This is a genomic window from Bacillus sp. B.PNR1 (genome assembly GCF_030386235.1).
Taxonomy (GTDB): domain Bacteria; phylum Bacillota; class Bacilli; order Bacillales; family Bacillaceae; genus Bacillus; species Bacillus stercoris.
Genome location: NZ_JANYMN010000003.1, coordinates 287,183 through 344,853, shown reverse-complemented (window position 1 = coordinate 344,853; position 57,671 = coordinate 287,183). Strand labels below are relative to the sequence as shown.

General features: G+C 45.4%; 58 protein-coding genes (2 of these 58 running past the window's edge). 41 read left to right on the top strand and 17 right to left on the bottom strand.

Annotated features, from left to right (window positions below; all coding sequences use genetic code 11):
- Positions 1–89, top strand: the 3' portion of a protein-coding gene (gene tatC, locus NZD81_RS18405; protein ID WP_014662651.1) for a twin-arginine translocase subunit TatC. 637 nt of this gene lie to the left of the window's left edge; 89 of the gene's 726 nt are visible here — the last part of the coding sequence; its start codon lies beyond the left edge, outside the window; its stop codon occupies positions 87–89.
- Here the strand turns inward: tatC and pcp are convergent.
- A complete protein-coding gene (gene pcp, locus NZD81_RS18400) occupies positions 86–733 on the bottom strand; it encodes a pyroglutamyl-peptidase I (protein WP_014662652.1) in 648 nt (215 codons plus the stop codon). The genes tatC and pcp overlap by 4 nt on opposite strands.
- A 78-nt stretch (positions 734–811) precedes the next feature.
- Between pcp and NZD81_RS18395 the strand changes: the two genes are divergently transcribed.
- Positions 812–1,924, top strand: a complete 1,113-nt coding sequence (locus NZD81_RS18395; protein ID WP_172640149.1) for an aminotransferase class V-fold PLP-dependent enzyme — start codon at positions 812–814, stop codon at positions 1,922–1,924.
- Positions 1,925–1,966: 42 nt separating this feature from the next.
- Here NZD81_RS18395 and lmr(B) read toward each other — a convergent pair whose 3' ends face one another.
- Together lmr(B) and lmrA are read right to left on the bottom strand one after the other, a co-directional pair.
- Positions 1,967–3,406, bottom strand: a complete 1,440-nt coding sequence (lmr(B), locus tag NZD81_RS18390) for a lincomycin efflux MFS transporter Lmr(B) (protein WP_134976039.1) — start codon at positions 3,404–3,406, stop codon at positions 1,967–1,969.
- Between the two features lie 37 nt (positions 3,407–3,443).
- A complete protein-coding gene (gene lmrA / locus NZD81_RS18385; RefSeq protein ID WP_040084272.1) occupies positions 3,444–4,010 on the bottom strand; it encodes a transcriptional regulator LmrA in 567 nt (188 codons plus the stop codon).
- A gap of 213 nt (positions 4,011–4,223) precedes the next feature.
- Here lmrA and ansZ point away from each other — a divergent pair, with 213 nt between their 5' ends.
- Entirely contained in the window at positions 4,224–5,351 is a 1,128-nt protein-coding gene (ansZ, locus tag NZD81_RS18380) for an asparaginase AnsZ (protein ID WP_040084270.1), read from the top strand.
- A gap of 160 nt (positions 5,352–5,511) precedes the next feature.
- The gene (gene estA, locus NZD81_RS18375; protein WP_014662657.1) at positions 5,512–6,150 is read left to right on the top strand and encodes a lipase EstA; all 639 of its coding nucleotides are present in this window, start codon (positions 5,512–5,514) and stop codon (positions 6,148–6,150) included.
- Positions 6,151–6,187: 37 nt separating this feature from the next.
- Here estA and NZD81_RS18370 read toward each other — a convergent pair whose 3' ends face one another.
- Positions 6,188–6,571: an RDD family protein gene (locus NZD81_RS18370; RefSeq protein WP_014662658.1), complete on the bottom strand. Its 384-nt coding sequence runs from the start codon at positions 6,569–6,571 to the stop codon at positions 6,188–6,190.
- Positions 6,572–6,805: 234 nt separating this feature from the next.
- Here NZD81_RS18370 and NZD81_RS18365 point away from each other — a divergent pair, with 234 nt between their 5' ends.
- The gene (locus NZD81_RS18365; protein WP_040084268.1) at positions 6,806–7,882 is read left to right on the top strand and encodes a helix-turn-helix domain-containing protein; all 1,077 of its coding nucleotides are present in this window, start codon (positions 6,806–6,808) and stop codon (positions 7,880–7,882) included.
- A gap of 39 nt (positions 7,883–7,921) precedes the next feature.
- Here NZD81_RS18365 and natK read toward each other — a convergent pair whose 3' ends face one another.
- Together natK and natR are read right to left on the bottom strand one after the other, a co-directional pair.
- Positions 7,922–8,878, bottom strand: coding sequence for a two-component system sensor histidine kinase NatK (gene natK, locus NZD81_RS18360; RefSeq protein ID WP_172640147.1), 957 nt, complete (start codon positions 8,876–8,878; stop codon positions 7,922–7,924).
- A gap of 12 nt (positions 8,879–8,890) precedes the next feature.
- Positions 8,891–9,592: a two-component system response regulator NatR gene (gene natR, locus NZD81_RS18355; protein WP_014662661.1), complete on the bottom strand. Its 702-nt coding sequence runs from the start codon at positions 9,590–9,592 to the stop codon at positions 8,891–8,893.
- A gap of 142 nt (positions 9,593–9,734) precedes the next feature.
- Here natR and natA point away from each other — a divergent pair, with 142 nt between their 5' ends.
- The 3 genes from natA to NZD81_RS18340 all read left to right on the top strand — a co-directional run bounded on the left by natA (position 9,735) and on the right by NZD81_RS18340 (position 12,705).
- On the top strand, positions 9,735–10,475 hold the full coding sequence (gene natA / locus NZD81_RS18350) for a sodium ABC transporter ATP-binding protein NatA (protein WP_014662662.1): 741 nt from the start codon (positions 9,735–9,737) through the stop codon (positions 10,473–10,475).
- Positions 10,476–11,636, top strand: coding sequence for a sodium ABC transporter permease NatB (gene natB, locus NZD81_RS18345; protein ID WP_040084265.1), 1,161 nt, complete (start codon positions 10,476–10,478; stop codon positions 11,634–11,636).
- A gap of 136 nt (positions 11,637–11,772) precedes the next feature.
- Positions 11,773–12,705 carry an aldo/keto reductase gene (locus NZD81_RS18340; protein WP_069148903.1) on the top strand — a complete coding sequence of 311 codons (933 nt, stop codon included), beginning with the start codon at positions 11,773–11,775 and terminating at the stop codon, positions 12,703–12,705.
- A gap of 39 nt (positions 12,706–12,744) precedes the next feature.
- Here the strand turns inward: NZD81_RS18340 and NZD81_RS18335 are convergent, their stop codons facing one another.
- Together NZD81_RS18335 and NZD81_RS18330 are read right to left on the bottom strand one after the other, a co-directional pair.
- Positions 12,745–13,809 carry a DUF4352 domain-containing protein gene (locus NZD81_RS18335; RefSeq protein WP_014662665.1) on the bottom strand — a complete coding sequence of 355 codons (1,065 nt, stop codon included), beginning with the start codon at positions 13,807–13,809 and terminating at the stop codon, positions 12,745–12,747.
- A 22-nt stretch (positions 13,810–13,831) separates the two neighbouring features.
- A complete protein-coding gene (locus NZD81_RS18330; RefSeq protein WP_134976045.1) occupies positions 13,832–13,963 on the bottom strand; it encodes a hypothetical protein in 132 nt (43 codons plus the stop codon).
- A 173-nt stretch (positions 13,964–14,136) separates the two neighbouring features.
- On the opposite strand from NZD81_RS18330, the gene NZD81_RS18325 reads away from it, so the two are divergent.
- Both NZD81_RS18325 and NZD81_RS18320 read left to right on the top strand, forming a co-directional pair.
- A complete protein-coding gene (locus NZD81_RS18325; RefSeq protein WP_069148904.1) occupies positions 14,137–15,555 on the top strand; it encodes a YcdB/YcdC domain-containing protein in 1,419 nt (472 codons plus the stop codon).
- A 185-nt stretch (positions 15,556–15,740) separates the two neighbouring features.
- Complete coding sequence (locus NZD81_RS18320; protein WP_014662668.1) at positions 15,741–17,102, top strand: YcdB/YcdC domain-containing protein; 1,362 nt, start codon at positions 15,741–15,743, stop codon at positions 17,100–17,102.
- A 7-nt stretch (positions 17,103–17,109) separates the two neighbouring features.
- Here NZD81_RS18320 and cwlK read toward each other — a convergent pair whose 3' ends face one another.
- Positions 17,110–17,613 (bottom strand): peptidoglycan L-alanyl-D-glutamate endopeptidase CwlK, encoded by a 504-nt coding sequence (cwlK, locus tag NZD81_RS18315; protein WP_014662669.1) that lies wholly within the window; start codon positions 17,611–17,613, stop codon positions 17,110–17,112.
- A 122-nt stretch (positions 17,614–17,735) separates the two neighbouring features.
- Between cwlK and rapJ the strand changes: the two genes are divergently transcribed.
- From rapJ to znuB, 6 genes are all read left to right on the top strand, one after another.
- Positions 17,736–18,857 carry a response regulator aspartate phosphatase RapJ gene (gene rapJ, locus NZD81_RS18310; RefSeq protein WP_014662670.1) on the top strand — a complete coding sequence of 374 codons (1,122 nt, stop codon included), beginning with the start codon at positions 17,736–17,738 and terminating at the stop codon, positions 18,855–18,857.
- Between the two features lie 107 nt (positions 18,858–18,964).
- Positions 18,965–19,741: an SDR family oxidoreductase gene (locus NZD81_RS18305; protein ID WP_014662671.1), complete on the top strand. Its 777-nt coding sequence runs from the start codon at positions 18,965–18,967 to the stop codon at positions 19,739–19,741.
- Between the two features lie 26 nt (positions 19,742–19,767).
- Positions 19,768–21,456, top strand: coding sequence for a glycoside hydrolase family 13 protein (locus NZD81_RS18300; RefSeq protein ID WP_136654894.1), 1,689 nt, complete (start codon positions 19,768–19,770; stop codon positions 21,454–21,456).
- Positions 21,457–21,641: 185 nt separating this feature from the next.
- The gene (locus NZD81_RS18295) at positions 21,642–22,601 is read left to right on the top strand and encodes a metal ABC transporter substrate-binding protein (RefSeq protein WP_014662673.1); all 960 of its coding nucleotides are present in this window, start codon (positions 21,642–21,644) and stop codon (positions 22,599–22,601) included.
- A 55-nt stretch (positions 22,602–22,656) separates the two neighbouring features.
- Positions 22,657–23,352 (top strand): zinc ABC transporter ATP-binding protein ZnuC, encoded by a 696-nt coding sequence (gene znuC, locus NZD81_RS18290; protein ID WP_014475714.1) that lies wholly within the window; start codon positions 22,657–22,659, stop codon positions 23,350–23,352.
- Positions 23,310–24,152: a zinc ABC transporter permease ZnuB gene (znuB, locus tag NZD81_RS18285; RefSeq protein ID WP_134976057.1), complete on the top strand. Its 843-nt coding sequence runs from the start codon at positions 23,310–23,312 to the stop codon at positions 24,150–24,152. Before znuC ends, znuB begins: the two co-directional genes overlap by 43 nt.
- Positions 24,153–24,189: 37 nt before the next feature.
- On the opposite strand, the gene NZD81_RS18280 is transcribed toward znuB, so the two are convergent.
- Entirely contained in the window at positions 24,190–25,185 is a 996-nt protein-coding gene (locus NZD81_RS18280; protein ID WP_014662675.1) for an LLM class flavin-dependent oxidoreductase, read from the bottom strand.
- Positions 25,186–25,468: 283 nt separating this feature from the next.
- On the opposite strand from NZD81_RS18280, the gene NZD81_RS18275 reads away from it, so the two are divergent.
- From NZD81_RS18275 to niaP, 7 genes are all read left to right on the top strand, one after another.
- Positions 25,469–26,068, top strand: a complete 600-nt coding sequence (locus tag NZD81_RS18275; RefSeq protein ID WP_014662676.1) for a TerD family protein — start codon at positions 25,469–25,471, stop codon at positions 26,066–26,068.
- Between the two features lie 21 nt (positions 26,069–26,089).
- Positions 26,090–26,671, top strand: a complete 582-nt coding sequence (locus NZD81_RS18270) for a TerD family protein (protein ID WP_014475718.1) — start codon at positions 26,090–26,092, stop codon at positions 26,669–26,671.
- Between the two features lie 34 nt (positions 26,672–26,705).
- Positions 26,706–27,284, top strand: coding sequence for a TerD family protein (locus tag NZD81_RS18265; protein ID WP_003241242.1), 579 nt, complete (start codon positions 26,706–26,708; stop codon positions 27,282–27,284).
- 51 nt (positions 27,285–27,335) lie between these two features.
- Positions 27,336–28,109, top strand: coding sequence for a TerC family protein (locus NZD81_RS18260; protein WP_014662678.1), 774 nt, complete (start codon positions 27,336–27,338; stop codon positions 28,107–28,109).
- A gap of 83 nt (positions 28,110–28,192) precedes the next feature.
- Complete coding sequence (locus NZD81_RS18255; protein WP_014662679.1) at positions 28,193–29,806, top strand: YceG family protein; 1,614 nt, start codon at positions 28,193–28,195, stop codon at positions 29,804–29,806.
- 15 nt (positions 29,807–29,821) lie between these two features.
- Positions 29,822–30,913 (top strand): toxic anion resistance protein, encoded by a 1,092-nt coding sequence (locus tag NZD81_RS18250; RefSeq protein WP_014662680.1) that lies wholly within the window; start codon positions 29,822–29,824, stop codon positions 30,911–30,913.
- Between the two features lie 121 nt (positions 30,914–31,034).
- Positions 31,035–32,237 carry a niacin permease NiaP gene (gene niaP / locus NZD81_RS18245; protein WP_069148909.1) on the top strand — a complete coding sequence of 401 codons (1,203 nt, stop codon included), beginning with the start codon at positions 31,035–31,037 and terminating at the stop codon, positions 32,235–32,237.
- A gap of 30 nt (positions 32,238–32,267) precedes the next feature.
- On the opposite strand, the gene NZD81_RS18240 is transcribed toward niaP, so the two are convergent.
- Both NZD81_RS18240 and NZD81_RS18235 read right to left on the bottom strand, forming a co-directional pair.
- A complete protein-coding gene (locus tag NZD81_RS18240; protein WP_282373942.1) occupies positions 32,268–33,440 on the bottom strand; it encodes an MFS transporter in 1,173 nt (390 codons plus the stop codon).
- Between the two features lie 68 nt (positions 33,441–33,508).
- Positions 33,509–33,811, bottom strand: coding sequence for an ArsR/SmtB family transcription factor (locus NZD81_RS18235; RefSeq protein WP_282373943.1), 303 nt, complete (start codon positions 33,809–33,811; stop codon positions 33,509–33,511).
- Between the two features lie 289 nt (positions 33,812–34,100).
- Here NZD81_RS18235 and opuAA point away from each other — a divergent pair, with 289 nt between their 5' ends.
- The 3 genes from opuAA to opuAC are packed head-to-tail and all read left to right on the top strand — an operon-like array spanning position 34,101 to position 37,088.
- Positions 34,101–35,357, top strand: a complete 1,257-nt coding sequence (opuAA, locus tag NZD81_RS18230) for a glycine/proline betaine ABC transporter ATP-binding protein OpuAA (RefSeq protein WP_014662684.1) — start codon at positions 34,101–34,103, stop codon at positions 35,355–35,357.
- Position 35,358: 1 nt separating this feature from the next.
- Entirely contained in the window at positions 35,359–36,207 is an 849-nt protein-coding gene (gene opuAB / locus NZD81_RS18225) for a glycine/proline betaine ABC transporter permease subunit OpuAB (RefSeq protein WP_014662685.1), read from the top strand.
- Positions 36,207–37,088, top strand: coding sequence for a glycine/proline betaine ABC transporter substrate-binding protein OpuAC (gene opuAC, locus NZD81_RS18220; protein ID WP_069839796.1), 882 nt, complete (start codon positions 36,207–36,209; stop codon positions 37,086–37,088). Before opuAB ends, opuAC begins: the two co-directional genes overlap by 1 nt.
- Positions 37,089–37,125: 37 nt before the next feature.
- Here opuAC and NZD81_RS18215 read toward each other — a convergent pair whose 3' ends face one another.
- Positions 37,126–38,277 carry a M20 peptidase aminoacylase family protein gene (locus tag NZD81_RS18215; RefSeq protein WP_282373944.1) on the bottom strand — a complete coding sequence of 384 codons (1,152 nt, stop codon included), beginning with the start codon at positions 38,275–38,277 and terminating at the stop codon, positions 37,126–37,128.
- Positions 38,278–38,426: 149 nt separating this feature from the next.
- Between NZD81_RS18215 and NZD81_RS18210 the strand changes: the two genes are divergently transcribed.
- The 5 genes from NZD81_RS18210 to NZD81_RS18190 all read left to right on the top strand — a co-directional run bounded on the left by NZD81_RS18210 (position 38,427) and on the right by NZD81_RS18190 (position 45,476).
- Complete coding sequence (locus NZD81_RS18210) at positions 38,427–39,860, top strand: YfcC family protein (protein ID WP_069148912.1); 1,434 nt, start codon at positions 38,427–38,429, stop codon at positions 39,858–39,860.
- Between the two features lie 114 nt (positions 39,861–39,974).
- The gene (locus NZD81_RS18205) at positions 39,975–40,466 is read left to right on the top strand and encodes a DUF6773 family protein (RefSeq protein WP_014662689.1); all 492 of its coding nucleotides are present in this window, start codon (positions 39,975–39,977) and stop codon (positions 40,464–40,466) included.
- Positions 40,467–40,698: 232 nt separating this feature from the next.
- Complete coding sequence (gene amyE / locus NZD81_RS18200) at positions 40,699–42,678, top strand: alpha-amylase (RefSeq protein WP_014662690.1); 1,980 nt, start codon at positions 40,699–40,701, stop codon at positions 42,676–42,678.
- Between the two features lie 175 nt (positions 42,679–42,853).
- On the top strand, positions 42,854–43,819 hold the full coding sequence (locus tag NZD81_RS18195; RefSeq protein ID WP_014662692.1) for an L-lactate dehydrogenase: 966 nt from the start codon (positions 42,854–42,856) through the stop codon (positions 43,817–43,819).
- Between the two features lie 31 nt (positions 43,820–43,850).
- Positions 43,851–45,476 carry an L-lactate permease gene (locus tag NZD81_RS18190; protein ID WP_172640146.1) on the top strand — a complete coding sequence of 542 codons (1,626 nt, stop codon included), beginning with the start codon at positions 43,851–43,853 and terminating at the stop codon, positions 45,474–45,476.
- A gap of 43 nt (positions 45,477–45,519) precedes the next feature.
- On the opposite strand, the gene bmr3 is transcribed toward NZD81_RS18190, so the two are convergent.
- The gene (gene bmr3, locus NZD81_RS18185) at positions 45,520–47,058 is read right to left on the bottom strand and encodes a multidrug efflux MFS transporter Bmr3 (protein WP_014662694.1); all 1,539 of its coding nucleotides are present in this window, start codon (positions 47,056–47,058) and stop codon (positions 45,520–45,522) included.
- A gap of 112 nt (positions 47,059–47,170) precedes the next feature.
- On the opposite strand from bmr3, the gene NZD81_RS18180 reads away from it, so the two are divergent.
- The 3 genes from NZD81_RS18180 to NZD81_RS18170 all read left to right on the top strand — a co-directional run bounded on the left by NZD81_RS18180 (position 47,171) and on the right by NZD81_RS18170 (position 49,169).
- The gene (locus tag NZD81_RS18180) at positions 47,171–47,635 is read left to right on the top strand and encodes a MarR family transcriptional regulator (RefSeq protein ID WP_014662695.1); all 465 of its coding nucleotides are present in this window, start codon (positions 47,171–47,173) and stop codon (positions 47,633–47,635) included.
- A 73-nt stretch (positions 47,636–47,708) separates the two neighbouring features.
- Positions 47,709–48,338 (top strand): LysE family translocator, encoded by a 630-nt coding sequence (locus NZD81_RS18175; protein WP_040084241.1) that lies wholly within the window; start codon positions 47,709–47,711, stop codon positions 48,336–48,338.
- A 69-nt stretch (positions 48,339–48,407) separates the two neighbouring features.
- Positions 48,408–49,169, top strand: a complete 762-nt coding sequence (locus NZD81_RS18170) for a YqcI/YcgG family protein (RefSeq protein WP_014662697.1) — start codon at positions 48,408–48,410, stop codon at positions 49,167–49,169.
- A 1-nt stretch (position 49,170) separates the two neighbouring features.
- Here the strand turns inward: NZD81_RS18170 and NZD81_RS18165 are convergent, their stop codons facing one another.
- Entirely contained in the window at positions 49,171–50,511 is a 1,341-nt protein-coding gene (locus NZD81_RS18165) for an amino acid permease (protein WP_014662698.1), read from the bottom strand.
- 129 nt (positions 50,512–50,640) lie between these two features.
- On the opposite strand from NZD81_RS18165, the gene NZD81_RS18160 reads away from it, so the two are divergent.
- Both NZD81_RS18160 and nadE read left to right on the top strand, forming a co-directional pair.
- Entirely contained in the window at positions 50,641–51,237 is a 597-nt protein-coding gene (locus tag NZD81_RS18160) for a DUF1989 domain-containing protein (protein ID WP_003246345.1), read from the top strand.
- A gap of 129 nt (positions 51,238–51,366) precedes the next feature.
- Entirely contained in the window at positions 51,367–52,185 is an 819-nt protein-coding gene (gene nadE / locus NZD81_RS18155; RefSeq protein WP_071578697.1) for an ammonia-dependent NAD(+) synthetase, read from the top strand.
- Positions 52,186–52,234: 49 nt separating this feature from the next.
- Here the strand turns inward: nadE and tmrB are convergent, their stop codons facing one another.
- Entirely contained in the window at positions 52,235–52,828 is a 594-nt protein-coding gene (tmrB, locus tag NZD81_RS18150; RefSeq protein WP_172640145.1) for a tunicamycin resistance ATP-binding TmrB, read from the bottom strand.
- 255 nt (positions 52,829–53,083) lie between these two features.
- On the opposite strand from tmrB, the gene NZD81_RS18145 reads away from it, so the two are divergent.
- Positions 53,084–53,644, top strand: a complete 561-nt coding sequence (locus NZD81_RS18145) for a shikimate kinase (protein ID WP_014662702.1) — start codon at positions 53,084–53,086, stop codon at positions 53,642–53,644.
- A gap of 27 nt (positions 53,645–53,671) precedes the next feature.
- On the opposite strand, the gene NZD81_RS18140 is transcribed toward NZD81_RS18145, so the two are convergent.
- On the bottom strand, positions 53,672–54,433 hold the full coding sequence (locus NZD81_RS18140) for a class I SAM-dependent methyltransferase (protein WP_040084233.1): 762 nt from the start codon (positions 54,431–54,433) through the stop codon (positions 53,672–53,674).
- A gap of 117 nt (positions 54,434–54,550) precedes the next feature.
- Between NZD81_RS18140 and NZD81_RS18135 the strand changes: the two genes are divergently transcribed.
- The 4 genes from NZD81_RS18135 to putB form a co-directional block, all read left to right on the top strand.
- On the top strand, positions 54,551–55,525 hold the full coding sequence (locus NZD81_RS18135) for a LysR family transcriptional regulator (RefSeq protein ID WP_282373947.1): 975 nt from the start codon (positions 54,551–54,553) through the stop codon (positions 55,523–55,525).
- Between the two features lie 71 nt (positions 55,526–55,596).
- Positions 55,597–56,553 carry a cephalosporin C deacetylase gene (gene cah / locus NZD81_RS18130; protein WP_014662705.1) on the top strand — a complete coding sequence of 319 codons (957 nt, stop codon included), beginning with the start codon at positions 55,597–55,599 and terminating at the stop codon, positions 56,551–56,553.
- An 83-nt stretch (positions 56,554–56,636) separates the two neighbouring features.
- Positions 56,637–57,419: a nucleotidyltransferase domain-containing protein gene (locus NZD81_RS18125; protein WP_040084228.1), complete on the top strand. Its 783-nt coding sequence runs from the start codon at positions 56,637–56,639 to the stop codon at positions 57,417–57,419.
- Between the two features lie 187 nt (positions 57,420–57,606).
- Positions 57,607–57,671, top strand: partial view of a proline dehydrogenase PutB gene (gene putB / locus NZD81_RS18120; RefSeq protein ID WP_134976107.1) — the 5' end (the start) only. Its footprint extends 847 nt past the window's final position; only the first 65 of its 912 coding nucleotides appear in the window; it begins with the start codon at positions 57,607–57,609; its stop codon lies beyond the right edge, outside the window.

The following is a 57,671-nucleotide window of genomic DNA, read 5'->3' as shown; positions in this document are numbered from 1 at the left end:
TCCCGCTTCTTGTCCTGTTTGAAGTAAGTGTCACCCTATCAGCGTTTGTGTACAAAAAGAGGCTGAGGGACGAAACGGCGGCCGCTTAGTGCAGCGCACCGCCTGGTGACTTCACATCCTCATCATATTGTGCGGCCGTAACAGCGGCGATTCTCAATGCCCGGACAATCGTGTCGAGGCTGAGGCTCGGCGCTGTTTTGTCTGTTGTTTGCTCCGGAATGTAAGGAATATGAATAAACCCTCCGCGAATGTGCGGAGCTGTCTGGCTAATGTGATCCATTAATCCGTAGAACAAATAGTTGCATACAAAGGTCCCCGCTGTATACGAAACAGCGGCCGGAATGCCGTTTCCCTTCATTTTTTCAGTCATTCGTTTCACGGGAAGTCCCGTCCAGTAAGCGGCGGGCCCGTCTGGAGAAATCTCCTCATCAATTGGCTGCTGTCCTTCGTTATCGGGGATTCGCGCATCTGCAAGGTTGATCGCCACTCGTTCCGGTGTGACCTGCATCCGTCCTCCTGCTTGGCCGACACAAATCACGATATCTGGCTGATGCTTTTGAATGGCTTGGCGCAGAGTGTCCAGAGCGGATCTAAAGACGGTTGGAATTTGTTCCGCTGTAATGATGGCTTCATCCGTCTCGAAACCATTAAGACGTTTTGACGCTTCCCATGATGGATTGACGGTTTCTTTGTCAAAAGGATCAAAGCCTGTGATCAGCACTTTTTTTCTCATCTACTCATCTCCTTTTTCTTTTATTCTATTGTTTATTTATGGGTTTTTCATCAAAATAATGTAAAGGAGTGAATCATAATGGCACATTTGCCGGAGCAGTATCGCCAGTTATTCCCAACCTTGCAGACACATATGATGCTTGCCAGCTGTTCTCAGAGCGCGTTGGCAGAGCCTGTATCAAGGGCGATCCAGGATTATCATGACAGCTTGCTGCATAGGGGGACGAACTGGAAAGAAGCGATTGAAAAAACAGAGAGTACGAGAAACGAGTTTGCTAAGCTGATCGGAGCTGAACCGGATGAAGTGGCGATTGTGCCGTCAGTTTCTGATGCGCTAGTTTCCGTAGCATCGGCCCTATCTGTTTTTAGAAAGAAACATGTTGTGTATACGGAGATGGATTTTCCGGCAGTGTCTCATGTCTGGCAGGCACAATGCGACTATCACATATCTGTCATTCCATCAATAGACGGCGTGATGCCGCTCGAACAGTATGAAACGCATATTTCAGAAGAAACAGTGCTGACGTGTATTCCTCACGTTCATTATCGTGACGGCTATGTTCAGGATATAAAAGCGATCGCCGAGATTTCTCAGAGAAAAGGCTCTCTATTATTTGTGGATGCTTATCAATCAGCGGGTCACATTCCCATTGATGTGAAGGAGTGGGGCGTAGATATGCTGGCGGCAGGCTCCCGGAAGTATTTGCTCGGCATACCGGGTGTGGCGTTTCTTTATGTAAGAAAGGAGCTGGCAGACGCACTGAAGCCGAAAGCATCAGCTTGGTTCGGCAGAGAGAACGGATTTGATGGGGCTTATGCAAAAGACGCGCGCCGTTTTCAAACGGGCACCCCAGCTTTTATTAGCGTATACGCAGCTGCAGCGGCTTTGTCGCTGTTGAATCATATCGGGGTTTCTCATATCCGGAAGCATGTAAAAACGATCTGTGCCGATGCTTGTCAATATGCTGCTGCAAAAGGCCTGCAGCTGGTGGCTGCACAAGGCGGGGTTCAGCCGGGCATGGTTGCGATCCGTGATGAGCGGGCATCGGAAACGGCGGAATTGCTGAAGAAGAAAAAAGTGATTTGCGCGCCGCGGGACGAAGTCATCCGTCTCGCTCCCCACTTTTATAATACGAAGGAGGAAATGCGGCACGCGATTGATGAAATCGCGGCGAAAATGATTGATAAGTAAACATAGAAAAGCCCCTGAACACTAGGTCAGGGGCTTTTCATATTAATGGTCTACTTTAACGCGCTTCATAAAGAATGCGCCAACTAAACCGATAATGGCAACAATCATCGCAAACACAAACGCGTGCTGCACACCCGCTGTCAAAGCTTGCGGGATGACTGCCGGATCGGCAGGGTTTTTAACTGTACTCATATAATCATGCTGGCCTGCAGCCATAATGCTGACCGCAACCGCTGTTCCGATAGCGCCCGCCATTTGCTGCAGTGTATTCATAATGGCGGTGCCGTCTGGATAAAACTCGCGCGGCAATTGGTTTAAACCATTTGTCTGCGCAGGCATCATGATCATAGAAATCCCGATCATCAAGCAGGTGTGCAGGATGATAATCAGCACAGCCGTTGATGTGGTTGTGACATTTGAGAAGAACCAAAGAACAACAGTGACAATCACAAATCCAGGAATGACAAGCCATTTCGGCCCGTATTTGTCGAATAAACGGCCTGTAACAGGGGACATAAATCCATTTAAAATACCGCCTGGCAAGAGAACAAGACCAGATGCAAATGCTGTCAGGACTAAGCCGCCTTGCAGGTACATCGGCAGAAGCAGCATAGATGACAGAATGACCATCATGCAAATGAACACCATGACCACACCCAAAATAAACATCGGGTATTTGAACGCACGGAGGTTCATCATCGGCTGCTTCATTGTCAGCTGGCGGATTGAAAATAGGATAAGGCCAACAACGCCGACAATCAGCGACACGATAACAGTCGGGCTGGACCATCCCCCAGAGCCTTCACCCGCGTTGCTGAATCCGAACACAATGCCGCCGAAGCCAATCGTCGACAGGATGATAGACAATATATCGATTTTCGGCTTTGTCGTTTCAGATACATTCTGCATATATGCGATACCGAAAACAAGCGCCAGCACAAGGAACGGAAGAGAGATCCAGAAAATCCAGTGCCAGTTGAGATGCTCCAGAACCAATCCTGAAAAAGTTGGGCCGATGGCGGGCGCGAACATAATGACAAGCCCGATCGTTCCCATTGCGGCGCCCCGTTTATGAGGCGGGAAAATCACCAAGATTGTGTTAAACATCAGCGGCAGTAAAAGACCGGTTCCAAGTGCCTGAACGATCCTTGCCGCCAATAAAAACGGGAAGCTCGGCGCAAGCGCCGCAATGAATGTGCCTAAAATTGAAAAGATAAGTGATACGGTAAAAAGCTGTCTTGTTGTGAACCACTGCAACAGCAGTCCAGAAACAGGAACCAGGATACCGAGTACAAGCAGATAACCCGTCGTTAACCATTGAACGGTTGCCGCTGTAATGTTCAATTCCTTCATAAGGTCGGTTAACGCAATATTCAGCGCTGTTTCACTGAACATGCCGATAAAACCGGCCAACAGCAAGGAAATCATAATCGGCATCACTTTGTATTGCTGAGATGCTTTAGCTGTTGTTTCCAAAATCATTTCCCCTCTCTATCAACTGCATGTAGGATGTCGTTTTTTATCTCTTCAGCAGGTCAGGAATGCAGCTGGAGATATGAAGGAGCGGCGTACTGTTTTTTGCCGTCAAAGATAAAAGAATGCCGCCTTCAATCATCGCGTTAACTACAGTGCTGGCTTCTTTTGCATGGCTCTCGCTGCAGCCAGCCTGCCGCAGTTTTTCCTCATATACAGAGGCCCATTCTTTGTAGGCTTCATGGCAGGCTTCACGCAATGGTTCGCTTTTCAATGACGTCTCAGCCGCTAGCAAGCCCACAGGCAAGCCTTCAATGTCTTCCGTACATGAAAACTGGCAGGAGAGCTCCTTCAAAAAGGCTTGAATGCCTTCCGCCGGATCGGTGTAGGCTTCCATGCTACCCGCGATTTTCTGACGGATATACTCCTTCATCTCATTCACGGCTTCGATCGCAAGCTGTTCTTTACCGCCGGGAAAGTGGTAATAAAGAGAGCCTTTAGGCGCGCCGCTTTCCTTTATAATCTGGTTCAGCCCCGTGCCGTAATACCCCTGCAGCTGAAAAAGCCGGGTAGCTGCCGAAAGGATTTTCTCACGGGAATCTCCATAACTCATAACATTCCCACCTTACTGAATTCAATCAAAAATATAGTGACTGGTCTATTATCTTGATTCGTTCATCAATTGTCAAGAGAAATTCATTGTATGAAAAGACAAAAAAAGAAGTATATTACAACAAAAAAGTGAGAGAAAAGCTGACTGGACTTTTGACTGAATAGATAAAATATTCAATGATTAATCATCATAAGGATGTAAGGAGAGAAAGAGATGAAAAAACAACGACTGCTTGTACTTTTTACCGCACTACTGTTTGTTTTTGCCGGATGTTCACATTCTCCTGAAACAAAAGAATCCCCGAAAGAAAAAACGCAGACACAAAAAGTCTCTTCGGCGTCCGCCTCTGACAAAAAGGACCTGCCAAACGTTACAATTTTAGCGACAGGAGGCACGATTGCAGGAGCCGATCAATCGAAAACCTCAACAACTGAATATAAAGCAGGTGTTGTCGGCGTTGAATCATTGATCGAGGCAGTCCCGGAAATGAAGGACATCGCGAACGTCAGCGGCGAGCAGATTGTCAACGTCGGCAGCACAAACATTGATAATAAAATATTGCTGAAGCTGGCGAAACGCATCAACAACTTGCTTGCTTCAGATGATGTAGACGGAATCGTCGTGACTCATGGAACTGACACGCTGGAAGAAACAGCTTATTTTTTGAACCTCACTGTGAAAAGCGATAAACCGGTTGTTGTCGTCGGTTCGATGAGACCATCCACAGCGATTAGCGCCGACGGGCCGTCTAATCTGTACAATGCAGTGAAAGTGGCAGGCGCACCTGAGGCAAAAGGAAAAGGTGCGCTCGTCGTTCTTAACGACCGGATTGCATCAGCACGGTATGTCACCAAAACAAACACAACCACAACAGATACATTTAAATCAGATGAAATGGGCTTTGTCGGAACAATTGCCGATGATATTTATTTTAATAATGAAATAACCCGCAAGCATACGAAGGATACGGACTTTTCGGTTTCTAATCTTGATGAGCTGCCGCAAGTAGACATTATCTATGGATACCAAAATGATGGAAGCTACCTGTTTGACGCAGCTGTAAAAGCCGGAGCAAAAGGGATTGTGTTTGCTGGTTCTGGGAACGGGTCTTTATCTGACGCAGCCGAAAAAGGAGCGGGCAGCGCAGTCAAAAAAGGCGTAACTGTGGTGCGTTCAAGCCGTACGGGAAATGGTGTCGTAACGCCAAATAAAGACTATGAGGAAAAGAACCTCCTGGCATCGAACTCTTTAAACCCCCAAAAAGCGCGGATATTGCTGATGCTTGCGCTTACCAAAACCAACGATCCTAAAAAGATCCAAGCTTATTTCAATAAGTATTGAAGAAAAGAAGGCGAATAAGCCTTCTTTTTTTGTTTTTTAGGACCAATAATGACCTCTGAATCTTAAAATTTCTTTAAAAATAAGCCAAAATTACCCTTTACTTAATTAATTTGGTAACGTAATATATTTGGAGAATTTGTTACAAAAAAAGGAGGATATTATGAAATTTGTAAAAAGTAAGTTCATTGCAGTTGTAACAATTTTGATGTTGGCTGTTACATCGCTGTTTGCGTTGCAGCCGTCAGCAAAAGCCGCTGAACATAACCCAGTTGTTATGGTTCACGGTATTGGAGGAGCATCATTCAATTTTGCTGGAATTAAGAGCTATCTCGTATCTCAAGGCTGGTCACGGGACAAGCTGTATGCGGTTGATTTTTGGGACAAGACAGGCACGAATTATAACAATGGCCCGGTATTATCACGATTTGTGCAAAAGGTGTTAGATGAAACAGGTGCGAAAAAAGTGGATATTGTCGCTCACAGCATGGGGGGCGCGAACACACTTTACTACATAAAAAATCTGGACGGCGGAAATAAAGTTGCAAACGTCGTGACGCTTGGCGGCGCGAACCGTTTGACGACAGGCAAGGCGCTTCCGGGAACAGATCCAAATCAAAAGATTTTATACACATCTATTTACAGCAGTGCCGATATGATTGTCATGAATTACTTATCAAGATTAGATGGTGCCAAAAACGTTCAAATTCATGGCGTGGGACACATCGGTTTATTGATGAACAGCCAAGTCAACAGCCTGATCAAAGAAGGGCTGAACGGCGGAGGCCAGAATACGAACTAATGAAAAACAAAACCTTGAAGAATGCTATTCTTCAAGGTTATTCTGCTTTCAGCACAATGGTTTTTGCAGCCATATCATGAACGGTTTGTTTTTTCTTCGTAAATGCGGCAGTCAAATAGATCAGGCGGGAGAACACGTGCACCCACGCTATGATGTAGCGGACAATTGCCTGTAGGAGAGAAATTTTCTCGTGTGTTTCATCTCTTACGATTTGCAGTCCGATGATTTTTTTGCCCAGTGTCCCTTTCCACTTTGTCAGCGGCATCAGCAACGGGTACACAATCAGCATCAATATAGCGACTATAATGACACCGGCGGACCCGTCGCCAAACGTAAATCCGGCTGCCAAAATCACTGCTGCGGCAATGACCACATCAAGTACAAGAGCGCAGGCACGCAGCATAAAACCAGCTAGTTCCAATAGAAACACTCCTTAAAATGTTAAATAAATACCTAATGATTGTAAAAAAGAAGGGTCTAAAGTGGGAATAGGTGATAAGTCTTAAATCACAAAATTTGATGAAATTGTCATAGGTAAATTGGCATGATCAACCAGCTTATCCTATTACCAAATTCTTTTTTAGCCCGAAACCAAGCCCTCAGAAGTTATTTTTGTTAAAATAGAAAAGTTACAACAGAATTCGGAGGGTTTATTGTGGGAAAAGTGAAACGAAATGCCCCTTGCCCGTGCGGCAGCGGCAAGAAATATAAAAAATGCTGCGGAAGTAAAGTAGTCGACTTCCCGGCAGAGTTAGCGGCAAAAGAAGCAAAACAAATTCAGGAAGACTTAGTGGAGTATGCCTTCACAGTACATAGAGAAAGCATTTCAGGCTTTATCAACCAGCATGATTTTCTTTCTGCTATGGACAGACAGACGAAAGACATCAGCGTATTTAACTTGGGTATCTGGGGAATCTTCTTCCATCCGCTTGCTGGTGAGAAGACAATCTTCGAAGAGTACCTGCAGAAAAAAGGCGATTCGATCACTCGTCCAAAAACGCGTGAGATCGTTGAATCATGGAACAGCATGACGCCAGCTTTATTGTTGCTGAAGGACCTGAAAGAAGGCATCATTCACTTTGAAGATGTCATTACGGCAAAACAATTCGAAGTGGAAATGGACGCCAGCAATCAAGACCTTCCTCCAGTGGGAAGCCTGATTCTTGGATATCCAATCCACGAAGCCGAAAAAGCAGAATTCTTCATGCAGTTCACAATCTTCCCGGTGAAGAGAACAGAAGCGCTGATCAGCAAGGTGAAGAAATATGCGGATGCCGCTGTGAAGAACGGCAAAACGCCGGAGGACTTCATGAAGCAGGAATTCAACAGCGTTCTGTTCGCGCTGTTAGCTGAAAAGGATGAAGAACCGCAAGCAGAAAAAGCGGAGGAAAGCTCTGTTGAGTGGGCAAACGACTTGGAGAAAGAAACCGCTGCGGCTATCGAAGAAGGCATGAGCGGGGATGAGTATCCGACTGAGTTGATTCCGGCTGTTATTGACATCTGGAAAACATTCTGCGAGAAAAAATCACCTGTCATCAGAAAGCCGGAAGCTTTTGCGGCGGCAGTTGAATATTATGTAAACGCGATTTCTCTTAACGGCGCGTCCGTTTCCCAGGCTAAACTGGCGAAAAAATACGGCGTCAGCGCATCAACCATTTCCAGCCGTTACAAAGAAATTGAAAGCACGCTGCAGGACGAAGCGGATCGCTTTGCCCAAGCGTTATCCTCATAATGAAAAAAACCTTGAAAAGCCAGGCTTTTCAAGGTTTTTTTATTTCTGAAACGGAATTTTGATTTCTAACCGGAAGACGGGGTGGCGGTAGGTAAAATCCAGCCTGCCAAAAGCGCTCTTCACGAGTTTTTGAATGATATATGTGCCCATGCCTTCATGAGCACCGCCTTTTGTGGAGCGGCCAAACGATTGATACAGAGTATCGAGCACCGTAGGGTCCATGCCGGGGGTGCTGTTTTCACAAATCAGCACATAAAGCCCGCTTCGCAGTGAAGTTTCCAGCTTAATCTCCGCTTTTTCTCGGGCCTCCGCCGCGCTGTCGAGCGCATTTTCCAATATGTTGCCGACCAAGCTGACCTGATCAGCAGCTGAAAATGGAAGTGAAGAAAGCGGTGTATGCATATGAAGTGAAACACTCACATTTGAGGCGGTGGCTTTTTCTAGAAAATCATAAAGCACCCCTGCAACGTACGCGTTCTCTCCTTTCAAAAAACGGTCATATTGACTGTATTGATCCGTCCAGTTTTGAATATATGCTTGTGTATCTGCCTTGGGCTGAGCTGATTTGATTGCTGTGATATGTTTCATTGTGTCATGATTCCGGCTTCTGACATCGATCAGCATTTGATTGGCGTGCTGTTCAGCTTGTGTCAGCCTATCAATTTGATCAGAAAGCCTTGCTTGCAGGGCAGACTGTCCGATACGGAGCCCTTCACACCCTGCAAATATCACGATCGCAAATAATGCCGGCATTATGTCAGAGCTGAACGGCACTACCGCCGCTGCCATCGCTTGAATCACCGCAATCCACGCACAAAGCTGGAAGGAACAGCGGTCCCACACCAGCTTCGTTTTCCATAGGTACAATCCTGCTGCCGCCGCACCTAAAGCAGCGGCGAGCCAAGAGCCGGCTGTACTGTGCCAAAGAGCAGCAGCCCCCTGATAACATATGAAACTAAATAAAATCAGATAAAGACCTTTAAAAAGGGTAACCACGTACTAAACTCCTCAAAAATAGTAGTTTTGAAAATAATCAAGCTGCTGCTTGGTGATCATCGCTTTTTTAGACGTTCCCTCAAAGGAAACCGTGAATGAATGCTTGGTATAAGCGGAAAAGTGCTTTATGTAATGAATGTTGATAATAAAGGAACGATGCGAACGGAGAAAATCCTTTTCGGGCAGGTCGCCTTTAATATCATTTAATGTTTGATACGTTTGCACCTCTTCAGCGGTTGTCACAATCGTCGTGGAACGTCCCGTCCGTTCTGCGAAAATAATATCCTTCTTTTGCAGGACGTGCATTTCAGATTTTTGCTTGATCAATATACGCCCATTCAAACTCGTTTCCGTTTTCTTTTTCAAATAACGGTCGAAGGAAGCGGCCAGACGGTCAGCATAGTAAGGCTTCATAATATAATCGTGGACGTTCAGGTCAAAGGCGTGAACCGCATAACCGCTGTGGCCGGTAACAAAAATCACATCCACATCAAGTGAATGGGATCTGATCAAATCCGCAAGCTCGTAGCCAGACATATGAGGCATCTCGATATCGGCAAGCAGCAGATCAATGTCTTCATTCTTTACCCGGCTGTAGGCTTCCTCCGCTGAATCGGTGGAAAAGACAATTTCGACATTTTGCATTCTGGATACGATCGCTTCCAGCTTCTCTAAATCTACTCGATAATCATCGACAAGTCCGACTTTTACCATTATCATTCTCCTAGTTACATAGAATCATCTTTATTCTATCCCATTTCGCGACATAAAAAGAACTCTTCGCGACAACTTTATCCAACAAATCCAGCATTTCGTATATAGTCATTATTAGAAAAAAGAAAAGGGAGATTATGACATGATTACACTGACCGATTGCAGCCGCAGGTTTCAGGATAAGAAAAAAGTAGTCAAAGCGGTGCGAGATGTAAGCTTAACAATTCAAAAAGGAGAAGTCGTCGGCATTCTCGGAGAAAATGGTGCGGGCAAAACGACGATGCTGAGAATGATTGCTGCCCTGCTTGAACCGTCACAAGGGGCAATCACGGTAGACGGCTTTGACACGGTCAAGCAGCCGGCTGAGGTCAAAAAAAGAATCGGTGTCTTATTCGGAGGAGAAACCGGGCTTTACGACAGGATGACCGCTAAAGAAAATCTCCAATACTTCGGCAGGCTGTATGGGCTGAACCGCCACGAGATCAAAGCAAGAATTGAAGATTTATCGAAACGATTTGGCATGCGCGATTATATGAACCGCAGAGTGGGCGGGTTTTCGAAAGGGATGAGGCAGAAGGTCGCCATTGCCAGAGCGCTGATTCACGATCCGGACATCATTTTATTTGATGAACCGACTACAGGGCTTGATATTACATCCAGCAATATCTTTCGCGAATTCATCCAGCAGCTGAAAAGAGAACAGAAAACCATTCTTTTTTCCAGCCACATTATGGAGGAAGTGCAGGCGCTCTGTGACAGTGTCATCATGATTCACAGCGGAGAGGTGATTTACCGGGGGGCGCTTGAATCACTATACGAGAGCGAGCGCAGTGAGGATTTGAATTACATCTTTATGTCTAAGCTTGTCAGGGGGATTTCTTAAATGCTGAGCCATATTTATAAAAAAGAAATGATCGACGCTTTGCGCGACAGAAAAACGATATTACTCACAATCTTAGTGCCGATGATTATGATGCTTGGGCTTGTATTCTTTTATGAAAGCATGCTGTCCGAAAAAGAGGAGCAATACACGCTGGCTGTCGGCCATTCTCTGCCGCCCGCACTGGAAAGTAAGCTTCATGCGATTGACGAGATCAGCGTAAAAACGTTTGCTGAGCCTAAAGAAGCGGTTGACGAAGGAAAAGCAGATGCCTATCTGAACGTCCCGAAAGAGTTCGACTCATATGTCAACAGCATGACGCCATTTAAGATTGATGTTTACGGCAATTCAGTCGATCAAGGGTCGTCAAATGCGATGCAGCTTGTGCAATCTGCCTTAGATCAGTATAAAAATGAAATTGTGCAGGAACGTTTAACAAATAAGCGCATTGATCAATCGGTCATACAGCCATTTACGATTCAGCAAAAGGAAGCGGATGAGGAGAAAGGGGTTTCCGCTATTATGCTTTCCGCCATCCTGCCCATGCTGATTCTGACTTCCATTGTTTCCGGCGCAATGCCGATCGCTCTTGATATCATGGCCGGGGAAAAGGACCGGAAATCAATTGAGGCGCTGTTATTGACGCCAGTCAGCAGAAACAAAATGCTGGTCGGCAAGTGGCTTGCGGTTTCTACTTTTGGCGTTGCTTCAGGTGTATTTGCTTTGGTGTTTTTGATTTTGTCCACCGTCTTATTTACTGAGAATTTAAAAACGGCCCTCCAGCTGGGAGATCATATGTGGAGTGTAATCGGCGCTTCAGCCTTAATCATCGTGCTTTCTGCATTGCTGATCTCTGCGATGGAGCTTTTCATCAGCATCATTTCGAGCTCGGTAAAGGAAGCGCAAAGCTATATGTCTCTCGTCGTCTTTCTGCCTGTGTTCCCGATGTTTTTCATCTTCAGCAAGGCACCGAATCAATTTGATTTATCGTACTTTCTTATCCCGTTTCTGAACCTGCATGCGTTATTCAAACAGCTTTTATTCGGGATGGTTGACCCGGCTGCCATTTGGTGCACGTCAGGAACCATCGCCGTGCTCATCGCCATTTTCTTTTTACTGGCCAGAGCCTGCTTCCTGAAAGACAAATGGGTTCTTCCGAAATAAACTTTGCAAAAGGAGAAATACACTTTCTCCTTTTTGTATATCCTGAAAAAAGAAGGAAAATAGAAAAAGGATATCTAATACAAAAAGTGAACCTGCACTATTTTTCATCAAAATTGGTTTCGAAGGAGAAGGAACAATGGATCATACACGTACACTCGGCAAAACGAAGCTGAAGGTGAAGCGGATCGGACTCGGCGCGAATGCGGTCGGCGGGCATAATCTATTTCCAAATCTACATGATGAAACAGGGAAGGATTTAGTGCGCACGGCATTGGATGGCGGCGTGAACTTTATCGACACCGCCTTTATATATGGGTTGGGGCGATCTGAAGAATTAATCGGCGAAGTTGTGCAGGAGCGCGGCGCACGGAATGAGCTCATCATTGCCACCAAAGGTGCCCATAAAGAAGTGAATGGCAGCATTGAATTAGACAATAGCCGGGAGTTTCTTCGCAGTGAGGTGGAAAAGAGCCTGAAGCGGCTGAAAACAGATTACATTGATTTGTATTATGTTCATTTTCCGGATGGAAAAACGCCTCTCGCTGAAGTAGCGGGCACTTTGAAAGAGCTGAAGGATGAGGGGAAAATCAAAGCGATCGGCGCATCGAACCTTAATTATCAGCAATTGCAGGAATGTAATGCTGACGGCTATTTGGAGGTCTTCCAAGCCGAATACTCTCTCATTCAGCGTGATGCCGAGAAGGAGCTTCTTCCATACTGTGAACAACACGGCATTTCTTTTATTCCTTACTTTCCGCTTGCGTCCGGACTGCTGACAGGAAAATTCTCGCAAGACACAGTCTTTGATGACTTCAGAAAGGATAAACCGCAATTTCAGGGTGAAACATTTATCCACAATCTCAAAAAAGTAGATAAACTGAAAGCGGTAGCGGAGGAAAAACAAGCCGAGACAGCACATGTTGCTTTGGCGTGGCTGTTAACGAGACCAGCGATTGATGCCATTATTCCAGGAGCTAAACGACCTGAGCAATTACAGGATAACCTGAAAACCTTAAACGTTGATCTGACCGAGGATGAAGTGAATTTCATCAGCGACATTTTCAAATAAAAAAGGAAATAGCCGTCAAGGCTATTTCCTTTTGGTGTTTTATTCTTTGATGAATGCTTCGACTAATTCTGCTGCTCTGTAATCGTCCATATCAAGCTGCCATTGATCGATGTCATTTTTCTTCATTTTCACTTCAACTGTTTTTTCAGATGAAGCCGGTCCAAGCTTTTTGAATTCCTCAGGATAGACTTGAAGCGCGTATTTCACAGCTTCTTCATAGCTGGCATTAGAGTTTTTGCTATAGTAGTCTTTCACTTTGTCTTCGATACGGTCTGAAAGAGAAGATGCATCTACAGGTTTCACTGTGGCTTCAACAATGGCTTCGTCCTTAGAGATTGAAGTCGTTTTTGCCTGAATGGAAGAGTTTTTGCTTAATCCCTCTTTAATGCCGTTTACGATATTATCAAGCGCTTTGCTGTCCGCATATGTGCTGGAAAGGCCGGAAGCTGATAGATAACCGTCTTTGGCTGATTCGTTGAAGTCATTGACAATTTCATTCTTGTTAGCGCCGGTGATTTTTTCGAAATCGGCGTTATCTTTGCCGAAAAGAAGGACATCAATATAAGCCGATAACGCTTTTGCAGAATCTTGGAGCTTATCTGCCGTCGCTAGGATTTTTTTGTCTTTTCCGTCAATTTTAAAAGTAACTGATTTTGGCTTTTTATCACCGTAAGACTCCGGCGTATAGTTAAGCTCGTATTGCTTGCCTTTATCTACAACGAAGAACAGATTTCCTTCAACGGATTTGTCAGCGTTAATCGTGCTGCCTTGAAGCTTTTCACTATAGTCTTCAGGATCTGTGTCAGACATTTTCGTATCACCTTGATACAAAGTGAAATCCATGCTGTCTACATTCAGCGGGTCTTTTCCTGTGTTTTTCACAGCGACATTCACTTTTAACACAAGCTGGTCATCTGAAGTGGACTTATCATATTTAGACGGAAGCGTGTAAGAAACATCCTTGATTTTGACTTGAGCTATATCTGAGCTTTTTTCTGTTTCTGATTCTTTCTTATCCGCGCTTGTTTTGCTGCCGGAACAAGCAGCTGTAAACATCATCAGCAGAAGAATTAGGAAAACAGCGTACGTTTTTTTCTGAAACATTCATTTTTCCTCCTCAAATGGTTTAGGGAAGGGGAGTCTTTTGTCTTTGAGAAATGGATCTTTTTGAATGGATTAGCATCATATAACCAAAAAAATCAGTTCTTTTCTCACGGTTTTCACCGGATTTTCTGGAAACTCCGCCCTCCTTTGTCATGAATGGACCTATAAAAAGTTACAACGGAATTAATTTTAAGATTATTAGCTTTTATATTGAATAGGTTCATCATCCTATTTTTGGCGAAAAATGTTCTGGTAAAACTGGTAAACTCAGAAAAATGTGTATTTTAGACTATTACTTTTTAACCTGTTGAAGGGGACATATGAAGGATGAAAGGGGCTGTCTTTGTGAAGAAAGAGGAATTGAAACAAAAAGCACTGGAAATCGGCCGGGTGCCGACACACTTAAAACTGGAAATTGAAGATTTTGACGATGATGACAAAAGAGCTCATTTTTGTTGGACAGATCCTCAGGATGAGAATATCGGCATTATCGTGGAACTTGGACCGGGCGGGGAGCTGGAATCCCTTTCCCGTGATATGGAGCCTGAAAGCGGAGAAAGGCTGTCTGAGGAGAAACTAGAGGATATCATGCGCCAATTTGTAGAGACCCATCATCCGGGAGCACTCTCTGCCTTTGTTCGTGAAGAAAATGACCGTACATCCTGTGATAAAGTGAGATTTTCATATGTTCAAATGGAGGCCGGGCTTCCTCTCCCTATGAGCGGATTTATGGCTGATGTTTCTTTATCAGGTGAGATCGTTTCCTTCCGCTATTACGGCAAAGCGGGCAGCATCATCAAGCCAAAACGGATAGCGGATGTTGAAGAGGCACTTGCCTTCTTCAAGAAGGATGTGGAGTTTGACCTTTTGTTTGAAGTTCTCCATCGTTCTGTTTACGAAAACGGAGATGATCAGCCGCATTTGGTGTATGAGCCTGAATGCAGGGCCATTACCGTACCTGCGGATTTGGTTCAAGAAGAACAGGCAGTTGATGATGACGATGATTACAGGGAGCCGGAGAGCTTTCCTCTCCCTTTATTCGAGGAGATTTACGAAAAGGCCGATCCTGTCAGCATGATTGGAATCGAAAAAGGATTTGTCAAAGAACGGGAAGTGGATTTGGACGATGGGAGAATCGGGATCGTTTGGCGGAATCCGAATGAACCTATGTATCAGCCGGCGGATAAAAGTTTGTACAGTTGGTTCAAGGGACGGACGCATCAAGTGCTGAAAACCATCTATCACAAAGAAACCGGAAAACTCGAAGGCGTCATGTCATTTATGGAGAAAAAAGGGCCGTTGACAGTAACTGAGGCAGAGTGCGAAAAAATCGCGCTGCGCTTTCTGTTTGCTTTATTTCCAAATGCCGATCAATATTTTAGGATCAGATACGACGAAAAGGATGAAGAAGAGAACGCAGTCGCTGGTTTTACGTTTGAAGCGCATTGTCACGGAGTTCCGCTCCGATTTGGGCAGATCAGAATTTGCGTCAGCCGCCAGACAGGGGATATCACCGTTTATATGGGACCGGATATTAATCCAAATGAGCTGGCAGCCATTGATCCCGTTCCGGCCATTTCAGTTGAACAAGCCAAGTCTATCTTTTGGCAGCATTTTAAAGTTGAGCTTGGCTGGGAAAGAGAGTACGGGGATGATGAAGAACACAGCTACCGGCTCGTCTATCAGCCGGTGTATCCCCGTTTTATCGAAGCCCATACAGGAGAGCCTGTCTTTAGCTCATGGTAAAACAGCTAAAAGTCACACAATTGCCTTAGATTTATAAAGGGATATGTGATGAAAGTAACAGGAGGAATGTCAAAAAACAATGATAATAATAGAAAAGGACCTTTCTTCACTTTAAAAGAAGAAAGGTCCTTTTATATAATAAACTGGATTCTCTTTGTCGTAGACTCTTTGAAAGGATGACTTCATTGGTAAATAAACAGCTGAAAAAGAAGGCGCAAGAGATCGGGAATGTACCGCCGCATTATGAGCTTGAGATAGAAGATTATGATCAAAAACAAAAGAAGAAGGGGCGGGCATACTTCATCTGGAGGGACCCTGAAGATCCGGAAAAGCACATTACAGTGGAACTCGGAAATGATGGTGCTTTGCTCACCTTTTCAACATCCGTCCGCTCCGAGACAGACAAACAACTTCCAGACGCCGAGCTGAAGCTGACGGCTCTTCAGTTCGCCGCTGCTAACCATCCCGGCACATTTATGAATTTTCATTTTCAAGGCAAGGAAGAACGGAGGCAGCACATTCGTTTTATGTATACCAAAAGGGAATTAGGGCTTCCGCTTCCTAATTCAGGCTTTTTAATTGATGTGACACGCAGCGGTCAGATCATCCATTTTTTATATTACGGAGAAGGGCATAAAGCCGAAGTTCCAAAAGAATTTGTAGCGAAAGAGAAGGTTGTGTCCCATTACTTAAATACAATGTCTTTTCAGCTGATGTACGATGTTATTGATGGCGATCAGGCACCCAGGCTTGTATATGAACCGATTCTGCCGGGATACAGTTATCCCGCGGATATAGACGAAATTGTGCCCGACCAGCATATCGGAGATGAAAGAATAGAAAACGCGGCGCCATTGCCGCAGCTTCGGAACAACGAAGAAGTCGATATATTTGCCTTGCTGGGTCTTACCCCTGATATGCAGAAAGTCAGTGAAAAAGACTTTGGGGAACAAATAGGAAGCACGTGGCGCAGGGGCACTGCACCGGAGCGTAAGGATCTGAGCATAGGAAGCTATTTTGAAATGAGAAATAAAAACACAATCAAAATGAAGACGGATAAAAGAACCGGAAAATTAAAAGCAGCGCTTTCTTTTATTGAGCGGCGCAACAACCGCCAATGCTCAATGGAAGAATGCCAGACAATAGCGCTTCAATTTTTGTATGCTCTTTATCCGAGAGCAGCCGAGTTTTTCAAATTGAATCCCGTCCGAATTGATGAAAGAGGGAGAATCCGCAATCATTTTTCTGTCTGGTATAAAGGAGTGCCGCTGCGGTTCGGCGCCGCCCGTATCATTGTCAATCCGGAAACGGGATTGATTGATGCTTTTATGGCGCCTGATATTGAACCTGAACAATTGGAAGCAATAAATCACAGGCCGGATATTTCCGCTGAAGAAGCGAGAGAAGCGTTTTTAGCCGCTTTTGATGTGAAGCTGGAATGGCAGCCTGATTTTACAGCAGGCAGTGACCAGCACTGCAAACTTGTCTATAAGCCGGTTTACCCTTCCTATATTGATGCGCACATAAGGAAAAAGAAAAGGCTGTGAGGGATGTCTAGTTGGGAATCATCTCCAAGTGGGGATAGTCCTTGAATCGTTTCCAATCCCCGCCCCATTCAAAACCGAGTTGCTTGGCGATCTCGACAACCTCCAGCCAATCCGATTTTCCATTTTGATTGCCGTCATATTCCATATCCCATATGATGCTGCCATCCTTTTTTTGAAGGGCGAAATCAATCGCTAAACCATAGTTGTGATACGATTCCCCTCCTCTTGCATAGGTGACAATATTCCCTTTTTTTGTACGTCCCTGTTTATATAATTCGTCTTGTTCCTTAAAGGATCTGAATCCTTCAGTAATAACGACGGTAATGCCTTTATTCGCTGCAGCGGCTTTGAGTGCATCGGCATTCTGCTTCACAATCGGGTGAAGATCCGAAGGGACAGGCATGTGCTGCAAGGCGTTTTGAGAATGCCATTCATGCCGAATATAACTAACACAAAGATTTAGAAAAAATAGAATACATAAGATAACAGATGTTTTTGCGGCCAACTTCATATCGGTCTCACTTTCTCAAGATGTGCTGAATGTTAACGCTTTTAAGTGATTGACTCTCTCTAAAAGCGGACAGCTATGATAAAATATAACATAAATAGTAGCAGGAGGAAGGAGGCAGACTGATGAGAGCAAAGATTCCATCTGAAGAAGTAGCAGTAAAGCTAAATGAATGGTACAAGCTCATTCGCGCATTTGAAGCAGATCAAGCAGAAGCGTTAAAGCAGGAGATTGAATACGATTTAGAAGATATGGAAGAGAACCAGGACTTGCTTTTATATTTTTCTTTGATGGAATTCCGGCACCGAATCATGCTTGATAAGCTGATGCCGGTGAAAGACAGCGACACCAAGCCTCCGTTCTCTGATATGCTGAATGAAATTGAAAGCAATCAGCAAAAACTCACGGGCTTATTGGAATACTACTTTTATTACTTCAGAGGAATGTACGAATTTAAGCAGAAAAATTTCATATTAGCGATTGACCATTATAAACATGCTGAGGAGAAGCTCGAGTATGTTGAGGATGAGATCGAAAAAGCTGAGTTTCTTTTTAAGGTTGCAGAAGTGTATTACCACATCAAACAAACGTATTTTTCCATGAACTATGCGAGCCAGGCGCTTGATATCTATACGAAATATGAACTGTACGGCCGCCGCCGCGTGCAGTGTGAATTTATCATCGCCGGAAATTTGACGGATGTGTATCATCATGAAAAAGCACTGACCCACTTGTGCAGTGCCTTAGATCATGCCAGGCAGCTGGAAGAAACGTATATGATCGCCGCTGCCTATTATAATGTCGGCCACTGTAAATACAGCCTGGGCGATTACAAAGAAGCGGAGGGCTATTTCAAAACAGCCGCCGCTATTTTTGAGGAGCACAACTTTCAGCAGGCTGTTCAAGCTGTATTTTCACTGACTCATATGTACTGTAAAGAAGAAAAATACGACAAAGCAGTAGCGACATATGAACGCGGGATAAAGAGCGCGGCTGAATGGAAAGATGACATGTACTTGACGAAATTCCGCCTCATTCATGAGCTGTATCTTGGAAGCGGCGACCGGACCGTGCTTACAGAATGCTTTGACCTGCTGGAATCCAGGCAGCTTCTTGCCGACGCCGAAGATCTGCTGCATGATACAGCGGAACGTTTCAATCAGGTGGAACATTACGAGTCCGCCGCTTTCTTTTACCGCAGGCTGATGAATATTAAAAAGAAGCTAGCCGAGCAGCGCTTTCAATAGAAAAAAGCAGAGAACTACAGGTTCTCTGCTTTTTTTGTGCTGTTTTCAACTCGGAAAAACAGGGTATTTTCCACTGCATAGTGAGAAATCAGAGGAGGATATCATGTATGTATAAAGAGTTAACTGGAAAAACAGCGATTGTGACAGGGTCTTCAAAAGGAATCGGGAAAGCCATTGCGGAACGGTTCGGACAGGAGAAAATGAATGTTGTTGTAAACTATCACAGCGACCCGTCTGGAGCCGATGAAACTGTGGACATCATTAAGCAGAACGGAGGGAAAGCCGTTGCAGTTGAGGCGGATGTGTCCAAAGAAGAAGGGATTCAGGCGCTCTTGGACACCGCTTTAGAGCATTTCGGAACGCTCGATGTGATGGTAAACAACTCCGGTTTTAACGGCGTTGAGGCGATGCCGCACGAGATGAGTATTGAAGATTGGCAGAGAGTGATTGATGTCAATGTCACTGGAACCTTTATGGGAGCGAAAGCGGCACTTAACCACATGATGAAAAACAATATCAAGGGCAATGTGCTGAATATCTCAAGTGTTCATCAGCAGATTCCGCGCCCAGTCAATGTTCAGTATTCCACATCCAAAGGCGGCATCAAGATGATGACGGAAACGCTGGCGCTCAATTATGCGGATAAGGGAATCCGCGTCAATGCGATAGCGCCAGGCACCATTGCCACAGAATCAAATGTTGATACGAAAAAGGAAGAGAGCAGGCAAAAGCAATTGAAAAAAATCCCGATGAAAGCCTTCGGAAAACCGGAAGAGGTGGCGGCAGCAGCTGCTTGGCTCGTATCTGAGGAAGCAAGCTATGTGACCGGGACTACACTTTTCGTCGACGGCGGAATGACACTTTATCCGTCTCAGCTTGAATAGAACATCAAATACAGGGGGATTGCGGGATGAACACAGACTGGTGGAAGGATGCGGTGGTGTACCAGATTTATCCGAGAAGCTTTCAAGACAGCAATGGAGACGGAATTGGGGACTTGCGGGGGATTATTTCCCGTCTTGACTACATAAAGGAGCTCGGGGCGGATGTGATTTGGGTTTGCCCAATCTATCCTTCTCCGAATGTTGATTACGGCTATGATGTGACAGACCATAGGGCAATCATGGATTCATACGGAACAATGGACGATTTTCACGAGCTGCTGGACCAGGTGCATCAGCGGGGATTAAAGCTGGTGATGGACTTTGTGTTAAATCACACCTCGGTCGAGCATCCGTGGTTTAAAGAAGCGGAGCTGGACAAAAACAGCAAATACCGCAGCTATTATTACTGGCGTCCCGGCACAAAGAACGGCCCGCCGACGGACTGGCTCTCAAACTATGGCTGTCCGGTCTGGCAATACGAGGAGCATACCGGAGAATATTATCTCCATATGAACGCCGTCAAACAAGCTGATTTAAACTGGGAAAATCCCGAAGTTCGCCAAGCGGTGTATGACATGATGAAGTTTTGGCTCGATAAAGGGGTCGATGGCTTGCGCATTGATCAGCTCCACCTCATTTCTAAGAAAGAATATCTTCCTTCGTATGAGGACTATATCAATCAGCAGGCAGAGCCGAAGCCCTTTCAGCCAAATGGCGATCGAATCCATGACTATTTGAAAGAAATGACAGATGAAGTGTTTTCTCAATATGATGTCATGTCTGTCGGAGAAGTCGGCAATGTCACGCCGGAAGAAGGCCTAAAATATACGGGAACAGATAAGCATGAGCTGAATATGATTTTTCACTTTCAGCATATGGAGCTTGACCAGCAGCCCGGGAAAGAACATTGGGATGTAAAGCCACTTGAGCTTTCTGATTTAAAATCGGTTTTGACAAAATGGCAAAAAAAGCTTGAACATCAAGGCTGGAATACATTATATTGGTGCAACCACGACCAGCCCCGGATTGTATCCAGGTTCGGGGACGATGGAGAATACCGCAAAGCATCTGCGAAAATGCTGGCTACCGTACTTTATTTCATGAAGGGCACGCCGTACATTTATCAGGGAGAAGAAATCGGGATGACAAACGCGCCGTTCACCCAGATTGAGGACTACAAAGATATCCAAACGATCAATATGTATCATAAACGGGTATTTGAAAAAGGCTATGATCCAGAGGATGTGATGAGATCAATCTTAGCCAAAAGCCGGGATCATGCCCGGACCCCGATGCAGTGGAACAGCGGCAAAAATGCCGGATTTACTGACGGCACGCCATGGCTGAAGGTCAACCCGAACTTCACCTCCATCAATGTGGAGGAAGCGCTGAGTGACCCCGATTCGGTCTTAATCTATTACAAAAAGCTGATCAGACTGAGAAAGCGGTATGCTGACCTTATAAAAGGAAGCTATGATCTTTTGCTTCCGGACGATCCGCAGTTGTTTGTATATATGAGAGGAAACGGTAACCAGCAGCTTTTGTCAGTCAATAATTTTTCAAAAGAGCAGGCTGTTTTCCCATGGCCTAAGAACTGCTGCAAAGCTCAGGCATCTCTGCTTCTCAGCAACTATAACAACAACGGCGACCTTGCTGACGAAATGGTGTTCCAGCCTTATGAAAGCAGGGTGTACCTTCTGGACAAAACAACCTAATGATTTAGCAGCCCGGCATTCAGCCGGGTTTTTTTAGTACATATATTCGCTCTGCAGGCGGGAAGAATAAAAAGAAAATGAAATTTATTCTTGCAAAACGTAATGACTTCGGTTTATTATGATATAGGATTACAAAATCGTTATCATTTTGATTTAAAGCTACTGAAAAAGAGGGGATATACGATATGTTTAAAAAATGGAGCGGTTTGTTTGTGATTGCAGCGTGCTTTTTATTGGTTGCAGCATGCGGCAACTCATCAACAAAAGGGTCGGCGGATTCAAAGGGTGATAAACTGCACGTTGTCACAACGTTTTATCCGATGTATGAATTCACAAAACAAATTGTAAAAGACAAAGGCGATGTGGATCTGTTAATCCCATCTTCCGTTGAACCGCATGATTGGGAACCGACGCCGAAAGACATTGCCAATATTCAGGATGCTGATCTGTTCGTTTATAATAGTGAATACATGGAGACATGGGTTCCGTCAGCTGAAAAAAGCATGGGCCAAGGCCACGCCGCTTTCGTTAACGCAAGCAAAGGCATTGATTTAATGGAAGGCTCTGAAGATGAACACGAAGACCACGATCATGGGGAGCATGAGCACAGTCATGCAATGGACCCTCACGTATGGCTAAGCCCTGTTCTGGCGCAAAAGGAAGTTAAAAATATTACGGCGCAAATCGTAAAGCAAGACCCGGATAACAAAGAATACTATGAGAAAAATAGTAAAGAATATATTGCAAAACTGCAGGATCTTGATAAACTATATCGTACAACCGCAAAAAAAGCGGAGAAAAAAGAATTTATCACGCAGCATACTGCTTTTGGCTATCTCGCAAAAGAATATGGCCTGACGCAGGTTCCGATTGCAGGGCTTTCTCCTGACCAAGAACCGAGCGCAGCCAGCTTGGCAAAGCTGAAAACATATGCCAAAGAACATAATGTAAAAGTCATTTACTTTGAAGAAATTGCATCCTCAAAGGTCGCAGATACGCTCGCCAGTGAAATCGGCGCGAAGACAGAAGTGCTGAATACACTGGAAGGCTTAAGCAAAGAAGAACAGGATAAAGGTTTAGGGTATATCGACATTATGAAACAAAACCTCGATGCCCTGAAAGATTCACTATTGGTTAAATCATAAGATAGTGTGCGCCGAAGGGGTGCACACTATTTCTTTGTGAGAAAGGAAGATTAACATGAATCTCGTCTCATTGAAAGATATCGTTTTCGGCTATTCCCATACGCCTGTTTTAGATAAAGTATCACTTGATATTGAAAGCGGTGAGTTCGTCGGCATCACTGGACCAAACGGCGCCTCTAAATCGACGCTCATAAAAGTAATGCTCGGCATGCTGAAACCGTGGGAAGGCACAGTGACGATCAGTAAAAGAAACACAGAAGGGAAACGCCTGACCATTGGGTACGTCCCGCAGCAAATTTCTTCATTTAACGCCGGCTTTCCGAGCACGGTGCTGGAGCTTGTTCAGTCAGGCCGATACACAAAAGGGAAATGGTTTAAACGTTTAAATGAAGAAGATCATCTTGAAGTAGAAAAAGCACTGAAAATGGTGGAAATGTGGGAGCTCCGCCATCGCAAAATCGGTGATTTATCAGGCGGACAGAAGCAGAAAATCTGTATCGCCAGAATGCTCGCCAGCAACCCGGATCTCCTGATGCTGGACGAACCGACAACTGCAGTTGACTACGACAGCAGAAAAGGATTTTACGAATTTATGCATCACCTCGTGAAAAATCACAACCGCACAGTTGTGATGGTTACTCACGAACAAAACGAAGTACAGCAATTTTTAGATAAAGTGATTCGGTTAGAGAGAGGAGAAAAAGGCGGATGGAAATGTTTGACTTGGAATTCATGCGACGAGCTTTTCTAGCAGGCGGCATGATTGCCATCATGGCTCCGATACTGGGAGTGTATCTCGTTCTCAGAAGACAGGCCTTAATGGCTGACACACTTTCACATATCTCGTTGTCAGGTGTGGCCATCGGCTTTTTTCTCAGCACCAATATTACCGCAGCGAGCATAGTCGTCGTGACCATCGGCGCGATCGGAATTGAATACATGCGGCGGGCGTATCGGACTTATTCAGAAGTGTCCATTGCCATCTTAATGGCAGCTGGTTTGTCCTTCGCGATGTTTTTAATCAGCCTTTCCAAAGGCACAGCCAATATGAGCATCGATCAATACCTATTTGGATCGCTTGTGACAGTCAACCAGCAGCAGGTCTATATTATCGGTATTATCACACTGCTGATCTTGCTTTACTTTATCGTATTGAGAAGACCGCTCTACCTTCTGACGTTTGATGAAGCAACAGCCAAAACATCGGGAATCAATACAAACGTTCTCTCGTTGTCATTCAGTATTGTCACAGGCCTTGCGATTTCAGTCATTATACCGATCATCGGGGTCCTTCTTGTATCAGCCCTGCTCGTATTGCCGGCAGCATTCGCCATTAGAATTGCAAAAGGCTTTAACCTGGTCTTCATTACAGCCATACTCATTTCGTTATTCAGCGTATTTGCGGGACTGACATCATCCTATCAGCTCGGGACGCCGCCAGGGCCATCTATTACCCTGCTATTGATCGTTCTGCTTTTGCTCGGATTTGCAGTTCAGGGAGTTTGGATGTTTATCAAAAAAGAAGCTCAGCGCAAAAAAAGAAGCCGATAACATGAAAAGCAGTTTTCCCTAGGGAAAACTGCTTTTTTTATAGAAACAATCCGGCAAGGCGCTCATAAGATTCTTTTTTCGCCTCAAAATCAAACACATTGCACAGAGCCATGATTTCATTTGTTTCATAGCGGTCTGTGAGGTCTAACAGCTGCTGTTTGACAGTGCTTGGAGAACCGACTACCATCCGCTTTCTGTTTTCTGCAATGAGTTTTTTATCGGACTCAGTGTAGGGATGCGCTTTCGCTTCCTCGATGCTCGGCACGCGGCTGTCCAAGCCTTTTCCGACGTGAAGAAGCCATAAATCCTGGCTTAATGCGAGTTCCTCTGCCTCTTCATCTGATTTTGCGCAAATGACAAAAATCGTAAAAAGGGCGGCCGGATTTGAGAAATGGGCTGAGGGCCGAAAGCTTTCTCGGTAGATGCGGAACGCATTTTCTCCTCGTTCTGGATTAATGAAATGCCCAAATACATATCCAATCCCCTGGTGCGCTGCACGTCTTGCACTGTTTTCGCCAAGACCGAGCACCCATAGCTCTGGTGCAGTATCAATCAGGGGCGCCGCTTTGATTCCGGCATACGGATGGTCGGGAGGAAGGGAATCTGTGAGAAAATAAGAGACATCCTGCAGCTGTCTGTTAAATTCGGTTAAGCTTCTTTTCACCCCGTCTGTTAGCGCAAGCCGGGTTTTTGTCGTGCCTCCGGGGGAACGGCCGACGCCGAGATCAATCCGGTTTGGGTACAGGGCCTCAAGCTGTCGAAAGGTTTCAGCCACTTTAAACGGACTGTATTGGGGCAGGAGCACGCCGCCTGATCCGACACGAATCGTGTTTGTCTGTGCTGCGATGCGGGCGATCATGATTTCAGGCGCTGTGCTTGCCAGTCCTTTCGTGCTGTGGTGCTCGGCAAACCAATAACGCTTATAGCCCCACTGTTCGCTTAATTGAGCAAGCTCAACCGAATGCTGAAGAGTTGTCACAGGGCTTTCTCCTTTAGAAACAGGTGCCTGATCAAGTATGCTTACATGAATCAAATGGCCGCTTCCTTTCTGTCTGTTTTTACAATGTGACACAAGAATAGGCAAAATGACTCGCTCACGTCAAATGGTTTGTTTAAGAAGTGCATTTTATAGCATTTGCAAATCATATATCAAATATGGAAGTTTTTTTTCGAGGTTTTTCGTCAATTATTCTTAACTTTTACGAAACTTTGATATAATAACAAACGTATATATTAGTAATTTACGGCTTATTTTCCTTGTGAGCGTAAAAATAAATGTGACTATCTTCACATTTTGATGAGTAGGAGTGAATCGTGTGGCAATTTCTTTAGAAAAAGGTCAACGAATTGATTTAACAAAAGGAAAAGCCGGTCTGTCAAAATTGATGGTCGGTCTCGGCTGGGACCCAGTGTCCTCAGGCGGAGGATTCTTCAGCAAACTGCTTGGCGGAGGCGGTCCGAATATCGACTGTGACGCTTCAGTGCTGATGTTGGAAAACGGAAAATTCACCGAAAAGAAAAATCTGATTTATTTCGGCAACCTGAAAAGCCGCTGCGGCGGTGTACAGCATACAGGCGACAACCTGACGGGTGACGGTGCGGGCGATGACGAGCAAATTATGATAGATTTAGATAAAGTGCCTGGAAACATCGATAAGCTTGTATTTGTAGTGAACATTTACGATTGTGTCAGAAGAAAACAAGATTTCGGCATGATTCAAAATGCGTTTATCCGCGTAGTGGATCAATCTAATCACGAGGAAATGCTCAAATACAATTTGAGAGACAATTATGCCGGCAGAACAAGCCTGATTACAGCAGAAATCTACCGCAGCGGCAGTGAGTGGAAGTTTGCGGCGATTGGTGAAGGCACGAACGATACGAGATTAGAAGATATTATCAGCCGATACGTATAAAAGAAAAGGAGTGGATGAAACATGACAATTTCATTGGCAAAAGGACAAAAAGTAGATTTAACAAAAACAAATCCGGGTCTTTCAAAGGTTGTTGTCGGTTTAGGCTGGGATACGAACAAGTATGACGGCGGACACGACTTTGATCTTGACTCAAGTGTGTTTCTGTTAGACGCTGCAGGCAAATGCGCGTCACCAAACGACTTTATTTTCTATAACCAACTTGAAGGCGGCAACGGTTCAGTCGTTCATTCAGGCGACAACCTGACTGGTGCTGGCGAAGGCGACGATGAGAATGTAAAAGTAAATCTCAGCGCTGTACCGGCAAACATTGATAAAATCTCATTTGTTATTACCATTCACGAAGCAGAAGCGCGCAGCCAAAACTTTGGACAAGTATCAAACGCGTTTGTCCGCATCGTAAATGAAGAAACAAATGAAGAGCTCATCCGTTACGATCTTGCAGAAGATTTCTCTATTGAAACGGCAATCATTGCAGGGGAGCTTTACAGACATAACGGCGAGTGGAAATTCTCAGCAATCGGCTCAGGCTACCAAGGCGGCCTTGCCCGCATTGCAACAGACTACGGTTTGCAAGTCGGTTAAGACAAATACGAAGAGCAGAAAGGAGAGAGGCAGTATGGCCATTCAATTATCAAAAGGACAGCGCATTGATTTAACAAAAACAAATCCGGGACTGACTAAAGCGGTGATCGGCTTAGGCTGGGATACAAACAAGTACTCCGGCGGACACGATTTTGACCTGGATGCTTCGGCCTTTTTAGTTGATGCGCATGATAACTGCGTAAATGATCTCGATTTCGTCTTCTATAATAACCTTGAACATCCGAGCGGCGGTGTCATCCATACGGGTGACAACCGCACGGGTGAGGGCGACGGAGATGATGAGCAGATTATCGTTGATTTCTCAAAAATCCCTGCTCACATTGAGAAAATCGGCATCACAGTGACCATTCACGACGCTGAAGCACGCAGCCAAAACTTTGGACAAGTTTCCAATGCATTTGTCCGCGTTGTGGATGAAGAAACGCAGAATGAGCTTCTTCGCTTCGATTTGGGAGAAGACTTCTCCATTGAAACAGCTGTTGTCGTTTGTGAGCTTTACAGACACGGCGGCGAGTGGAAATTCAATGCGATCGGCAGCGGATTTTCCGGCGGGCTGGCTGCATTGTGCCGGAATTACGGTTTGCAAGTGTAAGCGAGTGACAAATAGAGAAGTCACCGTTTCAAATTAATAGGAGGAAAAAACTTGGACTTTTTACATCATATCATGTCTACGTATGCTTCATTTTTCGATTGGAAAATGTGGGGGGAAGTTCTGACTGATCCTGTTTCCTGGGGTCTGATCGGTTCCCTTGTTGTTCTGGAAGGCCTTTTATCGGCCGATAACGCGCTTGTTCTTGCGGTCATGGTCAAACACCTGCCGGAAAAACAGCGTAAAAAAGCGTTAACGTATGGTTTGTTTGGAGCTTATATTTTCAGGTTTATTTTCATCGGGCTCGGTATGCTCCTCATTAAATTCTGGTGGATCAAGGTGCTTGGCGCGCTTTACCTGGCTTGGCTCGTCATTAAGCACTTCTGGATAGGCGAAAAAGAAGAAGAAGCGGACGGCATGAAGAAAAACTCTTGGATGGTCCGCACGTTCGGGATCTTCTGGGCGACTGTCGTTTCAGTAGAATTAATGGATCTTGCCTTCTCTGTGGACAGCATCCTGGCCGCGTTTGCGGTATCTGAAAAAGTATGGGTGCTTCTGATCGGCGGTATGCTTGGTATTTTAATGATGCGTACAGTGGCAAAAGTGTTCCTTGTGCTGATTGATAAAATTCCTGAGCTGGAAAACACAGCATTCGTGTTGATCGGCATTATCGCGCTCAAAATGGCGGGGAGCGCTTTCCATTACGAAATGCCGCACTCTGTATTCTTCATCATCATTATCGCTGCATTTGCGGTAACATTGATCATTCACTACATCAACAAACAAAAGCAGGTGCGTGAACAAACAGCCGCTTCAAAAGAAGAATAAAACAAAACAAGGAGGGAGGTTCAATGTCCTTCCTTTTTTGTTACCGAAATATCGTTCAATGACAAACCGGAAAGGAGGATATGATGAGACAAGAAGAAGTAATCATTCATAAAGCACTTCCGGCTGATGGGGATTGGAAAAGCCTGCTGTTTCAGCCATTGCCGGAGCGGGATCACTATGAAACAGCACAGGGCCTTTCGTTTTCCCGCCTTGCCGGACAGATATTAGGCACGCCTATTGATGAGACAGACTACTATAACGAGCTGTATGAGCTGTCTGTAAATGACCGCATGACTATTTTGAGTGAAACGCTTGATAAAACAATCGAACCGGAAACATTTCAAAAGCTTCAGCATATTCATTCCATCAATCAGAAAGAAAAAGGGCTGTCAGTCAGCCGCTTTGTTGCCTTTCTGGACGGGGAAAAGCTGATTGCGAAGCACTCAAACCCCTTGATGCACCGCCATTTAAGAAAAGCGCTGATGACGCTTTTACATACCTTTGCGGACAGTCATGAGAAGGGGCTGAATCATCCTGATTTTCGCAGAGTGCTGCTTGATGTCTCGAAGTTTTCTTTAAATCACCTGAATCCGTGGCTGGAAAAAACCGATATAGAGCGTGAGATGCCAAAGGTTGTTTGGTATGGAGATGCGACGAAAAGCCAGCTCTATTTCTTATATTATCTGATGCTGGTTGGCTGTGATGTTCTGCTGTTCCATCCGGCGGGTACCGATCAGCTGGCGCTTGTTGATCCAAAGCAGGAGCTCAGTTTTACGGAAAAGCTCCCGGATGTCTCGGAGCTTCAGCCGTTTCCGAAAGAAAAACCAGACCGTAAATCAACAGTGGCTTACCGCTCAACAAAAGAAATTGAACATGTGCTGAATCACGAGGAGTCCATGCTGTACAAGCCATGGCAGTTCAGAGATCACACACCGGTGTCCGTTACGCTGAAAACGACCTATGATGAACTGTTTTTAATCACGAAAGAACGCGCCTTTATTCGGCCGAATTTCAAAGCAGATAAACACTCCATTGAAATTCCGAATGTATTCGCCAAAATTATGGGCGTGTCGAAAGACAATAAGGAATATTGGAACAGGCTTCATACTCTAGCGGATTATCAGGAAACAGAAATGGTCAGAAGCTTTCCATTTACAGAAGAAATAAAGTCGAACTATCAATTTCACTACAGCCACGCACTTGATCAAGAAGGGAATATTGATCCGGACAAGCTGATGGCAAGCAATGTGTGGCAGTACAAACAGCTGCCGGCGGGCGTTCAGACCGCCATTGCCAAAACGATTTCGAGAATGTGCAGGCATCCTCGGCTTAAGGCTTTGCATCAGGAACAAGTCAAGGATGTTCAAATCTATTTGTTTAAACAAACGACAAACCTGCCTGCTAATCTGCTGAAATTAATTCAAATGTTTGACTATGCGCAAACCGTTCCGAAACTCGTTTTATATCATACGGAAATGAGCGGCGGACTCACGCGTTCGGATGCTGCCGCCCTGCTGTTCCTGAATGAAATCGGAATCGATATCATCATTTATAATCCGCCCGGACACCAAGATATTGAGCAGTTTATTGAAGAGGATCAGTATGATATCCACTGGCTGGACGACATGGTGTTCCAGCAGGACTACAAAGAGCCTTCGCTTGTGAAAAGGCTCTTCAGAAACATTACCCAAAAATAAGGAGAGAAGAAAAGCATGACAACAGAAAATCAAAATCCGCTTGTTCTCGATAAAAATGAAGAGATTTCCCAGCAAAAAGCTGACGATATCCGTCTTCAGCTCCGTCAGGAACCAGAGGTAAAGCGGCTTGCTCAACAAATTGACGTCAAAAACCAAATGGAGCTGCTTGAGTACGGCAAGGAGCCGGCCGTTGAAATTTCCAAGTTCTCTGACCGCATCTTGGGGATGATGAAAACAACAAGTGTGACAGACTCTGGCACAATGCTGACCCAGCTTGGAAAAATCATGGACCGCTTCGACAAAAATGATTTTGATGAGCCTAAGGGATTAATGGCGAAAATTTTCAAACGCGGCGGCAGCATGATTGAAAAAATCTTTAAAAAGTATCAGACACTTGGCGGAGAGATTGAAAAAATCAACGTTGAGATTTCGAAATACAAAGATGAGATGACGAAGACGAACTACACGCTCGATGAAATGTATGAAAACAATATCAAATACTATATGGAGCTTGAAAAATACGTCGTTGCCGGGCAGATGAAACTGGAAGAGATGCAGTCGATCCTTCCTTCATATGAGGAAAAAGCGGCAAGCGGAAACCAGCTGGCGCAAATGCAGCTCGATACACTGCGCAACGGCATTCAGGCGCTTGAGGAACGGGTGTATGATCTTGACATGGCACGGATGGTGGCGCTTCAAACCGCACCACAAATCCGTCTCCTGCAGCGCGGAAACGCAAAGCTGATCGGGAAAATCAACTCCGCGTTTATCATTACCATTCCGATTTTCAAAAACGGCATTATTCAGGCTGTTACGGTGAAACGGCAAAAGCTTGTGGCTGATTCTATGAGCGAGCTTGACCGCCGGACAAACGAGATGCTAAAACGAAATGCTGAAAACATCTCGAGCCAAAGTGTTGAAATTGCGAGAATGGCCGGCAGACCGAGCATAGATATTGAAACGATCGAATCGTCTTGGAACACGATTGTCAGCGGCATGCAGGAAACAAAACAAATCGAAGAAGAAAACAAACGCCTCCGCGAAGACGGCGCGAGACGAATTGCCCAGCTTCAGGATAATATTAAAAAAGCAGCATTGCAGCAATAATCAGAACCCCGCTTGTGGAACATAAGCGGGGTTTTTCATTTACATCATTTAGTTAATGACAATGTGTAAAGACAGGTGTAAACTTAAACGGTAATCATTTTGCATATCAGAGGTGTTGGCAATGGGAAAACAACAGCCTATATCCCAGCGTAAACTGCTGGGCGTCGCCGGTTTGGGGTGGCTGTTTGATGCAATGGATGTCGGAATATTATCGTTTATTATCGCCGCGCTCCATGTAGAGTGGAATCTGTCGCCCGAGGAAATGAAATGGATCGGAAGCGTCAATTCCATCGGCATGGCTGCGGGAGCGTTTTTGTTTGGTCTGCTGGCTGATCGAATCGGCCGAAAAAAAGTATTTATTATCACCCTTCTATGCTTTTCCATCGGAAGCGGCATTTCAGCTTTTGTGACGAGCTTATCGGCATTTCTAATCCTTCGTTTTGTGATCGGCATGGGACTTGGCGGAGAGCTTCCAGTCGCTTCGACACTCGTTTCGGAAGCGGTTGTGCCTGAAAAGCGGGGCAGAGTGATTGTGCTTCTGGAGAGCTTTTGGGCTGTGGGCTGGCTCGCAGCGGCCTTGATTTCTTACTTTGTGATACCAAGCTTCGGCTGGCAGGCTGCCCTGCTGTTAACCGCACTGACTGCTTTTTATGCGTTATACCTGCGGACGAGTCTGCCTGATTCACCAAAATATGAATCGCTTTCTGCCAAAAAGAAATCTGTGTGGGAGAATGTAAAAAGCGTCTGGGCAAGACAGTATATACGGCCGACCGTAATGCTGTCGATCGTTTGGTTCTGTGTGGTGTTTTCTTATTACGGCATGTTCCTATGGCTCCCGAGTGTCATGCTGCTGAAAGGCTTCAGCATGATTCAAAGCTTTGAATATGTCCTGCTGATGACGCTTGCTCAGCTACCGGGCTATTTCTCTGCCGCATGGCTGATTGAAAAAGCGGGCCGGAAGTGGATACTCATCATTTACCTGATTGGTACAGCAGGAAGCGCCTATTTCTTTGGAACGGCTGATTCTTTAGGCCTTCTGCTTACGGCTGGAATGCTGTTATCGTTTTTCAATCTCGGTGCGTGGGGCGTGCTGTATGCGTATACCCCGGAGCAATATCCGACTGCGATTCGCGCAACAGGTTCAGGAACGACAGCGGCGTTTGGAAGAATCGGCGGCATCTTCGGACCTTTGCTCGTTGGAACGCTCGCAGCCCGTCATATTTCGTTTTCGGTTATCTTTTCAATCTTTTGCATTGCCATCTTACTCGCGGTTGCTTGTATTTTGATTATGGGGAAAGAGACGAAACAAACTGAGCTGGAATAGGAAAAGCACCTCTTGAAAGAGGTGCTTTTTTTACATTTGCACCCGGGCTGCGGATTGGCGTTTCCCGGTTTTATTGATTGTCTGGTAGAGCGCCATAGAAAGTATGAACAGAATGGCAGTAAATCCTGTGACAGCTCCGAAATGCTGTGTGCTTTGATATAAAAAACCTGCAATACCTGTGCCGACAGTGGTTCCTGCATACATAGCGGCATTGGAAAGGGAAGCGATGGTTCCTCGCGCGTTTGGTGAAATGGATTGAGAGACACCCATCATTAACGGAAAGATAATGCCAGCTGTAAAGAACGTGAGAAAAAAGCTCGTTTCGACTAAAAATAAGTTAGGAAAGAAAGGAAGAGCGAAATAGAGAACGCCCATCAGCAGCATCCCGCCGATCAATGTCTTAAACATGCCCAGCTTTGCTGAAATCCGGCTGCCGATAAGGCTTCCGAGCATATTTCCCAGTCCGAGAACAAGCATAGCTGCCCCAATTTGTGACACGGTTAAATGATAATCCGCAGCAAGCCAAGTGCCTAGAAAGCTGAATGAAGCGAAGTTTCCGGTTTGAAAGAGAAAATAGGCAAGCAGAATGACCGATGTTTTCGGCAGTGAAAACAGCTCCCGATATGGGTTGATTATTGATGGGCGCGCCAATGGTTCAGAAGGGCGGATATCAGGCATAACCACCGCCAGAATCAATAGAAGAATAATCGAGCACGCTGACAAAGCGAAAAATGGCGTATGCCATGTAAAGGAAGCGAAAAACCCTCCGATCGGCAGTCCGAGCATTTGTGAAGCGGCCAATCCTGCTGTCGCAATACCCATGCTTTTTATGATCTGAGAAGGCTTAACAATAATTGGGATGGACGCCCAAATTTGAGGCGTCACAAACGCAGCGCTAACGCCTGCGGCAAAACGGAACAGGCACATGGCGGCAAAAGAGGGAGCGATGCCGCATAAAAACGTGGATACGATAAAGCCCGCAAGCCCCCACAGCATGACTGTTTTCCTGTTCAAACAGTCTGAGATTGGGCCCGCAATGAAAGCGAAGAGCGCATAACCGAGTGCATAAGCACTGACCATCCAGCCTGACAAATCAGTAGAGACATGAAACTGCTCCTGTAAAAGCGGGAGAAGCGGGGAAAGCAAAAAGGTATCTGTGCCAATGACAAACATGACACTGAAGAAAAGCCAAATACGATTCAAATTTTATCACTCCTATAGTTTTATAACTTTGAAACTATGAAACAAATATGTATAGAGAAAACCCTTTGTTAGAGGGTTTCCAAAAAGCCAGGCAGGTATGTTTGAAATGTGTCTTCACGGAGACTGACATATTTTGTCCGCGAATCTTTTCGGGTTGCCGTCAATCCCGCTTCACGCAGCGTTTTAAAATGATAAGATGCCGTGGTTTTCACAATATTGCACTTTTCACCTACTTCACCGCAGCTGAGTTCTTTTCCGCTGACATAAAGCGTACGAATAATAGCAAGCCTTGATTCATCAGACAGTGCTTTAAAAATTTGCGCTCTGATTTGATCATCTGATTGTTTCATAGTCATGGAACTATAATACATAATTGATGCTGGGAAAGCAACTTATTTTTCCAGTAAAGGAGCAGGAAGTCATAATAGGCAGGAGGAATTCAATTCCAATAAAAGCGTTTTCACCTATAGATAGGAGAAAAATCACCCGTAAAATACAATTATATAGGAGGATTACAGAGTATTTAGAAGCATAAATAAGATCATGTGGTCACATGGATGTTTATAAAGAAATGGTACAGAATAAAAGAGAATATGCTGTTTGTGTAGGAAGTTACATAAATGTTACGGTTATTAGGATTGCTTAATATGGAGGGAAAATATGAGTGTAGATGAGAAACCAATTAAGATAAAAGTCGAGAAAGTCTCCAAGATTTTTGGGAAACAAACAAAGAAGGCAGTTCAAATGCTTGCCAATGGAAAGACAAAAAAAGAGATCCTGAAAGCAACCGGTTCAACCGTTGGGGTTAATCAGGCAGATTTTGAAGTATATGATGGTGAGATATTTGTCATCATGGGTCTATCAGGGAGCGGTAAATCAACTTTAGTACGGATGTTAAACCGGCTTATTGAACCGACTGCCGGAAATATTTACATTGATGGTGACATGATAACAAATATGTCTAAAGACCAGCTCCGGGAAGTCCGCCGGAAAAAAATCAGCATGGTCTTCCAAAAATTCGCTCTGTTCCCGCACAGAACGATACTTGAAAATACAGAATACGGACTGGAGCTTCAAGGTGTAGACAAACAGGAGCGCCAGCAAAAAGCGCTTGAGTCCTTAAAGCTCGTCGGACTTGAAGGATTTGAACACCAATATCCTGACCAGCTTTCCGGCGGGATGCAGCAGCGTGTCGGCCTTGCCCGCGCGTTGACAAATGATCCGGACATTCTTCTGATGGATGAAGCGTTCAGTGCGCTCGATCCACTGATTCGTAAAGATATGCAGGATGAACTTCTTGATCTTCACGATAATGTCGGAAAAACGATTATCTTTATTACGCACGACCTGGACGAAGCATTGCGGATCGGCGACAGAATTGTTCTGATGAAGGACGGCAACATCGTTCAAATCGGCACGCCTGAAGAAATCCTGATGAATCCATCTAACGAATATGTTGAGAAATTCGTCGAGGATGTTGATTTATCTAAAGTCCTCACAGCAGGCCATATTATGAAACGCGCTGAAACAGTGCGGATTGATAAAGGGCCTCGCGTGGCATTGACATTGATGAAAAACCTTGGAATTTCTTCAATTTACGCAGTGGATAAACAAAAGAAATTGTTAGGTGTTATCTATGCGTCTGATGCGAAAAAAGCGGCTGAATCTGATTTGTCACTTCAAAATATCTTGAATACAGAATTTACGACTGTACCAGAGGATACGTATTTGACAGAGATTTTTGACGTTGTTTCTGACGCGAATATTCCAATTGCGGTTGTAGATGAGAAGCAAAGAATGAAAGGGATTGTCGTAAAAGGCGCACTGATTGGCGCGCTTGCCGGCAATAACGAGTATATCAATGCTGAAGGCACTGGCGAACAAACACAAGATCCTTCTGCACAGGAGGTGAAGTAAGATGGATAGACTGCCTAGAATACCTTTAGCAGATATCATTGACCGTTTTGTTGACTGGATTACAATGACGTTTGGCGGATTCTTCGACGGAATCGCAAACGGACTTGCCGCTTTTGTAAATGGAATTGTCAGCGGACTTGGATTTATCCCATCTATTTTGTTAACGATTATTTTCGCCGCACTTGCGTGGTGGATCAGTACAAGAGGAATTGCGTTATTTACATTGATTGGATTCCTCCTGATCGATTATTTAGGATATTGGGACCCAATGCTGCAGACATTGGCGCTTGTTTTGACATCTGTGATTATTTCGATTGTGGTCGGGGTTCCGATCGGAATTTGGGCGTCCCAGAAAGAAATGGTACGCCGTATTGTAACGCCAATTCTTGATTTAATGCAGACAATGCCTGCTTTCGTATATCTATTGCCGGCGATTTTCTTCTTTAACATTGGTGTTGTGCCGGGTGTTGTTGCATCAGTTATTTTCGCGATGCCTCCGACAATCCGCATGACCGTTCTCGGTATTAAACAAGTGCCGGCGGATCTGATTGAGGCGACTGAGGCGTTCGGTTCTACAACAGCTCAGCGTTTGTTTAAAGTTCAGCTTCCGCTTGCGACAAAAACCATCCTGGCCGGAATCAACCAAAGCATCATGCTTGCTTTATCAATGGTTGTTATCGCCGCAATGGTCGGTGCGCCGGGACTTGGTTCTGAAGTATACAGCGCCGTTACACAGCTGAAAACCGGGGTCGGAGTAGAGGCGGGTATCGCCATCGTTATCGTTGCCATTACCCTGGACCGTATTACTCAAAATATTAAAGTGAAGAAGAAAAGCAGGGGGAATGCCTGATGCTTAAAAAAATCATCGGCATTGGCGTTTCCGCCATGCTGGCGCTCTCACTTGCGGCTTGCGGTTCACAACACGATGAAAATGCAACCGCAGCAGAACAGGTGAATAAGACCATCATCGGGATTGACCCCGGTTCAGGGATTATGTCCCTGACTGACAAAGCGATGAAGGATTATGACCTGAATGACTGGACATTGATTTCAGCGTCAAGTGCCGCGATGACCGCAACACTTAAAAAGTCATACGACCGTAAGAAACCGATTATCATTACAGGATGGACACCGCACTGGATGTTCTCCAGATATAAGCTGAAATATCTCGATGATCCGAAACAATCTTATGGCAGCGCGGAGGAAATCCATACGATCACACGCAAAGGCTTCAGCAAAGAGCAGCCGAATGCCGCAAAGCTTCTGAGCCAGTTTAAATGGACGCAAGACGATATGGGCGAAGTGATGATCAAAGTGGAAGAAGGCGAGAAACCTGCCAAAGTCGCAGCTGAGTATGTGAAGAATCACAAAGATCAGATTGCGGAGTGGACAAAAGGCGTTCAAAAGGTCAAGGGGGACAAAATCAACCTTGCCTATGTGGCGTGGGACAGTGAAATTGCAAGTACAAACGTGATCGGCAAAGTCTTAGAAGACTTGGGCTATGAGGTGACGCTTACTCAGGTAGAGGCCGGTCCGATGTGGACTGCAATCGCGACGGGAAGCGCGGATGCATCCCTTTCCGCATGGCTGCCGAATACCCATAAAGCATACGCCGCCAAATATAAAGGCAAATATGACGATATTGGCACCAGTATGACGGGCGTGAAAATGGGTCTTGTTGTTCCTCAATATATGAAAAACGTTAACTCAATTGAAGATTTGAAGAAGTAACCAAAAAGCAGCCTGTAGCCAGGCTGCTTTTTTTGCGTTAAGAAGCGTTAGCGGCAGCAAGCGATTCCGCTTTCTGAAATGTTTTGAGCACGGCGTTCGCCAAAATGTGAATGCCGTTGAACATTGCATTTCTGTCAAAGGTCATGTGCGGATGATGGAGTCCTGGCTGGAGTCCGCAGCCGAGACCAAGCATTGTTGTTTTGAGGTTCGGCACTTTCACGGCGTAAAAATGGAAATCCTCGCCGCCGGTGGTGACAAGCGGATCATCAAGCTGCTCAGCCCCGATGATTTCCGTAATGGCTTCTGCCATGATCGCTTCAGCTTCTTTGTTTTGTGTCGCTGCAGGAAGGCTGTGTTCTTTTTGCAGGTCGATCTTTGCGCCGAATGCGGCGGCGGCCGCTTCACAGGCTCTTTCTGTTTCGGCAATTAACGCCTCCATGGCTTCATTGGTCTGTGCGCGCAAATCAAGGCTGAACGATGCTTTTCCCGGAATGATGTTAGAGCTTTCTCCGCCGGCTTGAAGCTTTGTCATTTTGACGGTATGCGGGATTTGCGGGTCAATATGGATGAGCCCGAGCTTATGTACAAGAAATGCCGCAATTTCAATGCTGTTTTTTCCGAGGTGCGGGCGGGCGCCGTGGGCTTCCTCTCCGATAATCGTTCCCTCAATGTGCTGGCTTGATCCGTGCAGAATAGACGGGGCGCAGCGGCCGTTTTGTGTTTCCTGAATTGGGCGGACGTGAACACCGTACAAATAGTCGGCATCATCAAGCACGCCTTCTTCTATTATTTTCAAGGCACCGCCGCCTTTTTCTTCTGCCGGCTGAAAGATAAAACGGATTGTGCCCTTCGGAAGCTCAGGTTGTTTTCTCAGCAGCATTAATGTGCCCAATGCCATTGTCATATGTGCATCGTGTCCGCAGGAATGGTTGGCGCGAAATGTGCCGTTAAGCTCCTGCCAAAGCGCGTCAATATCAGCGCGTACCGCTACAACAGGTGAGCCTGAGCCGATTTCGCCGACAACCCCGGTGCAGTCTGAAAACGTGCGCGTCCGGCATCCTAACTCCTCAAGCTTTTGTTTGAGAAATGCAGTCGTCTCATATTCCTTCCAGCTGACTTCAGGGTTTGCGTGCAGATGCTCGAAGATGTCCATAATGGTTTGTTTCATGTCTTCTGAAAGCTTTTGCATGGTAAGAAATACCTCCTTCTATCAGAATGAATTTTTACCTTCTTTACTTTATTTATATTGAAACAGGAAGATAGGCTGTATATAATATAGCACATATTGAGACTTTTCAGAATAATTAATATTTTCAAATAGAGAGGATGGATCGAAATATGAGTATGCCAGCAGCCGAAACACAGCCTAAGAAAAAACGAATGACATTTAAAATGCCTGACGCCTATGTCCTCTTATTTATCATTGCTTTCATTTGCGCAATCGCTTCATATATTGTGCCGGCAGGTGAATTTGACCGCGTGACAAAGGGGGATGTCACGACTGCTGTTCCGGGAAGCTATCATTCCATTGAACAGTCACCGGTCAGCCTGATCGGTTTTTTTACTTCCCTACAGGATGGAATGGTCGGATCAGCACCAATCATCTTTCTGATTTTATTCACAGGCGGCACCATTGCCATTTTAGAAAAAACGGGTGCCATCAATGGCCTGATTTATAATGTCATCAGCAAATTCCGCACCAAGCAATTATTATTTATTTGTATTGTCGGCGCGTTGTTCTCTATTCTCGGAACAACCGGGATTGTCGTGAATTCAGTTATCGGTTTTATCCCCATCGGCCTCATTGTGGCACGATCCTTAAAATGGGACGCCGTCGCGGGAGCCGCTGTCATTTACATCGGCTGCTACGCTGGATTTAACTCCACTATACTATCACCGTCCCCGCTCGGTTTATCACAATCAATTGCGGAGCTCCCTCTTTTTTCAGGAATCGGCCTGCGAGTTGTGATATACATTTGCTTTTTGCTGTCTTCTATTATTTATATCTATTTGTATACGAGAAAATTAAAAAAATCAAAAGATGCCAGTGTGTTAGGAACAGATTGGTTCCCTGGAGCAGGAATGGGCGAAGCCGGTAAAGAAGAAGATCAGTCAGTGTCATTTACTGTTCGCCATAAGCTGATTTTGGCCGTGGCGGGACTCTCGCTGGTCGGCTTTTTATACGGCGCTTTGAAGCTTGGCTGGTCGGATTCCCAAATGGCTGCGACATTTATTTTTATTTCTGTCCTGGCCGGTTTAATAGGCGGACTTGCGGCGAACGATATTGCCAAAACCTTCATTACGGGCTGTCAAAGCCTTGTATACGGGGCGCTGATTGTCGGGATGGCACGAAGCATTTCCGTCATCCTTGAAAATGGAAAGTTACTCGATACAGTCGTCAATGCTTTGGCTTCACTGTTGGACGGTTTCAGTCCGATTGCCGGGGCAATCGGCATGTATATCGCCAGTGCGCTGCTTCATTTTCTCATCTCCTCAGGATCTGGCGAAGCCGTTGTATTTATTCCAATCCTGGCGCCGCTCGCTGATTTGATGGGAATCACGAGACAGGTTGCGGTGGAGGCGGTTATGCTTGGAGAAGGGGTCGTCAACTGTGTCAATCCAACATCCGGTGTTCTCATGGCGGTACTTGCTGCCAGCGGCATTCCGTACGTCAAGTGGCTGCGGTTTATGGTGCCGCTTGCTCTGATTTGGTTCTTGATCGGGCTTGTTTTTATTGTGATCGGCGTCATGATCAATTGGGGGCCGTTTTAACAATTGCTGCCCGCCGGCTTGTACGGCGGGCTTTTGAGTTATTCATTGCAGAAGCGCAGGCTGTTATTGTAACATGTAAGCCATAGCCATTCGTAAAAGTGCGGGAGGAAGGTCATGAATAATCTGCGTAATAGACTTTCAGGCGTGAATGGGGAAAATAAGAGAGTAAAAGAAAAAGAACAAAAAATCTGGTCGGAGATTGGGATGATAGCGGGATCGTTTGCGCTCCTTGATGTGATCATCCGCGGCATTATGTTTGAATTTCCGTTTAAAGAATGGGCTGCAAGCCTTGTGTTTTTGTTCCTCATCATCTTATATTACTGCATCAGGGCAGGAGCGTCAGGAATGCTCATGCCGAGAATAGACACCGAAGAAGAACTGCGAAAACGGGTAAAGCAGCAGCGAATAGATTCAATTGCGGTCGCCTTTGCGGTAGTGGTGCTTACGATGTACGACAGGGGGATTCCCCATACATTCTTCGCTTGGCTGAAAATGATCCTTCTTTTTATCGTCTGTAGCGGCGTTCTGTTTTTGCTTCGATATGTGATTGTGAAGCTGGCTTACAGAAGAGCGGTAAAAGAAGAAGCAGAGAAGAAATCATCTTAATGGTGGTTTCTTTTTTTGTTTATAAGAGAAATGTCTTTTTATTTGATAGGAATATAGATTTGAATTCACTCTGCCGCGTTGCTTTGATAGAGAGTGTGTGATAAGTTCAAATGTAAGCGTTAACATAATTCTCCAGTCTTCACAACAGTTGAAAGGAGGAAGCTGAAGAAAGAGTAAGAGGAATTTTTGACTCCGCAGTCAGTCTTCAAAAATCAAATAAGGAGTGTCAAAAATGTTTAAAAAACGATTCAAAACCTCTTTACTGCCGTTATTCGCTGGATTTTTGTTGCTGTTTCATATGGTTTTGGCAGGACCGGCGGCTGCAAATGCTGGAACACAGAACACATCAAATGAACTGGCAGCGCCATCGATTGAAAGTGGGACCATTCTTCATGCTTGGAATTGGTCATTCAATACGTTAAAACACAATATGAAGGACATTCATGATGCAGGATATACAGCCATTCAGACGTCTCCGATTAACCAAGTAAAGGAAGGGAACCAAGGAAATAAAAGCATGTCGAACTGGTACTGGCTCTATCAGCCGACATCGTACCAAATTGGCAACCACTACTTAGGCACTGAACAAGAATTTAAAGAAATGTGTGCAGCTGCTGAAGAATATGGCGTAAAAGTCATAGTTGACGCGGTCATCAATCATACCACCAGTGACTATGGCGCGATTTCTAATGAGATTAAGAGTATTCCAAACTGGACACACGGAAACACACAAATTAAAAATTGGTCGGACCGATGGGACATCACTCAAAATGCATTGCTAGGGCTGTATGATTGGAATACACAGAACACTGAGGTGCAAACCTATCTGAAACGTTTCTTAGAAAGAGCATTGGATGACGGAGCAGACGGGTTCCGCTATGATGCCGCCAAGCATATAGAGCTTCCGGATGATGGGAATTACGGCAGCCAATTTTGGCCGAATATCACAAATACATCGGCGGAGTTCCAATACGGAGAAATCCTGCAGGATAGTGCTTCCAGGGATACTGCTTATGCGAATTATATGAATGTGACAGCTTCTAACTATGGGCATTCCATCAGATCCGCTTTAAAGAACCGTAATCTGAGTGTGTCGAATATCTCCCATTATGCATCTGACGTGTCTGCGGACAAGTTAGTCACATGGGTGGAATCACATGATACGTATGCCAATGATGATGAAGAGTCCACATGGATGAGTGATGACGATATCCGTTTAGGCTGGGCAGTGATTGGTTCGCGCTCAGGAAGCACGCCTCTTTTCTTTTCCAGGCCTGAGGGCGGAGGAAATGGTGTAAGATTTCCAGGGAAAAGTCAAATAGGAGATCGCGGGAGCGCCTTATTTAAAGATCAGGCGATCACTGCGGTCAATCAATTTCACAATGAAATGGCCGGGCAGCCTGAGGAACTCTCAAATCCGAATGGGAACAATCAAATATTTATGAATCAGCGCGGCTCAAAAGGTGTTGTGCTGGCAAATGCAGGTTCCTCTTCTGTCAGCATAAATGCTTCAACGAAATTACCTGATGGCAGCTATGATAATAAAGCCGGGACCGGTTCATTTCAAGTCAGGGACGGTAAACTGACAGGCACGATCAATGCAAGATCTGTGGCTGTGCTTTATCCTGACGATATTGCAAATGCGCCTCAAGTTTTCCTTGAGAATTACAAAGCAGGCATAACACATTCTTTCAATGATCAACTGACGATTACCCTGCGTGCAGATGCGAACACAACAAAAGCTGTTTATCAAATCAATAATGGACAAGAGACAGCGTTTAAAGATGGAGATCAATTCACAATCGGAAAAGAAGATCCATTTGGCAAAACATACACCATCATGTTAAAAGGAACGAACAGTGATGGTGTAACGAGGACCGAGGAGTACAGTTTTGTTAAAAGAGATCCAGCTTCGGCCAAAACCATCGGCTATCAAAATCCGAATCATTGGAGTCAGGTAAATGCTTATATCTATAAACAGGATGGGGGCGGGGCAATTGAATTGACCGGATCTTGGCCTGGAAAACCAATGACTAAAAATGCAGACGGAATTTACACGCTGACGCTGCCTGCGGATACGGATACAACCAACGCCAAAGTGATTTTTAATAATGGCAGCGCCCAAGTGCCTGGCCAGAATCAGCCTGGCTTTGATTACGTGCAAAATGGTTTATATAATGACGCGGGCTTAAGCGGTTCTCTTCCTTATTGAGTACAAGGCTGACGGGTTATAGTGAAAGAAACCATCATAGATGGTTTCTTTTTTGTTCATAAATCAGACAAAACTTTTCTCTTGCAAAAGTTTGTGAAGTATTGCACAATATAAATGTGAAATACTTCACAAACAAAAAGACATCAAAGAGAAACATACCCTGGAAGGATGATTAATGATGAACAAACATGTAAATAAAGTAGCTTTAATCGGAGCGGGTTTTGTTGGAAGCAGTTATGCATTTGCGTTAATTAACCAAGGGATCACAGATGAGCTTGTGGTCATTGATCTAAATAAAGAAAAAGCAATGGGCGATGTAATGGATTTAAACCACGGAAAGGCGTTTGCGCCGCAACCGGTCAAAACATCTTTCGGAACATATGAAGACTGCAAGGATGCTGATATTGTCTGCATTTGCGCCGGAGCAAACCAAAAACCTGGCGAGACACGCCTTGAATTAGTAGAAAAGAACTTAAAGATTTTCAAAGGCATTGTCGGTGAAGTCATGGCGAGCGGATTTGACGGCATTTTCTTAATCGCGACAAATCCGGTTGATATCCTGACTTACGCGACATGGAAATTCAGCGGCCTGCCAAAAGAGCGGGTGATCGGAAGCGGCACAACACTAGATTCTGCGAGATTCCGTTACATGCTGAGCGAATACTTTGGCGCAGCGCCTCAAAACGTGCACGCGCATATTATCGGAGAGCACGGCGACACAGAGCTTCCTGTCTGGAGCCATGCGAATATCGGCGGTGTGCCGGTTAGTGAACTCGTTGAGAAAAACGATGCGTACAAACAAGAGGAGCTGGACCAAATTGTAGATGACGTGAAAAACGCAGCTTACCATATCATTGAGAAAAAAGGCGCGACTTATTATGGCGTTGCGATGAGTCTTGCCCGCATTACAAAAGCGATTCTTCATAATGAAAACAGCATATTAACTGTCAGCACATATGTGGACGGGCAATACGGTGCAGATGACGTGTACATCGGTGTTCCAGCTGTCGTGAACCGCGGAGGGATCGCTGGTATCACTGAGCTGAACTTGAATGAGAAAGAAAAAGAACAGTTCCTTCACAGCGCCGGCGTCCTTAAAAACATTTTAAAGCCTCATTTTGCAGAACAAAAAGTCAACTAACCGCAACTTTAGAGTAAAGGGCTGATTGTCAATGTGGGAGCAGTTGTATGATCCGTTTGGAAACGAGTATGTGAGCGCACTTGTGGCGCTCACTCCGATTCTCTTTTTTCTCTTGGCTTTAACTGTTTTGAAAATGAAAGGCATACTTGCGGCGTTTCTTACTCTAGCCGTCAGTTTCTTCGTCTCCGTTTTGGCATTTCACATGCCAGTTGAAAAAGCGATTTCTTCTGTTTTGCTAGGAATCGGGAGCGGGCTGTGGCCCATTGGCTACATTGTCCTGATGGCGGTGTGGCTGTATAAAATCGCAGTGAAAACCGGGAAATTTACTATTATTCGGTCCAGCATTGCCGGCATTTCGCCTGACCAACGATTACAACTATTATTAATTGGTTTTTGTTTTAACGCGTTTTTGGAAGGCGCGGCCGGTTTTGGTGTTCCGATTGCGATCAGCGCGGCGCTGCTCGTCGAACTTGGTTTTAAACCGTTAAAAGCAGCAGCGCTCTGCTTGATCGCAAACGCAGCTTCCGGAGCCTTTGGGGCAATCGGGATTCCTGTCATCACAGGGGCGCAGATTGGTGATTTGTCTGCTCTTGAGCTGTCACGGACATTGATGTGGACACTGCCGATGATCTCATTTTTCATACCGTTTCTGCTTGTATTCCTATTAGATCGAATGAAAGGAATCAAACAGACATGGCCTGCCCTTCTGGTTGTGAGCGGTGGGTATACAGGGATTCAGACACTGACAATGGCGGTGCTCGGGCCGGAATTAGCCAACATATTGGCGGCCTTGATCAGCATGGGCGGGCTTGCCCTCTTCCTCCGCAAATGGCAGCCGAAAGAGATTTACCGGGAGGAAGGAGCCGGCGATGCTGGTGAGCAAAAGACATACCGTGCCGCTGACATTGCGAAAGCGTGGTCACCTTTCTACATTTTAACTGCGGCGATCACCATCTGGAGCCTTCCCGCCTTCAAAGCTCTTTTCCAAGAAGGCGGACTGTTATATCAAACAATGCTCCTGTTCAAAATGCCTTTTCTGCACCAGCAAATTATGAAAATGCCGCCGATTGCGCCATCCGCCATGCCGTTAGATGCAGTCTTGAAAGTTGATTTGCTGTCAGCGACTGGTACAGCGATTTTAGCCGCAGTCATCGTGACAGGACTGTTCAGCAAAAACTTCTCCTCTCGAGATGCCTTTGCTTCCTTGAAGGAGACAGGAAAAGAGCTGTGGGTGCCGATTATCACGATCTGCTTCGTGATGGGGTTTGCCAATCTGGCCAACTTCGCAGGGCTCAGCTCTTCAATTGGGTTAGCACTGGCGAAAACGGGAGACCTATTCCCGTTTGTCAGTCCCGTTCTCGGCTGGATCGGCGTGTTCATTACAGGTTCTGTTGTCAGCAATAACGCTTTGTTCGGACATTTGCAGGTTGTGACCGGAGCGCAGATCGGTGCGGGTTCTGACTTGCTGTTGGCCGCAAATACTGCGGGCGGGGTCATGGCGAAACTTGTTTCTCCTCAATCTATCGCCATCGCTGCCGCAGCGGTCGGCCAAACAGGCAAGGAATCTAAACTGTTTAAACGGACAGTGGCGTACAGCCTGGTTCTGTTATTGGGCATATGTATATGGACGTTTATTCTTGCAAGATTAGGAGTGTAATAGAAAAAAGCAGTACATGCCCAGCATGTACTGCTTTTTTATGTTAATTTGCTTTCTTTGTTATTTCGGCTGTTGTCTTCACTCTGGCTTTTCCCATAAACAAAATGGTAATCGCCGCGAGGACAATTGGAATCAAAGCGAGCAAAAAGACATACGTGATACTTGATGACATCGCGTCAATAATGCGATTCAGAATCGCGTCAGGAATTTGGGAACGTGTTCCCGCTTGGAAAATTTCCTGCGGGTCGCCGATATTTTGCGCCGCGCCTGATCCCGCTGAACCTTTCATGCCGCTGAAGGCGTCACTAAGCTTGTTTGAAAATACGTTTGTTTGCACCGTTCCGAAAATGGTGACGCCCAGGGTCATGCCGAATGATCGCAAAAACGAATTTGTAGAGTTTGCCGTTCCCCGAAAGCGAGGTTCGAGGTCATTCATCGATGCCGCCGGCAGCAGTGAGAAGTTAAAGCCTACGCCAAAGCCTGAAATCATCATAAAGACTGTGAGCCATACCCGTGCTGTGTCAGGCGTCATATTGGAAAGAAGCAGCATGCCGATAAAGAAAGCTATAACAGATATCAGCATCAAATTGCGGAAGCTTGCCTTTGTTTGGAAGATTCCGCCGATCATGCTGCCGATGACTGATCCAATCATCATCGGCGTCAAAATGAAGCCCGCGCTTGTCGCTGAGCTGCCGTAGACCGCCTGAACGAAAATCGGAATAAATACCGCTAAAATAATGAATGTTCCGCCATATAGGAAAGCAAGAATCTGTGCTGTGGCAAACAATCTGTTTTTAAACATCCAGAACGAAATGATCGGCTCTTCCGCTTTTCTCTCCACAATAAAAAAGGCGATGAAGAAAACAGCGAATACAATAAACAACCCAATGATCTGAATGGAATTCCAATCGTATGTTTTGCCGCCAAGCTCAAGGGCGAACATCAGGCATACAATGGATACGACTAAGGTAATCGCGCCGCCCCAGTCAATTTTCTGCTTTCTGGGCTCCAGAGATTCTTTGTAATAGCGAATAATGAAAAACAATGACAATGCGCCGATCGGTACATTGATGTAAAACACCCAGTGCCAGCTGATCGAATCTGTAATGATTGCGCCTAAAAGCGGACCAAGAACACTGGATAATCCGAATACGGCGCCGAACATGCCGGACATTTTTCCGCGTTTTTCCGGCGGAAACAAATCAAAGATAATCGTAAAGGCAATCGGCAGGAGCGCGCCGCCCCCGATTCCTTGAATGGCCCGGTAGATGATCAGCTGATTCATCGTCTGGGCAATTCCGCATAAAGCCGAACCGATTAAGAAAAAAATGAGTCCAAACAGGAAAAAACGTTTTCGGCCGTACATATCGGAAAGCTTGCCGTAAATCGGCATGCCAGCCATAACCGCCACCATATAGGATGCCGTCACCCAGGCAAATTTATCGAAGCTTCCAAGATCGGCTACGATGTTGCCCATCGCGGTGGCAACAATCGTATTGTCCATCGCTGACATCAAGATGCCCAGCAGGAGACCGAGAACAACAAATTTGGTGGAAGCCTGTTTTGCTGTTGTTGTGTCCATTTGTTCTACCTCCTCTTACTTTTCTATGTAAGTTCTGATATCATGATAATAGTTTGATCATTGAATATCTCGATTATCAAGATAAACTCGATTTTATAGGGAGGACTGTCAGTTGTCAACAAGAAATTCCAGAAGTGAGTTGGAAAAGACTGCCGTTCAGCTTTTTCGGAAACTGGGCACAAGAACGGTTCTGTTTCATCAGGCAGCCGCTCAAGCCCTCGGTCTGTTTCCCACCGATTTGAAATCAGCTGACATCTTAAATGAAGCAGGACCGATGACGGCCGGAGAACTGGGCAAAAAAACCGGACTTAGCACGGGTTCCGTCACGGCGCTTGTTGACCGGCTGGAAAAAGCGGGGTATGTGGCTCGTGAAAAGGACCCGAACGATCGCAGGAGAGTCGTAATCGTCCCTTTGACTGCTTCGAAAAAACATATAAAGGATTTGTTCCGTCCTCTGTCTGAGTCGACGATGGATTTGTGCTGCGAATATACGGAAGAGGAACTGGAACTCATTTTCAGTTTTGTAGGCAAAGCCGCTGATATCATGGAGAAAGAGCTTCAACGTTTGAAACAGTAAGTGAAATTGTGCATAGCTTGGCCCGTTCCCGAATAAATTGTACAAGTTACGTAAGAGAAGGGAGTACGGGCCGGTGAACATTTTTTTGAGCTATATTGTGCTGGGACTGTCCTTGTCTGCGCCTGTGGGGCCAGTGAATGCGGCGCAAATAGACAAAGGAATTAAAAACGGTTTTTGGCATGCATGGATATTTGGTTTAGGCGCCATGACAGCGGATGGGCTGTACATGCTTTTTATCTATTTCGGGCTGTCACAGTTTTTGACCGCTCCATTTGTGAAAACGTTTTTGTGGCTCTTCGGCTTTTTTGTGCTGACCTATACTGGAATTGAAACGCTGAAAAACGTCAGAGAGCCGATGGATGTGCGAGGCTCGCGGGGAAAGCCGTCATTCCGGAAAACGTTCGCTTCAGGTTTTCTCATTTCACTCTCGAATCCATTGAGCATCCTTTTTTGGCTTGGAATTTACGGAAGCATTCTTGCGAAAACAGCAGAGGCCTACAATATGAATCAGCTTCTGATCTATAGCTCGGGCATCATGATCGGCATTTTAATCTGGGATTTCTGCATGGCGATTACAGCCAGTACATTCAGAAACCTGCTTCATGAAAAGCTATTGAGAGGATTGACCGGAATGGCCGGTGTATCACTCCTCGTGTTTGGTTTTTACTTTGGTTATCAGGGCATTAAACAGTTATTGGGCTGATTCATAAAGGACAGTCACCTGCCGCTTCCAGTTTTAATATAGTATCCAGATGATACTGGAGGTGGATCAATGGTGAGTGGGATTTACACCAAAAGTTTTCTGGAACGTATTCAAGAAGAGCTTCCTGAATGGCAAAGAATCGCTTTTGAGCTGCTGGCAGAAACTCTGGCGGACGATGCGGATACGTTTCCGTGCATTCCCGGACGCCAGGCGTTTCTGACTGATCAGCTTCGCATTGCTTTTGCCGGAGATCCGCGGGAAAACCGTACAGCGGAGGAACTGGCTCCGTTGCTTGCGGAGTACGGAAAGATATCGCGGGACACTGGAAAATACGCATCCCTCGTTGTGTTGTTTGATACACCGGAAGATTTGGCGGAGCATTATTCGGTTGAAGCGTATGAAGAGCTGTTTTGGCGCTTTTTAAATAGACTGAGTGAACAAGACGAAAAAGAATGGCCGGAAGACATTCCGGCCGATCCCGAGCATTATAAATGGGAGTTTTGTTTTGACGGCGAACCGTACTTTATTCTTTGCGCTACACCGGGGCACGAGGCGAGAAAAAGCCGAAGCTTTCCTTTTTTTATGATCACCTTTCAGCCGAGATGGGTGTTTGAAGAGTTAAATGGCTCAACGGCTTTTGGCCGCAACATGAGCAGACTGATCCGCTCCCGTTTAGAGGCCTATGATGAAGCTCCGATTCACCCGCAATTAGGCTGGTATGGAGAAAAGGATAATCGTGAATGGAAGCAGTATTTCCTCCGTGATGACGAAAAACAGGTATCGAAGTGCCCATTTTCTTATTTAAAGAACATGTTCAACAAACTGAAATAAATCACGGACTTGCAGGGCGGTCTTTATGACCCTGCTTTTTTTGATAGATCATGGTCACGATGGCGATGATCACAAGAAAACCGATGCTCACAAAAAAACCGGGCCGGCTTGATTTTTCAAACAATGTACCGGACACAGCCGCAGCAATCAGAATCATCGCTAAATAAATTTGCGTTTTTCCCATGCCCTCAGGATCAGTCAGCTTTTTGCTGGAGAACAGGATAAACAGCCAAGTGTATAAAAGCATAAGCCCCGCGGCTGTTGTCATATGCTCATAAATGTTTTTAGGCAGCACTAATGACAGAATAATGGAGAGGATAAGCCCCGCAAACGTCAGCCCCAGTGCCGGCCAGCATATTTTTTTGCCTTCCTTTAGAGTAAAGCATTTCGGCGCGTCGCCGTCATCAGCCATCGTACAAAGCAATGTCGTAACCGCAAAAAGCGAAGCGACAAGGGTCGAGAACCCGGCGATGATGAAAATCCCGTTAAATATATCGAGGATGATCTCAAGGTTATATCCTTTTAACGACGTAATGAACGGACTGTCCTGTTCAGTGAACGAGTGTAACGGAACCAAAAGCAGAGCCAGCCCGATTGAAATGATATAAACAATCGCCAGTGTCGCCAGCATCAGTTTCCCTGATTTAGACGCTTCCTCAGGTTTTTTTAAGTGAACCGCCATCAGCCCCATGACTTCAATTCCGCCAAAGGCGTAAAACGCGTAGATTAAACCTGTCCACAGCCCCATGGCGCCGTATGGGAAAAACTCACTCGTCTTATTTGGAACATGTATGCCATGATTTCCGCCTGACAGGATACCGCATAACGCCAGAATGGCAATGACAATAAACATAAAAATAGCGGCTGTTTTAATCACTGCCAACACGTTTTCTGTTTTTTCAAAGACAGACAGGCCGGTGAAAATAATAAGAAGCCCGAGGACCGCGTAGATTGAGGCAAACACCCATAGCGGCACTTGAGGAAACCAATGCTTCGTAAATAGCGAAATGGCTGTCAGCTGGCTGCCGGTAATCAGCATTTCTGACGACCAGTACACCCAGCCATTGCTGAAGCCTGCCCATTTGCCGAATGCTTTTCGGGCATACGCACAAAACGAGCCCTTTTCCGGTTGCTTCGCCGACAGCTTGGCGAGCTGTTCAAAGACAAAATACGTACCGATCCCTGCGATCAGAAATGAAAGGAGAACGGAAAAACCACTTTTTACAATTGCGATGCTGGAACCGAGAAAAAAGCCAGTTCCAATCGTGCAGCCGACTCCGATCAGTGACAGCTGCCACCAAGCCAGATTCCCTTTTGGCTGGTCTTTTTTTGTTTGGCTCATTATTTATTCAACCCCTTTTATCTAAGGTTAGATTGCGACCCGCCCGAAGCTTATATACATCGGATTTTTGCCTCTTTTTACATGGAGATGGAGGCGGACGCTCATACTAATGAAAAAAGGAGCAAACCAATGACACAGCAATATATCGTGGAGCCGAAAAAAGGGCTTGGGCTGAAGCTGAAAAAGGGGCAGATTTTAAAGGTGGTTGATGTAGAAGGGCAGCAGGTGGCTGATTTTGTCGCATACCATGCCAAGGATTTTTATGAACACCTTGATCAGGGAGCGACAATTGACGCCAATCATTCCATTCATGTGAAGGTCAACGACCATCTCTACTCCAATCTGTACAAACCGATGCTGACGCTGATTGAGGATACGGTCGGCAAGCATGACCTGCTTCTGCCCGCCTGCCGTCCTGATATGAACAGGCTCTTATACGGCAAGCAAAAGGATGAGTTTCAGGATACGTGCTATGACAATATGAACCGTGCGCTTGAACAGTTTGGCGTGCCGAAGCCTCACATGCATTATCCCTTTGCGATTTTTATGAATACCGTTCTTGATGAGAAAGGGAATCTGTCTGTGGAAACACCGCTTTCAAATGCCGGAGATTACGTAAGGCTTAGGGCGGAGATGGATTTAATTGTCGCGTTTTCTTCCTGCCCGATTGAAAAAGGGAAATGCAATGGCGACAGTGTGACATCCATACGGGTTGAAGTCAGTTGATCTCTCTTGTTCACTGTGAATGAAGACCTGTGCTATATTTAAGAGGGATACATAACAGTCATGATTCATTTTCATTGATTTGGGGAAATGAACAGTAACAAGGGAAAATGTACAGGAGGAATGATTGGGATGAGCATGCAGGAAAAGATTATGCGTGAGTTACATGTGAAGCCCTCAATTGATCCAAAGCAAGAAATTGAGGACCGAGTCAATTTTTTAAAACAATATGTAAAGAAAACCGGTGCTAAAGGCTTTGTATTGGGAATCAGCGGCGGACAGGATTCAACGCTTGCGGGAAGACTTGCCCAGCTTGCGGTGGAGAGCATTCGCGAGGAGGGCGGGGACGCTCAATTTATCGCGGTCCGTCTTCCGCATGGCACACAGCAGGATGAAGACGATGCCCAGCTTGCTTTGAAGTTTATTAAGCCGGATAAATCATGGAAGTTTGATATTAAATCGACAGTCAGCGCGTTTTCGGATCAGTATCAGCAGGAAACAGGCGACCAGCTGACTGACTTTAATAAAGGAAACGTTAAAGCGAGAACAAGAATGATTGCGCAATACGCGATCGGCGGCCAGGAAGGCCTTCTTGTGTTAGGAACAGATCATGCGGCTGAAGCAGTGACTGGTTTCTTTACGAAGTACGGTGACGGCGGAGCAGACCTCCTGCCGCTGACAGGCTTGACAAAGCGCCAGGGAAGAAGCCTGCTGAAAGAGCTGGGTGCACCGGAACGCTTATATTTAAAAGAACCAACTGCCGATCTGCTCGATGAAAAACCGCAGCAGTCGGATGAAACAGAGCTTGGCATTTCCTACGAAGAGATTGACGATTATCTCGAAGGAAAACAAGTATCAGCGAAAGTATCAGAAGCGCTGGAAAAACGCTACAGCATGACTGAACATAAACGTCAGGTTCCAGCGTCAATGTTTGATGACTGGTGGAAATAAGTTGAAGAAAGCCCGCTCTCGGAGCGGGCTTTTGTCATGTCCCGGCGCTTTATTTGATGCGGATATGATTCAGCTTAACCCTTAATCTGTCGGTGAACCTTCGGAGACTGCCTCTTGTATCAGGGTCTAATGGGAGCTCGGCTCTCGCGGCAATGGTTTCTGCCACATCCTGAATCGACAGGTTGTCTGTTTGAATGCGGCCCTCAAAAATGGGTGATGATAATCCTTCAACGCAGCGGTCAATTTGTTTGGCGGCCCATGAGTTTTTTCCTTCTGCTCTGGTGCGCAGCCGTTTTAACAAGGTTTCCTTTGAAGCCATTAGTGTAAAGTGGTGAACGATCCTGCCTTCCTGTCTGAGCCTGCTGAGAATCTCATTGAAGTATTCAGGATGCACAATCGTCATTGGTACAATAATGATGCCGTGGTATGTATCTGTCAGAGAAGCTAGCAAACGGTAATTGAACGTCCGCCATAAGGGATAGCTTTGAAAATCGTCCTCCGCAATCTCTTGCGGCACCATGGAGCGCAGCGCAAAGCCCATTTTCTCAGGATCATATACATAAGAGGATTTCAGCCTTCTGTGCAGCTCGAAGGCTGTTTGTGTTTTTCCGGAACCGAATGCCCCGTTTATCCAAATGATCATTGCCATTTCTCCCTTCTTATTTATCATACAAAAAAAGACCCTTCGATCGAAGAATCAGCTGGAAAAATACAGAAGGTTTTAATGCTTTTTTGCGTCGAAGTATTAAAATATCTGCGGAAATGTTGTACAATGAATGTCATTCAGGCAAAAACGTTTGAACGGAAAAGGACGGGCAAGCCGGCATCTATATAAATATTCGCTAAATAAGCATATAATGAAAATAAAATTTCATTCCTTAGGAGGATTTCGCCGAAGATGAACGCAAAACGAGCCATCCCAGTAAGAGAAAGAAATATCGTCCTGATCGGATTCATGGGTGTTGGAAAAACAACAATCGGCCAATTGGTCGCTAAAAAATTATATAGAGATTTTATCGATATTGACCAAGAGATCGAAAAGGATTTCAACATGTCAATCCCTGAGATGTTTGAGGAAAAGGGAGAAGACTTTTTCCGAAAAACGGAGAAGGAATATATTTTAGACATCTGCCATCATAAAAGATTCAAAATCGTATCTCTGGGTGGGGGATCTTTTAAACAAGAGGAAATCAGAAATTGCTGTCTGGAAAACTGTCTCGTGCTTCATCTGGACCTGTCATGGGAGAACTGGAAGCAGCGCGCGGATTTATTGATTGAAAGCCGCCCGGTGCTGCATAACCGTTCAATGGATGAAATGGAACAGCTGTTTAACGAGAGAAAAGTCATTTATGACAAGCACAATTCAAAAGTGGCAACAGACAACCTTTCCCCGGAAGAGGTTGCCGATTATATTGTAGAGACATTAAAAATTGGCTGGGACCTTTACCAGCCGATGTAAAAAGCCGTGCGCAGCGCACGGCTTTTTTTATCGTTTTATCCCTTGTATCAAAATCGCTTTTAAACAAAAGGAGTCGGGCTGTCCGTTTTGGTTCAATGTAATACAGAATGTGTCTTGTGCTTCGTCTGATGCGTGATTCAAGTGGGTAATGATTTGTTTTTCCCGGTCAGCGGAGGTTCCGCCTCGTTTGATCCAGCTGTCATATTGAATCGGCAAATTCCACTTTTGGATGTCTTGATAGGCCAGTTGGTTGGCGCTGAACATCGCCTGCCATTCTGATAATGAGCTTTCTCGAACATGGGAAGGGTCTCGAAGCCGGTTCAACTGATTGACAAACTCATCAAGAACGGGATCTTCAGGCGCATAATGATCCACTAAAAGAAAACGTCCGTCCTGTTTCAATACGCGTGCAACCTCGCTGACGGCTTTGCGTACATCTGAAAAATGGTGGGCTGCGTATCGGCAGGTGATGATATCAAATGAATCGTCAGGGAAGGGAAGTGACTCTGCCGTTCCTTGCTGAAAGCGTACGTTTTCAGCTCCTTTTTCTTGCGCGAAGGAGGACGCAACCTCTACCATCTCTTTCGTCGCATCAATACCGATGCACTCCTGCACATAAGGAGAAAATGCCAGCGCCGTATGGCCGGCACCCGCTCCGATATCCAGCAGCCGATGCTCTGCCCGGCATTCCGCCGTTTTGATCATCAGCCCCAAATCTTCCCCCTCGGCAAATACCTTCTCATCCCGATACATCTCGGCATTTGTAGAAAACGGTGTTTCATTTGTCATTTGAACCAGCTCCTTCTTTTGTTTAATGATGATATGGATTATGTTAGCAATTTCTGTTATGATTCGTCCAAGATATAAAAATGATAAAAACGATAGGTTCAACCTATGGAGGCTGAAATGGATATTAGAGTAATGGAATACGCAGCGGAAATCGCCCGGCACCAAAGCTTTACAAAAGCGGCGGAGCATCTTCATATCGCTCAGCCGTCTCTCAGCCAGCAAATCAAAAAGCTTGAGGCTGAGCTGGGGCTTACTCTTTTTCACAGATCCCCCGGCTCTGTTACACTGACACCCCACGGCAGGCGTTTCATTGAAAAAGCCGAGGACATCATTCGTTCCAGAGATGACTTGCTCCGGGAGATGCAGGAGCGCTCGCAAGGACTGGGGCAAAAGCTTTCGATTGGGATTCCTGCTGTAACAGGGAGATATCTCTTTCCGCCGCTGCTGAAGCAGTTTTTGGCGCGCTATCCCCATGTGGAGGTTCAGCTTGTTGAAAAAGATCCGGTTTCATTAGAGGAAATGACGGCAAAGGGAGAGGTTGACCTTTCTGTTTTATCCTTGCCGATCGAAGATGAACGGCTCTCCATTACACCCTTGCTCACGGAACCGATTGTTCTCGCAGTGCCGAAGGAAAAGCAAAGATGGATGCCGCCGGAAATGATCGCGCTGATTGAGAAAGCGCTGGAAGGTAAAGAGGGCCGCCAGCCGTGCGTGCCGCTTGACATGGTCAGGCAGGTGCCATTTATTCTGTTAAAAGAAGGCTTCGGCTTTCGCAGAACAGTTCTCGATCTCTGTGCGGAAAGCGGCTTTAAGCCGAATGCTGCCTTCAAGACGAGCCATATTGAAACGGCCCAATCCCTTGTGGCTAACGGATTAGGCGTGACAATGGCGCCGAATATGGTTAGAAGGGATAAAGATCCGGGTGTGATCTATTTATCGATTCAATCCGCGCCATCACGAACCCTCGTCTTTGTCTTTCTAAAGAACCGCTATGTCAGTCTGACAGCCCGGGCCTTTATGGAACTGAGCCGGGAAGGTCTTAAACAAACGTTTGATGAAAGCTGTCTGGGAAACAAAGATGAAAATATTTAGAAAACAAATCCGAAACATGATAGTATAGGAATACAAACTAAATCTTATAAAACAAAGGGGAATAATCGGAAATGCAACTATTCGATCTGCCGCTCGACCAATTGCGAACATATAAGCCTGAAAAAACAGCATCGAAAGATTTTTCTGAGTTTTGGAAATTGTCTTTGGATGAACTTGCAAAAGTCCAAGCAGAACCTGATTTACAGCTGGTTGACTATCCTGCTGACGGAGTAAAAGTGTACCGTCTCACATATAAAAGTTTCGGAAACGCCCGCATTTCTGGATGGTACGCGGTGCCTGACAAGGAAGGCCCGCATCCGGCGATCGTGAAATATCATGGCTACAATGCAAGCTATGACGGTGAAATTCATGAAATGGTAAACTGGGCACTTCATGGCTACGCCGCATTCGGCATGCTTGTCCGCGGCCAGCAGAGCAGTGAGGATACGAGTATTTCACCGCACGGTCACGCTTTGGGCTGGATGACCAAAGGCATTCTTGATAAAGATACATACTATTACCGCGGTGTTTATTTGGACGCCGTCCGCGCGCTTGAAGTGATCAGCAGCTTTGACGAGGTTGACGAAACAAGGATCGGTGTGACAGGCGGAAGCCAAGGCGGAGGATTAACCATTGCCGCCGCAGCTCTGTCAGACATTCCAAAAGCCGCCGTTGCCGATTATCCTTATTTAAGCAACTTCGAACGGGCCATTGATGTGGCGCTTGAACAGCCGTACCTTGAAATCAATTCCTTCTTTAGAAGAAATGGCAGCCCGGAAACAGAACTGCAGGCTATGAAGACACTTTCATATTTCGATATTATGAATCTCGCTGATCGAGTGAAAGTGCCTGTCCTGATGTCGATCGGTCTGATTGACAAGGTTACGCCGCCGTCCACCGTATTTGCCGCCTACAATCATTTGGAAACAGAGAAAGAGCTGAAGGTGTACCGTTACTTCGGACATGAGTATATCCCTGCTTTTCAAACGGAAAAACTCGCTTTCTTTAAGCAGCATCTTAAAGGCTGATAAATGTGAAAAGCCGCCAAATATTTTCCGGCGGTTTTTTTCTGCAAACTGCCGGAATGAGAACAGACTGGAGACGAATAGATATGAAACAAAGAATCATTGATGAATTAAAACGAATCGAGCAGTCATACGGGGTCAAAATCGTGTATGCCGTCGAGTCAGGGAGCCGCGCATGGGGATTCCCGTCGCAGGATAGTGATTACGATGTCCGCTTTATTTATGTGCCGAAAAAGGAGTGGTATTTTTCAATTGAGCAGGAGCGCGATGTCATTGAAGAACCGATTCACGATTTGCTGGATATCAGCGGCTGGGAGCTGAGAAAGACGCTTCGGCTTTTCAAAAAGTCAAACCCTCCGCTCCTCGAATGGCTGTCCTCAGACATTGTGTATTACGAAGCATTTACGACCGCAGAGCAGTTAAGAAAACTGCGAACGGAGGCATTTAAGCCTGAAGCAAGCGTGTATCACTATATCAATATGGCGAGAAGGAACGTCAAGGATTACCTTCAAGGACAAGAGGTCAAAATCAAAAAGTATTTCTACGTGCTTCGGCCTATCTTGGCCTGCCAATGGATTGAAAAGCACGGAACCATTCCGCCAATGGACTTTACTGTTTTGATGGAGGAACTTGTTGCTGAACCTGAGCTGAAGGCTGAAATGGAGACCTTGCTTGAACGGAAAAAAAGAGGTGAAGAGCTTGACCTCGAAGCAAGAATCGATGTTATTCACCAATTCATTGAAACGGAAATCGAAAGAATCATGGAAGCGGCAAAAGAACTGAAGGCAGAGAAAAAAGATATGACACCTGAATTGAACCGTTTGCTTTTGAATACGGTTGAAGAAGTGTGGAAGGATGGAGGAAGCTGATGTTTTTTGTCGCTTCCTTTTCTCCTTTATTCGACATAATTCCCCGACTTTCTAACTATCTGATTGTGGAAAAACCACAAAAATAATCAGAATCTTTGTATTTTGAGAATATTGTGAACGTCGGTTTTGTCCATTTACAATAAACTCATACAAATACTTCTTAGATTGCGGGGTGTTGAGGTTGGAAGTGATCACAAGAGATTTTTTCTTATTTTTATCCAAAAGCGGCTTTCTCAATAAAATGGCAAAGAA

Coding starts and splice junctions, on each gene's coding strand:
- pcp (WP_014662652.1), bottom strand. CDS start 733: ATGAGAAAAAAAGTGCTGATCACAGGCTTTGATCCTTTTGACAAAGAA.
- NZD81_RS18395 (WP_172640149.1), top strand. CDS start 812: ATGGCACATTTGCCGGAGCAGTATCGCCAGTTATTCCCAACCTTGCAG.
- lmrA (WP_040084272.1), bottom strand. CDS start 4,010: ATGAGTTATGGAGATTCCCGTGAGAAAATCCTTTCGGCAGCTACCCGG.
- ansZ (WP_040084270.1), top strand. CDS start 4,224: ATGAAAAAACAACGACTGCTTGTACTTTTTACCGCACTACTGTTTGTT.
- estA (WP_014662657.1), top strand. CDS start 5,512: ATGAAATTTGTAAAAAGTAAGTTCATTGCAGTTGTAACAATTTTGATG.
- natR (WP_014662661.1), bottom strand. CDS start 9,592: ATGGTAAAAGTCGGACTTGTCGATGATTATCGAGTAGATTTAGAGAAG.
- natA (WP_014662662.1), top strand. CDS start 9,735: ATGATTACACTGACCGATTGCAGCCGCAGGTTTCAGGATAAGAAAAAA.
- natB (WP_040084265.1), top strand. CDS start 10,476: ATGCTGAGCCATATTTATAAAAAAGAAATGATCGACGCTTTGCGCGAC.
- NZD81_RS18340 (WP_069148903.1), top strand. CDS start 11,773: ATGGATCATACACGTACACTCGGCAAAACGAAGCTGAAGGTGAAGCGG.
- NZD81_RS18335 (WP_014662665.1), bottom strand. CDS start 13,809: ATGTTTCAGAAAAAAACGTACGCTGTTTTCCTAATTCTTCTGCTGATG.
- NZD81_RS18330 (WP_134976045.1), bottom strand. CDS start 13,963: ATGACAAAGGAGGGCGGAGTTTCCAGAAAATCCGGTGAAAACCGTGAG.
- NZD81_RS18325 (WP_069148904.1), top strand. CDS start 14,137: ATGAAAGGGGCTGTCTTTGTGAAGAAAGAGGAATTGAAACAAAAAGCA.
- cwlK (WP_014662669.1), bottom strand. CDS start 17,613: ATGAAGTTGGCCGCAAAAACATCTGTTATCTTATGTATTCTATTTTTT.
- rapJ (WP_014662670.1), top strand. CDS start 17,736: ATGAGAGCAAAGATTCCATCTGAAGAAGTAGCAGTAAAGCTAAATGAA.
- NZD81_RS18305 (WP_014662671.1), top strand. CDS start 18,965: ATGTATAAAGAGTTAACTGGAAAAACAGCGATTGTGACAGGGTCTTCA.
- NZD81_RS18300 (WP_136654894.1), top strand. CDS start 19,768: ATGAACACAGACTGGTGGAAGGATGCGGTGGTGTACCAGATTTATCCG.
- NZD81_RS18295 (WP_014662673.1), top strand. CDS start 21,642: ATGTTTAAAAAATGGAGCGGTTTGTTTGTGATTGCAGCGTGCTTTTTA.
- znuC (WP_014475714.1), top strand. CDS start 22,657: ATGAATCTCGTCTCATTGAAAGATATCGTTTTCGGCTATTCCCATACG.
- znuB (WP_134976057.1), top strand. CDS start 23,310: ATGGAAATGTTTGACTTGGAATTCATGCGACGAGCTTTTCTAGCAGGC.
- NZD81_RS18270 (WP_014475718.1), top strand. CDS start 26,090: ATGACAATTTCATTGGCAAAAGGACAAAAAGTAGATTTAACAAAAACA.
- NZD81_RS18265 (WP_003241242.1), top strand. CDS start 26,706: ATGGCCATTCAATTATCAAAAGGACAGCGCATTGATTTAACAAAAACA.
- NZD81_RS18255 (WP_014662679.1), top strand. CDS start 28,193: ATGAGACAAGAAGAAGTAATCATTCATAAAGCACTTCCGGCTGATGGG.
- NZD81_RS18250 (WP_014662680.1), top strand. CDS start 29,822: ATGACAACAGAAAATCAAAATCCGCTTGTTCTCGATAAAAATGAAGAG.
- niaP (WP_069148909.1), top strand. CDS start 31,035: ATGGGAAAACAACAGCCTATATCCCAGCGTAAACTGCTGGGCGTCGCC.
- NZD81_RS18235 (WP_282373943.1), bottom strand. CDS start 33,811: ATGTATTATAGTTCCATGACTATGAAACAATCAGATGATCAAATCAGA.
- opuAA (WP_014662684.1), top strand. CDS start 34,101: ATGAGTGTAGATGAGAAACCAATTAAGATAAAAGTCGAGAAAGTCTCC.
- opuAB (WP_014662685.1), top strand. CDS start 35,359: ATGGATAGACTGCCTAGAATACCTTTAGCAGATATCATTGACCGTTTT.
- opuAC (WP_069839796.1), top strand. CDS start 36,207: ATGCTTAAAAAAATCATCGGCATTGGCGTTTCCGCCATGCTGGCGCTC.
- NZD81_RS18215 (WP_282373944.1), bottom strand. CDS start 38,277: ATGCAAAAGCTTTCAGAAGACATGAAACAAACCATTATGGACATCTTC.
- NZD81_RS18210 (WP_069148912.1), top strand. CDS start 38,427: ATGAGTATGCCAGCAGCCGAAACACAGCCTAAGAAAAAACGAATGACA.
- NZD81_RS18205 (WP_014662689.1), top strand. CDS start 39,975: ATGAATAATCTGCGTAATAGACTTTCAGGCGTGAATGGGGAAAATAAG.
- amyE (WP_014662690.1), top strand. CDS start 40,699: ATGTTTAAAAAACGATTCAAAACCTCTTTACTGCCGTTATTCGCTGGA.
- NZD81_RS18195 (WP_014662692.1), top strand. CDS start 42,854: ATGATGAACAAACATGTAAATAAAGTAGCTTTAATCGGAGCGGGTTTT.
- NZD81_RS18190 (WP_172640146.1), top strand. CDS start 43,851: ATGTGGGAGCAGTTGTATGATCCGTTTGGAAACGAGTATGTGAGCGCA.
- bmr3 (WP_014662694.1), bottom strand. CDS start 47,058: ATGGACACAACAACAGCAAAACAGGCTTCCACCAAATTTGTTGTTCTC.
- NZD81_RS18170 (WP_014662697.1), top strand. CDS start 48,408: ATGGTGAGTGGGATTTACACCAAAAGTTTTCTGGAACGTATTCAAGAA.
- NZD81_RS18165 (WP_014662698.1), bottom strand. CDS start 50,511: ATGAGCCAAACAAAAAAAGACCAGCCAAAAGGGAATCTGGCTTGGTGG.
- NZD81_RS18160 (WP_003246345.1), top strand. CDS start 50,641: ATGACACAGCAATATATCGTGGAGCCGAAAAAAGGGCTTGGGCTGAAG.
- nadE (WP_071578697.1), top strand. CDS start 51,367: ATGAGCATGCAGGAAAAGATTATGCGTGAGTTACATGTGAAGCCCTCA.
- tmrB (WP_172640145.1), bottom strand. CDS start 52,828: ATGATCATTTGGATAAACGGGGCATTCGGTTCCGGAAAAACACAAACA.
- NZD81_RS18145 (WP_014662702.1), top strand. CDS start 53,084: ATGAACGCAAAACGAGCCATCCCAGTAAGAGAAAGAAATATCGTCCTG.
- NZD81_RS18140 (WP_040084233.1), bottom strand. CDS start 54,433: ATGACAAATGAAACACCGTTTTCTACAAATGCCGAGATGTATCGGGAT.
- NZD81_RS18135 (WP_282373947.1), top strand. CDS start 54,551: ATGGATATTAGAGTAATGGAATACGCAGCGGAAATCGCCCGGCACCAA.
- cah (WP_014662705.1), top strand. CDS start 55,597: ATGCAACTATTCGATCTGCCGCTCGACCAATTGCGAACATATAAGCCT.
- NZD81_RS18125 (WP_040084228.1), top strand. CDS start 56,637: ATGAAACAAAGAATCATTGATGAATTAAAACGAATCGAGCAGTCATAC.